This is a genomic window from Marichromatium bheemlicum (genome assembly GCF_012276755.1).
In the GTDB taxonomy this organism is placed as follows: domain Bacteria; phylum Pseudomonadota; class Gammaproteobacteria; order Chromatiales; family Chromatiaceae; genus Marichromatium; species Marichromatium bheemlicum.
In genome coordinates, this window is the sequence record NZ_JAAXKX010000023.1 from 1 (window position 1) to 53,740 (window position 53,740).

General features: G+C 66.8%; 42 protein-coding genes and 3 tRNA genes. 30 read left to right on the forward strand and 15 right to left on the reverse strand.

The features are described 5' to 3' along the window. The 9 genes from HF203_RS13470 to HF203_RS13510 form a co-directional block, all read left to right on the forward strand. Positions 1–1,376: XrtA system polysaccharide chain length determinant (locus tag HF203_RS13470; RefSeq protein WP_168670553.1), on the forward strand; the 1,376-nt coding region annotated here is incomplete at its 5' end. A gap of 118 nt (positions 1,377–1,494) precedes the next feature. Continuing rightward, positions 1,495–2,316, forward strand: coding sequence for an XrtA-associated tyrosine autokinase (locus HF203_RS13475; protein ID WP_343043927.1), 822 nt, complete (start codon positions 1,495–1,497; stop codon positions 2,314–2,316). A 33-nt stretch (positions 2,317–2,349) separates the two neighbouring features. Next, the gene (locus HF203_RS13480; RefSeq protein ID WP_246221786.1) at positions 2,350–3,780 is read left to right on the forward strand and encodes a TIGR03016 family PEP-CTERM system-associated outer membrane protein; all 1,431 of its coding nucleotides are present in this window, start codon (positions 2,350–2,352) and stop codon (positions 3,778–3,780) included. A gap of 104 nt (positions 3,781–3,884) precedes the next feature. Next, entirely contained in the window at positions 3,885–4,730 is an 846-nt protein-coding gene (locus HF203_RS13485) for an XrtA system polysaccharide deacetylase (protein ID WP_246221787.1), read from the forward strand. Beyond that, a complete protein-coding gene (locus HF203_RS13490) occupies positions 4,727–5,806 on the forward strand; it encodes a FemAB family XrtA/PEP-CTERM system-associated protein (RefSeq protein WP_210424782.1) in 1,080 nt (359 codons plus the stop codon). The genes HF203_RS13485 and HF203_RS13490 overlap by 4 nt, the downstream gene beginning before the upstream one ends. A gap of 15 nt (positions 5,807–5,821) precedes the next feature. Beyond that, entirely contained in the window at positions 5,822–7,024 is a 1,203-nt protein-coding gene (locus HF203_RS13495) for a TIGR03087 family PEP-CTERM/XrtA system glycosyltransferase (RefSeq protein WP_168670561.1), read from the forward strand. Then, complete coding sequence (gene xrtA, locus HF203_RS13500; RefSeq protein ID WP_168670564.1) at positions 7,021–8,550, forward strand: exosortase A; 1,530 nt, start codon at positions 7,021–7,023, stop codon at positions 8,548–8,550. Before HF203_RS13495 ends, xrtA begins: the two co-directional genes overlap by 4 nt. Before the next feature lie 15 nt (positions 8,551–8,565). Further along, positions 8,566–9,735, forward strand: a complete 1,170-nt coding sequence (locus tag HF203_RS13505; RefSeq protein WP_168670566.1) for a TIGR03088 family PEP-CTERM/XrtA system glycosyltransferase — start codon at positions 8,566–8,568, stop codon at positions 9,733–9,735. Positions 9,736–9,746: 11 nt separating this feature from the next. Further along, on the forward strand, positions 9,747–11,648 hold the full coding sequence (locus HF203_RS13510) for an XrtA/PEP-CTERM system amidotransferase (RefSeq protein ID WP_168670568.1): 1,902 nt from the start codon (positions 9,747–9,749) through the stop codon (positions 11,646–11,648). A gap of 24 nt (positions 11,649–11,672) precedes the next feature. Here HF203_RS13510 and HF203_RS13515 read toward each other — a convergent pair. The 5 genes from HF203_RS13515 to soxX form a co-directional block, all read right to left on the reverse strand. Continuing rightward, positions 11,673–11,757 (reverse strand) — tRNA-Leu (locus HF203_RS13515). 71 nt (positions 11,758–11,828) lie between these two features. Then, positions 11,829–12,494, reverse strand: a complete 666-nt coding sequence (locus tag HF203_RS13520) for a rhodanese-like domain-containing protein (RefSeq protein WP_168670570.1) — start codon at positions 12,492–12,494, stop codon at positions 11,829–11,831. Positions 12,495–12,510: 16 nt separating this feature from the next. After that, a complete protein-coding gene (locus HF203_RS13525; RefSeq protein WP_168670572.1) occupies positions 12,511–13,056 on the reverse strand; it encodes a hypothetical protein in 546 nt (181 codons plus the stop codon). 31 nt (positions 13,057–13,087) lie between these two features. Continuing rightward, on the reverse strand, positions 13,088–13,927 hold the full coding sequence (soxA, locus tag HF203_RS13530) for a sulfur oxidation c-type cytochrome SoxA (protein WP_168670574.1): 840 nt from the start codon (positions 13,925–13,927) through the stop codon (positions 13,088–13,090). 41 nt (positions 13,928–13,968) lie between these two features. Further along, positions 13,969–14,361, reverse strand: a complete 393-nt coding sequence (gene soxX, locus HF203_RS13535) for a sulfur oxidation c-type cytochrome SoxX (protein ID WP_168670576.1) — start codon at positions 14,359–14,361, stop codon at positions 13,969–13,971. A 333-nt stretch (positions 14,362–14,694) separates the two neighbouring features. Here soxX and soxB point away from each other — a divergent pair, with 333 nt between their 5' ends. The 3 genes from soxB to HF203_RS13550 are packed head-to-tail and all read left to right on the forward strand — an operon-like array spanning position 14,695 to position 17,981. Further along, positions 14,695–16,476 carry a thiosulfohydrolase SoxB gene (soxB, locus tag HF203_RS13540; RefSeq protein ID WP_168670578.1) on the forward strand — a complete coding sequence of 594 codons (1,782 nt, stop codon included), beginning with the start codon at positions 14,695–14,697 and terminating at the stop codon, positions 16,474–16,476. Then, complete coding sequence (locus HF203_RS13545; protein ID WP_168670579.1) at positions 16,476–16,637, forward strand: hypothetical protein; 162 nt, start codon at positions 16,476–16,478, stop codon at positions 16,635–16,637. Before soxB ends, HF203_RS13545 begins: the two co-directional genes overlap by 1 nt. A gap of 24 nt (positions 16,638–16,661) precedes the next feature. Further along, on the forward strand, positions 16,662–17,981 hold the full coding sequence (locus HF203_RS13550; RefSeq protein ID WP_343043928.1) for a diguanylate cyclase domain-containing protein: 1,320 nt from the start codon (positions 16,662–16,664) through the stop codon (positions 17,979–17,981). A 3-nt stretch (positions 17,982–17,984) separates the two neighbouring features. Here the strand turns inward: HF203_RS13550 and HF203_RS13555 are convergent, their stop codons facing one another. Continuing rightward, the gene (locus tag HF203_RS13555; RefSeq protein ID WP_168670580.1) at positions 17,985–19,001 is read right to left on the reverse strand and encodes a dihydroorotate dehydrogenase-like protein; all 1,017 of its coding nucleotides are present in this window, start codon (positions 18,999–19,001) and stop codon (positions 17,985–17,987) included. 33 nt (positions 19,002–19,034) lie between these two features. Further along, positions 19,035–22,634: a pyruvate:ferredoxin (flavodoxin) oxidoreductase gene (gene nifJ / locus HF203_RS13560; RefSeq protein ID WP_168670581.1), complete on the reverse strand. Its 3,600-nt coding sequence runs from the start codon at positions 22,632–22,634 to the stop codon at positions 19,035–19,037. Between the two features lie 211 nt (positions 22,635–22,845). Here nifJ and rimI point away from each other — a divergent pair, with 211 nt between their 5' ends. Further along, positions 22,846–23,340: a ribosomal protein S18-alanine N-acetyltransferase gene (rimI, locus tag HF203_RS13565; RefSeq protein WP_168670582.1), complete on the forward strand. Its 495-nt coding sequence runs from the start codon at positions 22,846–22,848 to the stop codon at positions 23,338–23,340. A gap of 498 nt (positions 23,341–23,838) precedes the next feature. Here the strand turns inward: rimI and HF203_RS13570 are convergent, their stop codons facing one another. Next, positions 23,839–25,419 carry a peptide chain release factor 3 gene (locus HF203_RS13570; RefSeq protein ID WP_168670583.1) on the reverse strand — a complete coding sequence of 527 codons (1,581 nt, stop codon included), beginning with the start codon at positions 25,417–25,419 and terminating at the stop codon, positions 23,839–23,841. Between the two features lie 1,399 nt (positions 25,420–26,818). On the opposite strand from HF203_RS13570, the gene HF203_RS13575 reads away from it, so the two are divergent. Continuing rightward, a complete protein-coding gene (locus tag HF203_RS13575) occupies positions 26,819–27,055 on the forward strand; it encodes a BolA/IbaG family iron-sulfur metabolism protein (RefSeq protein WP_168670584.1) in 237 nt (78 codons plus the stop codon). Positions 27,056–27,118: 63 nt separating this feature from the next. Here the strand turns inward: HF203_RS13575 and HF203_RS13580 are convergent, their stop codons facing one another. Beyond that, entirely contained in the window at positions 27,119–28,642 is a 1,524-nt protein-coding gene (locus HF203_RS13580) for a fumarate hydratase (RefSeq protein ID WP_168670586.1), read from the reverse strand. Positions 28,643–28,894: 252 nt separating this feature from the next. Between HF203_RS13580 and HF203_RS13585 the strand changes: the two genes are divergently transcribed. The 10 genes from HF203_RS13585 (at position 28,895) to HF203_RS13630 (ending at position 36,978) form a co-directional block, all read left to right on the forward strand. Next, positions 28,895–28,971: transfer RNA gene (locus HF203_RS13585), tRNA-Val, on the forward strand. Positions 28,972–29,097: 126 nt separating this feature from the next. Continuing rightward, the gene (gene thrS / locus HF203_RS13590; protein WP_168670588.1) at positions 29,098–31,014 is read left to right on the forward strand and encodes a threonine--tRNA ligase; all 1,917 of its coding nucleotides are present in this window, start codon (positions 29,098–29,100) and stop codon (positions 31,012–31,014) included. 65 nt (positions 31,015–31,079) lie between these two features. Further along, a complete protein-coding gene (gene infC / locus HF203_RS13595; RefSeq protein ID WP_168670590.1) occupies positions 31,080–31,613 on the forward strand; it encodes a translation initiation factor IF-3 in 534 nt (177 codons plus the stop codon). 158 nt (positions 31,614–31,771) lie between these two features. Next, on the forward strand, positions 31,772–31,969 hold the full coding sequence (rpmI, locus tag HF203_RS13600) for a 50S ribosomal protein L35 (protein ID WP_168670592.1): 198 nt from the start codon (positions 31,772–31,774) through the stop codon (positions 31,967–31,969). A gap of 27 nt (positions 31,970–31,996) precedes the next feature. After that, positions 31,997–32,353: a 50S ribosomal protein L20 gene (rplT, locus tag HF203_RS13605; protein WP_168670594.1), complete on the forward strand. Its 357-nt coding sequence runs from the start codon at positions 31,997–31,999 to the stop codon at positions 32,351–32,353. Between the two features lie 271 nt (positions 32,354–32,624). Continuing rightward, positions 32,625–33,656 carry a phenylalanine--tRNA ligase subunit alpha gene (pheS, locus tag HF203_RS13610; RefSeq protein WP_168670596.1) on the forward strand — a complete coding sequence of 344 codons (1,032 nt, stop codon included), beginning with the start codon at positions 32,625–32,627 and terminating at the stop codon, positions 33,654–33,656. A gap of 169 nt (positions 33,657–33,825) precedes the next feature. Continuing rightward, on the forward strand, positions 33,826–36,204 hold the full coding sequence (gene pheT / locus HF203_RS13615; protein ID WP_168670598.1) for a phenylalanine--tRNA ligase subunit beta: 2,379 nt from the start codon (positions 33,826–33,828) through the stop codon (positions 36,202–36,204). Between the two features lie 4 nt (positions 36,205–36,208). Next, positions 36,209–36,508 carry an integration host factor subunit alpha gene (gene ihfA, locus HF203_RS13620; protein ID WP_005220608.1) on the forward strand — a complete coding sequence of 100 codons (300 nt, stop codon included), beginning with the start codon at positions 36,209–36,211 and terminating at the stop codon, positions 36,506–36,508. After that, a complete protein-coding gene (locus tag HF203_RS13625; RefSeq protein ID WP_005220610.1) occupies positions 36,489–36,863 on the forward strand; it encodes a MerR family transcriptional regulator in 375 nt (124 codons plus the stop codon). The genes ihfA and HF203_RS13625 overlap by 20 nt, the downstream gene beginning before the upstream one ends. Before the next feature lie 38 nt (positions 36,864–36,901). After that, a tRNA-Pro gene (locus HF203_RS13630) sits at positions 36,902–36,978 on the forward strand. A gap of 108 nt (positions 36,979–37,086) precedes the next feature. Here HF203_RS13630 and HF203_RS13635 read toward each other — a convergent pair. After that, complete coding sequence (locus tag HF203_RS13635; RefSeq protein WP_168670600.1) at positions 37,087–38,091, reverse strand: hypothetical protein; 1,005 nt, start codon at positions 38,089–38,091, stop codon at positions 37,087–37,089. Between the two features lie 4 nt (positions 38,092–38,095). Here HF203_RS13635 and HF203_RS13640 point away from each other — a divergent pair, with 4 nt between their 5' ends. Beyond that, positions 38,096–39,178 (forward strand): competence protein CoiA family protein, encoded by a 1,083-nt coding sequence (locus HF203_RS13640; RefSeq protein ID WP_168670602.1) that lies wholly within the window; start codon positions 38,096–38,098, stop codon positions 39,176–39,178. On the opposite strand, the gene HF203_RS13645 is transcribed toward HF203_RS13640, so the two are convergent. Genes HF203_RS13645 through hsdR form a run of 4 tightly spaced genes read right to left on the reverse strand, consistent with a single transcriptional unit; the run spans position 39,157 to position 46,447 of the window. Then, the gene (locus tag HF203_RS13645) at positions 39,157–40,092 is read right to left on the reverse strand and encodes a restriction endonuclease (RefSeq protein WP_210424783.1); all 936 of its coding nucleotides are present in this window, start codon (positions 40,090–40,092) and stop codon (positions 39,157–39,159) included. The genes HF203_RS13640 and HF203_RS13645 overlap by 22 nt on opposite strands. 33 nt (positions 40,093–40,125) lie before the next feature. Further along, positions 40,126–41,592: a restriction endonuclease subunit S gene (locus tag HF203_RS13650; RefSeq protein WP_168670604.1), complete on the reverse strand. Its 1,467-nt coding sequence runs from the start codon at positions 41,590–41,592 to the stop codon at positions 40,126–40,128. Next, a complete protein-coding gene (locus tag HF203_RS13655) occupies positions 41,589–43,055 on the reverse strand; it encodes an N-6 DNA methylase (RefSeq protein WP_168670606.1) in 1,467 nt (488 codons plus the stop codon). Before HF203_RS13655 ends, HF203_RS13650 begins: the two co-directional genes overlap by 4 nt. Beyond that, positions 43,052–46,447 (reverse strand): type I restriction-modification system endonuclease, encoded by a 3,396-nt coding sequence (hsdR, locus tag HF203_RS13660; protein WP_168670608.1) that lies wholly within the window; start codon positions 46,445–46,447, stop codon positions 43,052–43,054. Before hsdR ends, HF203_RS13655 begins: the two co-directional genes overlap by 4 nt. 222 nt (positions 46,448–46,669) lie before the next feature. Here hsdR and HF203_RS13665 point away from each other — a divergent pair, with 222 nt between their 5' ends. Next, a complete protein-coding gene (locus HF203_RS13665; RefSeq protein ID WP_168670610.1) occupies positions 46,670–47,632 on the forward strand; it encodes a 2-hydroxyacid dehydrogenase in 963 nt (320 codons plus the stop codon). 75 nt (positions 47,633–47,707) lie between these two features. On the opposite strand, the gene HF203_RS13670 is transcribed toward HF203_RS13665, so the two are convergent. Then, a complete protein-coding gene (locus HF203_RS13670; protein ID WP_168670612.1) occupies positions 47,708–48,649 on the reverse strand; it encodes a CysB family HTH-type transcriptional regulator in 942 nt (313 codons plus the stop codon). A 109-nt stretch (positions 48,650–48,758) separates the two neighbouring features. Between HF203_RS13670 and HF203_RS13675 the strand changes: the two genes are divergently transcribed. The 4 genes from HF203_RS13675 (at position 48,759) to HF203_RS13690 (ending at position 53,431) form a co-directional block, all read left to right on the forward strand. Continuing rightward, entirely contained in the window at positions 48,759–50,420 is a 1,662-nt protein-coding gene (locus tag HF203_RS13675) for a nitrite/sulfite reductase (protein WP_168670614.1), read from the forward strand. Beyond that, complete coding sequence (locus HF203_RS13680; protein WP_168670616.1) at positions 50,413–51,141, forward strand: phosphoadenylyl-sulfate reductase; 729 nt, start codon at positions 50,413–50,415, stop codon at positions 51,139–51,141. Before HF203_RS13675 ends, HF203_RS13680 begins: the two co-directional genes overlap by 8 nt. Positions 51,142–51,212: 71 nt before the next feature. Further along, positions 51,213–52,136: a sulfate adenylyltransferase subunit CysD gene (gene cysD, locus HF203_RS13685; RefSeq protein WP_168670618.1), complete on the forward strand. Its 924-nt coding sequence runs from the start codon at positions 51,213–51,215 to the stop codon at positions 52,134–52,136. Between the two features lie 11 nt (positions 52,137–52,147). Further along, a complete protein-coding gene (locus HF203_RS13690; RefSeq protein ID WP_168670620.1) occupies positions 52,148–53,431 on the forward strand; it encodes a sulfate adenylyltransferase subunit 1 in 1,284 nt (427 codons plus the stop codon). The last annotated feature ends 309 nt before the right edge of the window (positions 53,432–53,740 follow it).

Consider the following 53,740-nt stretch of genomic DNA (forward strand, 5'->3'; position numbering starts at 1 on the left):
ATAGCGTGCTGCGGCCACTGCTGCGAGGTCTGACCATCCAGCCCGACCTGGTCCAGCGGGTCGCGCTGATGAGCCGGATGCTGCTGAGTCGGCCGAATCTGGAGAAGATCATTCGGATGAGCGACCTCGAGCTGGGGTTGCGCAACGAGGCCGAGCGGGCGCGGTTGATCAATACCCTCAGCACCAAGATCAAGATCCGTGGCGATCGCTCCAACCCCTCGCTGTACACCATCTCCTTCGAGCACCGCGATCCACAGAGTGCCAAGCTGGTGGTGCAGTCGCTGGTCTCGATCTTCATCGAGGAGGCGTTGATGAGCGATCAGCGCGCCACCTCTACCGCTCAGGATTTCCTCGACCAGGAGATCGAAGAGTACGAGGCCCGGCTGCGCGACTCCGAGCACCGTCTGGCCGACTTCAAGCGCCGCTACGCCGGGCTGCTCTCCGGGGACATCAGCGGCTATTACGCCAACCTGCAGAGCGCGCAGCGCGAGCTCAAGGATGCCGAGCTGACCCTGCAGGAGGCCAAACGGCGGCGCGATCAGCTCGAACAGCAGATCGAGACCCAGGAACAGGCGCTCGAGGATGTCGAGGAGCTGGCGCCGCAACTGCCCGATGACCCGCGCATCGCGACGCTGCAGGGTAAGCTCGACGACCTGTTGTTGCGTTACACCGAGCGTCATCCCGACGTCATCGAGCTGCGGCGCCTGATCCGTGAGATCCGCGCCCAACAGCGCCAGCGTAGCGAGGTGGCCGGCAGCGCGTTGATGGCCACCTCGATCCAGGCCGACAGCCTCTATGGCAGCCTGCGGGTGGCGCTCAGTCAGGCCGATGCCCAGGTCGCGGCGCTGCGCGCTCGGGTCGAGGACCATACCCAGCGGGTCCGCGACCTCGAGGACAAGATCGATACCATTCCCGAGATCGAGGCCGAGCTGACCCAGCTCACCCGCAACTACAAGACGATCGTCGGCCAGCATACCGAACTGCTTGAACGGCGCGAGTCGGCGCGGCTCTCGAGTGAGGTCGAGAAGACCGCCGAGGGGGTCAAGTTCCGGGTCATCGATCCGGCGGTCGCACCGCTCAAGCCATCGGCGCCGAATCGGTTGCTGCTCTCCTCCATCGTGCTGGTCATCGCCCTCGGTGGCGGTCTGGTCGCGGCGCTGGCAATGGATCTGCTGCGCCCGGTGTTCGACGATCGTCGTTTGCTTTATCGCGCCACCGGTTTGCCGGTGCTCGGTACCGTGGCGCTGGTGCGTTCGCCCATCGAACGGCGGCGTGAACGGGTGATGTTGATCCCGTTCTTTGCGATGACGGCGGGGTTGGCGGTGGTCTTCATCTTCGTCATCTCCGGTCTGCCGTTGTTGCAGTCTCTCATCTAGTCCGACGTGTGGACATGCAGGGGGTATCCTCGTGAGTACCATCGAAAAGGCCATTGCCAAGATCGGTCACCAGGGCGCAGGGGCGTCGGGGACCAGGGGGACGCCGACAGGGACGCCAGTGTCTACAACCCAGGCCGCTGACCCCGGCCGGGTCCTTCATCATCTCGCCCTCGACCGCCTACGTGCCCAAGGGTTGTTGACCCCGGATGCCAAGCGCTCGCAGCTGGCCGAGGAGTACCGCTTGATCAAGCGGCCGTTGCTGATGAACGTCGACAAGCGCGGGGCCGACGTCGTCAACAACGCCAACCTGATGATGGTCACCAGCGCGCTGCCGGGCGAGGGCAAGACCTTCTCGGCGATCAACCTGGCGATGAGCATCGCCATGGAGCGCGATCGCACGGTGCTCTTGGTCGACGGTGACGTGGCCAAGCCGACCGCAGCCAAGCGGCTGGGCATCGAGGCCGAGCTGGGGTTGACCGATCTGCTCGATGGCAGCTGCGACTCGGTGGCCGATGTGCTGGTACACACCGATATCCCGAACATCCGCATCCTGCCCGCCGGGCGGCGTCACGAACGCGCCACCGAGCTGTTGGCCAGCGAGCGGATGAGCATGGTGATGGCCGAACTCTCGACCCGTTACAGCGATCGTCTGGTGATCTTCGACTCGCCGCCGCTGTTGCTGGCTAGCGAGAGCGCGGTGCTGGCTGAGATGATGGGGCAGATCGTGATGGTGGTCGCCGCCGAGCAGACCGGCCAACACGCGGTCAACGAGGGGCTGGCGCGACTCGGTGAGGACAAGGTCGTCGGTCTGCTGCTCAACAAGTACCGCCCGGGTCTCGGCAATCGCTTCGGCACCGGTTATCGATATGGGGATGGATACGGATACGGCTATGGATATGCGCCCACGGCGGACGAGCCGGTTACTCAGCCCGGCGCCTGATCGGTGTCGTCGCTGCTCGGAGGGGGCATGCTGATGCCTCGACGACGTCGGCTGCTGATGCCGGTCTGGTTGTGCGTGACCGCGCCACTGCTCTGGGGTCATGCCTGGGGGGCCGAGTGGCGGTTGTCGCGACAGCTCAGCGTCAGTGGTGTCTACACCGACAACCTAGCCCTCGCCGAGACCGACCAGGGCAGCGATTTCTACATCGATCTGACCCCGGGGTTCGTGGTCTCGGGCAAGGGCGCACGCGCCGAACTCGATCTCGCCTACTCGTTGCAATATCTCAATTATCTGAGTGCCGACGAAGGCGATAAGATCAACCACCGCCTACAGGGCAATGGCCTGGTCGAGCTGCTCGCCAATCGGCTGTTCGTCGATGCCGGCGTGACCGCGCGCCAAGAGCTGATCGACCCCCTCGGCCCCTCCAGTGGCGATGCCGCCAACCGCTCCGACAACCTCCAGAGCAGTTATACCTACAGGCTCTCGCCGACCTATCGTGAACGCTTCGGGCGCTATGCCGAACTGACCGCGCAGTTCGCCAACGACGGGGTCTTCTATTCCGACCAGGGTAGTGACAGCATCGGTTACGACGGTTCGCTCGAACTGCGCAGCGGTCCGGCCTCTGGTGCCACCAACTGGGCCGTGCTCGTCTCCAGCGAGCACATCGATTATCAGGACGAGCCCTCCGATACCTATGCCGACGCCAGCCTCCAGCTGGGACACCAGTACTCGCGGCGCTGGCGCCTCGACGGCTCGTTGCGTTACGAGGACAACGACTACCTCTCGCGTACCGAGACCAGCGGGATGGGCTGGGATCTATCGGCGACCTGGACTCCGAGCCCGCGCACCTCGCTGCGCCTCGGTGTCGGTCGACGCTACTTCGGTACCACCCCGATGCTCGATTTCTCACACCGCAGCAAGCGTTCGATGTGGCGCGCGAGTTATGTGCGTGACGTCTCCAACGCCCGGCGCGATCGTCTTGGCGAGACGGTCTTCCAGTTCGAGGATGCCTTCGGTGAGCCCGCCACCCCTGAAGTGACCGCCCCCTTCGATGTGGCCGGTGATAATGCCGCGCCGACCACCGGGACCTATGTCAGCAATACCTTCAAGACCAGCTATACCCTGCAGACCCGGCGCAGCACCCTCGGCGCCTCGCTCGGTTACGTGCTGCGTGAGTATGAGGCCACGACCGAGGATCAATCGACCCTGCGAGCACGGCTGTCGTGGACACGCCGGCTCAGTGGCCTGACCAATTCCAACCTGACGCTGGGTTGGAGTCAGCGCGAACTCGAGCAGACGACGGCCACCAGCGATGAGGTCCGTGACGAATATACCCTCGACGCCGGGCTCAGCCGTCGCATCGGCGCCAACACCCGGTTGGCGTTGCAATATCGCCTGAGTCGCTCCGATGACATCACCGAAAACCGTGTGACCCTGGGGCTGGTCACCAGCTGGTCGGACTGAGCATGCTGGACGCTGTCTCGTGCCCAACCCCTTGCGCGCGCCCGGATCCGGAGCGCTATCCGGGCACGCGCACTACCGTGAGCCCACCGCCGATGTTGAATGCCATGACCATCGACGTGGAGGACTACTTCCAGGTCTCCGCCTTTGAGCCTCACATCGCCCGTGCCGACTGGGACCGGATCCCCTGTCGGATCGAGCGCAACATGGATCGAATCCTCGCGCTACTCGAGCGTCACGCCACCCGCGCGACCTTCTTCACCCTCGGCTGGATCGCCGAGCGTCACCCTCGAGTGGTGCGCGAGCTGGTCGCTGCCGGACACGAGCTGGCCTGTCACGGCTTGTCACACGTGCGCGTCACCCAACAGACACCGGCGTCCTTCCGCGAAGACGTACGGCGCAGTAAGGCCCTGCTCGAGGACATCGGCGGGGTCGAGGTCCGTGGCTATCGCGCAGCCAGCTACTCGCTCGATCGCGACAACCAGCGCTGGGCGCACGAGACGCTGTACGACTGCGGCTACCGCTACAGCTCCAGCGTCTACCCGGTGCGTCACGACCTCTACGGCATCCCCGAGGCGCCGCGCTTTGCTTACCGACCGCTCGCCGGGGTCGAGGACTTCGTCGAGATCCCGATCACCACCAGCACGCTGCTCGGGCGCCGCCTGCCCAGTGGCGGCGGTGGCTTCTTCAGACTCTATCCCTACGCGCTCTCGCGCCAAGCGATCCGGCGGATCAACCGTCGCGAGGGCGCCGCCGCGATCTTCTACTTCCACCCCTGGGAGATCGACCCCGACCAGCCCCGTGTCGGCGGCATCCCGCCGCGTACCCGGGTGCGTCACTATCTCAACCTGTCGCGCACCGAGGCGCGGCTCGAGCGCCTGCTCCAGGACTTTCACTGGGGACGCATGGATCAGGTCTTTCTCGCATCGCAAGGAGTGTCTGCCCGCCGATGATGGACTCGCCATCGACCGCCCCCGCCGCCCCGGACGCGTCAACCGCTGCAATCCATATCGCCCGACTCGAAAGCCGGACGGATCACGCCCGCTGGGACGCCTTTGTCGAGCGTCATCCCGAGGCGACCTTCTTCCACCGCGCCGGCTGGAAGCAGGTGCTCGAGCAGGGGCTCGGTCATCGCGCGCCCTTCTTGTACGCCGAGCGCGCCGGTGAGCTGTGCGGCATCCTGCCGCTCGGCGAGATCCGTAGCCGGCTGTTCGGGCGCGCGCTGATCTCCACCCCTTTCTGTGTCTACGGCGGTGCGCTTGCCGACGGCCCGGAGGCCCGTGGGCTGCTCGAGGCCGAGGCCTGTCGGCTCGCCGAGACCGCCCGGGTGGGGCACCTGGAGTTGCGCGAGCGCGAGCCGCATCACCCGGAGTGGCCGGGCAAGGCGCTCTATGCCACCTTCCGGCGAGCGATCGATCCCGACCCCGAGCGCAACCTGCAGCAGATCCCGCGCAAGCAGCGGGCGATGGTGCGCAAAGGGATCAAGGCGGGGTTGTCGAGCCGCTTCGACGATGGCGTCGAGGCCCTCTATCGGGTCTACAGCGAGAGCGTGCGTAACCTCGGCACCCCGGTGTTCCCGCGTCGTTACTTCCGCGTGCTCAAGCAGGTCTTCGGTGATGATTGCGAGGTGCTGCTGGTCGAGCACCAGGGTGCGCTGGTCTCCGCGGTGATGAGCTTTCGCTTCCGCGACGAGGTGCTGCCCTACTATGGCGGCGGTACCCAGGCGGCGCGCGCGCTCAAGGCCAACGACTTCATGTACTGGGAGGTGATGCGCCGGGCCTGCGTCGACGGCGCGCGCCTCTTCGACTTCGGGCGCAGCAAGCGTGGCACCGGTGCCTTCGACTTCAAGCGCAACTGGGGCTTCGAGCCCGAGCCGCTGCACTATGCCTATCGGCTGGTGCGTGCCAGCGAGCTGCCCGACGTCAACCCGCTCAACCCCAAGTACCGGCTCTTCATCGCGGCCTGGAAGCGACTGCCGCTGCCGCTGAGCCAGCTCATCGGCCCGCTGCTGGCCAGGAATCTCGGCTGAGGACCGCCCCCGGACATGGATGATCTGCTGTTTCTGGTCCATCGCATCCCCTATCCACCGAACAAGGGCGACAAGATCCGTTCCTACCACCTGCTGCGCTTGCTCAGCGAGCACTATCGGGTTCATCTGGCGACCTTCATCGACCAGCCCGAGGACCGCGTCCATCGCGCGCGTGTCGCCGAGTATTGCGCCAGCAGTTGGTTCGGCACCCTCGATCCGCGCCGCGACAAGCTCCTGAGCCTGCGCGGGCTGCTCGGCGGTGAGCCGCTGACGCTCACCTATTACCGCGATCGCGCGCTGCGGCGCTGGCTGCGCCAGACCCGCGCGCGCCATGCCATCGGTCGCGTGCTCGCCTTCTCCTCGTCGATGGGGCAGTACCTGTTAGATCCGGCTTGCGCCGATCTGCGCCGGGTGATCGATCTGGTCGACGTCGACTCGGAGAAGTGGCGCCAGTACGCCGCCGAGAGTCCACCGCCGCTGCGCTGGGTCTATGCCCGCGAGGCGCGGCGCCTGGGCGCCTTCGAGCGTCGCCTGGCCACCGCTTGCGACGCCTCGACGCTGGTCTCCGAGGCCGAGGCGGCGCTCTTTCGTGAGCGGCTCGATGACGCCTCGGCGCGGGTCGAGGTGGTCGGCAATGGTGTCGACACCCAACACTTCGCCGTGATCCCCGGGGCACCATCGCCCTATCCGGGCCTCGCCCCCAGGCTGGTCTTCACCGGCGCCATGGATTACTGGGCCAATGCCCAGGGCGCAGCCTGGTTCGCCGAGCAGGTGCTGCCGCGGATCCGTGCGCGCCGGGCCGATGCCGAGTTCTGGGTGGTGGGAATGAATCCGACCCGCGCGGTGCGCCAGCTCGCGCGGCTGCCCGGCGTGGTGGTCACCGGTGCGGTGCCCGACGTGCGGCCCTATCTGCAGCATGCCGCCGCAGCGGTGGTGCCGCTGCACATCGCCCGTGGCATCCAGAACAAGGTGCTCGAGGCGATGGCGATGGCGCGCCCGGTCATCGCCACCCCGCAGGCGCTGGAGGGGATCCCGGCGACCCCGGGGCGCGAGGTCCGAGTGGCCGAGGCGCTCGAGCCCTTCGCTGCGGCCTGTCTCGCCGCGCTGGCGGCGACCGACGATCCCATGGGCGCACGGGGTCGGGCGCTGGTCGAGCGTCACTTCGCCTGGGGGGCGACCTTGCCCAGAGTACTCACCCTGCTGGAGGGGGCGACATGAGCCGTGTTGCATGGCTGTTCCGGCCGCTCTCGCCACGGGCCAGATTGAGCTGGCTCGCTGTGTTGCTGTCCATGCTGATCGTCGCCTTGTGGCCGACCGTGGCCGGGATGGTCGAGATCTGGACGCGTTCGGAGACCTTCACCCATGGCTTCCTGGTCGTGCCGACCGCGCTGTTCATGATCTGGCGCGAGCGCGCCGCGCTACCCCGAGTGGCGCTACGCAGCGAGCCGTTGGCGCTGTTGCTGATCGTCGCCGGGGGGCTGGTATGGCTGTTGGCGCGGCTCGTCGAGGTGGCGGTGATCGAGCAGTTGGCGCTGGTCGGGTTGTGCTGGACGCTGGTCGGGCTGGTGCTCGGCCGTGCGATGCTGCGGCGGCTGGTCTTCCCGCTCGCCTTCCTGCTGTTCGCGGTGCCCATGGGCGAGGGGTTGATCTACCCGCTGATGGAATTTACCGCAGCCTTCACCGTCAATCTGCTGCGTCTGACCGGCATCCCGGTGTTCTGGGACGGCACCTTCTTCAGTATCCCCAGCGGTGACTGGTCGGTGGTGGAGGGCTGCAGTGGGGTGCGTTATCTGATCGCCTCGCTCTTTCTCGGGGTGATCTACGCCTATCTCAGCTATCGCTCGCCCTGGCGCCGACTCGCCTTCATCGTCCTGGCAGCGGTGGTGCCGCTGCTCGCCAACGGGTTGCGCGCCTATCTGATCGTGCTCATCGCGCACCTCAGCGACATGCGCCTGGCCGTCGGCGTCGACCACCTGATCTATGGCTGGGTGTTCTTCGGGCTGGTGATGTTCGTGCTCTTCCTCGTCGGTGGGCTGTGGCGCGAGCCGCCGGGTCTCGCGTCCGAGCCCCCGCGTTCGGCGAGTGCCGGCAGACGGGTTGCGTCCGCGCAGGGCGGCCACGCACTGCCTGCGCTCGGGCTGGTACTGCTGCTCGCCTGGCCGGCACTGGCGGCCGATCTGGAACGACCGCGCCCGATCGCACCACTGGTACTCGCACCGCTGAGCGTTCCTCCTGGTTGGACGACGGGCCCGCACTTCACCGAATGGCGCCCGACCTATCTCGGCGCCAGCGCCACCCTGGAGCAGGTCTTCGTGCGTGAGGGCGAGTCGGTCGGGCTCTACCTTGCCGGTTACGACGCCACCGGCGGTGAGCTGGTCAACTCACAGAACCTGTTGGTCGCGCAGAAGCACCCACGCTGGCGGATGCCGCACCAGGCACCGCGTCGTGAGGTCCTTGCCGGTGCCTCGCAGGGGCTGATCGAGTCGCGGGTACAGACCCCTGAGCAAACCCTGTTGGTGTGGCATTGGTACTGGATCGATGGCCATCACCTCGCCAACGATTACCTGGCCAAGCTCCACGAGGCGTTGGCGCTGTTACTGGGACGTGGGCAGTACGAGGCCGGGGTGGTGCTCCATACCCCGCTGGTGCTCGATCCCGAACGCGCCCGTGCGCGCTTGCGTGATCTCGCCGAGGCGTTGCGCCCGGCGCTCGATACCCTGCTCGAGGCCCCTCAAACGCGCTAGTCGCCGGAGTCGCCGATGGCCGAGAACAACCCTCAACAGCCGCCGCTGATCGTCCATGTCATCCACCGGCTCGCCGTCGGCGGGCTGGAGAACGGACTGGTCAACCTGATCAACCGCACCCCGGAGGGGCGCTATCGTCATGCGATCCTCGCCCTCGAGGGCGTGGATCCCGGGTTCCGCGCGCGCATCGAGCGACCGGTCGAGGTCCACGACCTCGCCAAGCGTCCGGGACAGGACCTCGGGCTCTATCTGCGGATGTGGCGCGCGCTGCGGCGGCTGCGCCCGGCGATCGTCCATACCCGCAACCTCGCCACCCTGGAGATGCAGCTTCCGGCGCGATTGGCCGGGGTGGCGCACCGCGTCCACGGCGAGCACGGGCGTGACGTCCACGATCTCGACAACACCCGCCGCCGGTATCGCTGGCTGCGCCGTGCCTTCCGTCCGCTGGTCGACGCCTACATCCCGCTCTCGCGCGAGCTGGCCGAGTATCTGCGCGTGGATATCGGGGTCGCGCCCGAACGCATTCACACCATCCGCAACGGGGTCGACGAGCAGCGTTTCCGCCCCGCGCGGCCCGACGAGGAGGCGCGCGGGGTCCTGCCCGCGGGCTTCGCCGGACCGGATGACCTCGTCATCGGCACCGTCGGGCGGCTCGAGCCGGTGAAGGATCAGGCCACCCTGGTGCGCGCCTTCATCGCCCTGGTGCGCGAGGACCCGGCGCGCGGCGCGCGGTTGCGGCTGGTGCTGATCGGCGACGGTTCACAGCGCACCCGGCTCGGCGCCCTGGTCGATGCCGCCGGGCTCGGTGCCCAGGTGTGGTTCGCCGGCAGTCGCGACGACGTGCCGGTCTGTCTGCGCGCGCTCGACCTGTTCGTGCTGCCCTCGCTCGGCGAGGGTATCTCCAACACCATCCTCGAGGCGATGGCCTCGGGGCTGGCGGTGGTGGCGACCGAGGTCGGCGGCAACGGCGAGCTGGTGGTGGCCGGGGAGACCGGCGCCCTGGTGCCGCGCGACGACACCCAGGCTCTTGCCGCCGCGCTGCGGGGCTATCTCGCCGATCCGGCGCTGGCGCGTACCCAGGGCGCGGCGGCGCGCTCACGGATCGAGGCCGAGTTCGGACTCGGCACCATGGTCGCGCGTTATCTCGAGGTCTATGACGGGCTCCTCGCGGGGCCGGGGGAGTAGGACAGTCCATCATGTGCGGAATCGCAGGCATCTTCGACACCCGTGATCCGGGGCCGATCGACCCCGAGCTGCTCGGACGGATGAACGAGGCGCAGCATCATCGCGGCCCGGACGACGGCGGGGTCCACATCGAGCCCGGGGTGGGGCTGGCGCACCGACGTCTGTCGATCATCGACCTCTCCGGCGGGCACCAGCCGCTGTTCAACGAGGACGAGACCGTCGCCGTGGTGTTCAACGGCGAGATCTACAACTTCCAGGAACTGGCCGCCGAGCTGCGTGCCACCGGGCACCGCTTCCGCACCCACAGCGACACCGAGGTGATCGTCCACGCCTGGGAGGCCTGGGGCGAGGCCTGTGTCGAGCGCTTTCGCGGCATGTTCGCCTTCGCCATCTGGGATCGCGGGCGCGAGACCCTGTTCCTCGCCCGTGACCGGCTCGGCATCAAGCCATTGCACTATGCGCTGCTCGACGACGGCCGCTTGCTGTTCGGCTCCGAGCTGAAGTCGCTGCTAGTCGATCCGACGCTGCCGCGCGCGCTCGACCCCCAGGCGATCGAGGAGTACTTCGGCTTCGGCTATATCCCCGATCCACGCACCATCTTCGGCGCGGTGCGCAAGCTCGAGCCCGGCCATACCTTGACCCTGCGCCGGGGGCGCTCGGCGCCGCCGCAGCCGCGCCGCTACTGGGACTTGGACTTTGCCGACAACGGCGTACGCGATCTCGACAGCGCCGGCGAGGCGCTCATCGAGCGGCTGCGCGAGGCGGTACGCATCCGTCTGATCTCCGAGGTGCCGCTCGGTGCCTTCCTCTCCGGCGGGGTCGACTCCAGCGCGGTGGTGGCGATGATGGCCGGGCTCTCCGAACAGCCGGTCAACACCTGCTCGATCTCCTTCGGCGATCCGCGCTACAACGAGTCGCGCTATGCCGAGCAGGTGGCCGGGCGCTTCGCCACCCGGCACCTGGTCGAGTCGGTCGACCCCGACGACTTCGCCTTGCTCGAACGGCTCTCGGCGCTCTACGACGAGCCCTATGCCGACAGCTCGGCGCTGCCGACCTATCGTGTCTGCGAGTTGGCGCGCAAGCGCGTGACCGTCTGTCTCTCCGGCGACGGTGGCGACGAGAGTCTCGCCGGCTATCGCCGCTATCGCTGGCATCTCTACGAGGAGCGACTGCGCCGGCTGTTGCCGCAAGGGATGCGCGGGCCGCTGTTCGGGCTGCTCGGGCGGGTCTATCCCAAGGCCGACTGGGCGCCCAAGGTGCTGCGCGCCAAGTCGACCTTCCAGGCGCTGGCGCGCGACTCGCTCGAAGGCTATTTCGAGAGCGTCTCGATCCTCGGCGACGGGCTGCGTCAGTCGCTGTTCTCGGCCGATTTCAGGCGCGAGCTACAGGGCTATCGCGCCGTCGAGGTGCTGCGTCGTCACGCCGAGCGCGCCCCCGACCACCCGCTCTCGCGGGTGCAGTATCTCGACCTCAAGACCTATCTCCCCGGCGACATCCTCACCAAGGTCGATCGCGCCAGCATGGCCCACGGGCTGGAGGTGCGGGTGCCGATCCTCGACCACCAGCTGCTCGAGTGGAGCGCCGGGCTCGCCCCCGAGCTCAAGCTCTCCGGGCGCGAGGGCAAGTACGTGTTCAAGCGCGCGCTCGAGCGCCATCTCGATCCGGAGATCCTCTATCGTCCGAAGATGGGCTTCGCGGTGCCGCTCTCGGCCTGGTTCCGGGGGCCGCTGCGCGAGCAGGTGCGCGAGACCCTGCTCGGCGACCGGCTCGCCGACACCGGGCTGTTCGACAGCAAGCAGCTCGCCTGGATCGTCGACCAGCATCAGTCGGGGATGCGCGAGTTCAGTCCGGCGATCTGGAGTCTGTTCATGTTCGCCGCCTTCCAGCGGCGGGTGATCGATGGCGAGGTGTGAGGGGGGCGACGAGATGAAGGAAGGTGGTGCGCGAGGGGGGACTTGAACCCCCACGGATTGCTCCACTGGAACCTAAATCCAGCGCGTCTACCAATTCCGCCACCCGCGCAAGCTGTCCATTCTATACCGAATCGGCGCCGAGATTAAACGCCCCGGCGCGCTCGCATCGCGCCGGCCCGCTCAGGGCGTGGCCGTGGTCAGTCCGACACTGACCCAGTCCTGCATCCCGCCGCGATACCACTTGAGCTTGTGCAGTGGGTAGCCGATCTCGACCAGGTTCTTGATATTGGCGGTCGACTGCGGGCACCAGATACCGTTGCAAAACAGCACCAGGGTCTTGGCCTCGCCGAAGTCCCAGTCGCCCTCGGCCAGTGGTTCGGCGGCGAAGGTGTCGGCCAGTACGTGGCGGAAGGTGTCGGCCTCGGTGGGGGTCTCGAAGGTCCCGGCGCTGTCGCGGCTGATGGTGTTCCAGGGGATGTTGACCGCGCCCGGGATGGTGCCGCGCAGCACCCAGTCGGGGGTGCGTGAATCGACCACTAGGATGCTGTCGTCACCCTGCTCGATGCGCTGGAGATAGTCGAGTAGCTCCAGCTCACCGATGGTCTCGACCCCGGGGGCGGCGACCATCGGTTGGATGCAGAAGGGTGGACAGCCACGGTCGGTCTTCTGGAACTCCTCGGGCAGGGTTGCCTCGCGGTCGTGACCGCGGGCAATGGTGACGGTCTCGCCCTGGTGGGTGATGGTGACCGATTCGATCTCGGGGGATATCCGGTTTTCAGCGGCCGGTGCGGTGGTGGCGAGGGCGCTTATCAGCGCGATCAGGATCAGTGAGCGGTGCGCCTGCATGGATGCCTCCTTAGGTTCAGGGTTGGCGGATATAGTCGGGGAAGTCGGCATCGCGCTCGCGCAGCGCCTGGGCGTGACCGAGTTCGCCCTGACGGCGAGCGCGCTCGGCCAGTGCGATGGCGGCGGCGAAGTCACCGGCGCGGGCGAGTCCCTGCGCCTCGGTGATCAGTTTGGCGGTATCGCGCCATTCGCCGCCGACCGCGTCGGCGCGCGCCCGTGCGGCCTCGGCCGCGGCGATCGCTGCCTCGGCTGCGGCGGCGCCGGGCTCGGGCTCGTCGCGTTGCGCCTGTTCGTAGGCATGGGTGTCCTGGGCGCGCGCCTGCTCGGCGATCCGCACCGCCTTGGTGTACTGGCGCGAGGGCAGCAGCCCCGCCGCGCGCTCGATCAGCGCCGCGGTCTCGGCGACCTCGGCCCCGGCCTCGGCGGCGCGTTCATGAGCGGTGCGTGCTGCGGCGATCGCCGCCTCAGCCTCGCTGCGGTGGGTGGCCCAGGCGGGTGTGATCATCAGTGTGGTGAGCGCCAGCACGAGGGTGCGCCGGGCGCGGGTGCGAAATGGCCTCATGCCGTCATCTCCTCTGGTGCGTGGGCCGGGATCATTTGCGTGCGCCTGGGCCGTTGAGCGGCAGGCCGTTGTTCATGTAGGTCATGAAGAACTCCAGGTTGCGGTATTCCTCGCCCTGGGCGGGGAAGGGCTTGGCGCGGACTTGTTTGTTGCAGCCACTGAAGCGGCGGTGCAGGGTGCCCATCTCGCCCCACTTGGAGCGGTACACCGGGAAATGGGTGGTGTGGCCATAGGCGGGGCTGAGCACCTCGGTGCGCAGCGTGGTGCCCGAGTTGCCCATGTGGCAGTGGCTGCAGGCGAAGTTGAGCTGGCCGCGACGGGCGAAATAGAACTGTCTGCCCTGTTCGTAGGCGGCCAGCGCGCGGGGATCGTCCTCAGGGATCTCGACGGCGGTGATCTGACCGCGCGAGGCGAAGGCGATATAGGCGAGCAGATCGGCGATCGGACCCTTCTTGTACTGCAACGGCGGCGCGTCGTTGGCCGCGCGGCAGTCGTTGAGCGCCAGCGCCAGGGTGATCACCATGCCGCGTTCTGGGTCCCAGCGCGGATACTGGGCGGCGAGCGCCGGCCCCTCGGGGAAGCAGTCGGCGTAGCCCCGGCCGTTGGCGAAGGGGGTGTTCCACATCTCCTCGCCCTTGCTGAGGGCGGTCTCGTAGGGGGGGAACTCCTCGATCGCCTCCCAGTTCTCGCGCCCCACAGGATCGAGCGCATAGGCGCCGTTGACGAACTCGGTGGTGGGGAGACGGGGGAAGCGGGTCTCGAAATACTGCTGGAAGGCGATGCGATCGGCCTCGGGGCCGGCCGCGACCGGAGTGGCGAGCAGGGCGGCGGTGAACAGGATCAGGGCGCGATGGCTGGTCTTGGTGGTCATGCGTGCTACCTCCGAGTCGGGTGGTTGCGGTGCGTGATCGCCTATAGCGACCAGACGAACTCGACCACGTCGGCGAATTCCTGCTCGGTGAGGATCTCGTGCTTGCCGAAGGGGGGCATCACCATGTCGGGTTTCTGGGCGGTAGGGTCCCAGATCTGTTCGGCCAGGGCGCGTTTGTCGGGGTAACGGGTCTGGATGGCGATCAGCACCGGGCCGATGGCGCCGGGGCTCTCGGCCCCGGCGATGACGTGACAGGCGACGCAGTTGCCCTTGGCGCGGGTGGTGGCGATGATGCGCCCGGCCTCGATATCGCCCTCGAGGGTGAGGTCATCGGGCAGCTCGGCATAGGGCGAGCCGGCGCCGAGCACGAGCACGGACACGAGGGCGAGCGAGCAGGCGGTCAGCGCCAGCCGGGGGGGAGGGGACGAGGTCATGCGGGCCTCCTGGATCTCCGTTGGTGACGGCGGTGGTCCGGGGCGGCCAGGGGCGTGTTCGTCGGTGATCCGGTCGAGCGGCGGCGAGGTCGTGCGCACCGTGGCGCAGCGCGCATCGGGCCGAACGGTACCGGATGTCTTCGGTGGTTATTGTGTGCGCCGTCCCGTGGGCCGAAGGTGAAGGTGACGGTTGGTGTTTTCAATCGCGTCGTGACACCTTCGATGTCGTGGCGGGGTGTCTTGCAATCGTGGCGGGAGCGCCGATTTCTTTGTCTTGTTAGTCCGCACGGCCCGATGCCGAGCCCGAGAGAACCCAGCAGGAGGACAGCCTCGATGACCCTGTCGCGACGTGACTTCGTGCGCCTGCTCGCCCTCGCCGGCGCCGCCGGCATGCTCCCGCTCAGTGCCCGCGCCGCACGGCGCATCCCCGCCGATCCCTACGACCTGCCGGTCTTCGGCAACCTCCGGCTGCTCCACATCACCGACACCCACGCCCAGCTCAACCCGGTCTACTACCGCGAGCCCAACGTCAACCTCGGGCTGGGTGCGGCGCGTGGGCGAGCGCCGCACCTGGTCGGGCAGGCGCTGCTCGATCACTTCGGGGTCGAACCGGGGGGGCTCGAGGCCCATGCGCTGACCTATGTCGACTATGCCGAGCAGGCCGAACGTCTCGGTCGGGTCGGCGGCTTCGCGCAGCTGCGCACCCTGGTCGAGCGGCTGCGCGCCGAGCGCGGGCGCGAGGCCACCCTGCTGCTCGACGGCGGCGACACCTGGCAGGGCTCGGGGACGGCCTACTGGACCCGTGGGCGCGACATGGTCGGCGCCTGCAACCTGCTCGGCGTCGATGTGATGACTGGGCACTGGGAGTTCACCTATCGCGATGCCGAGGTGATCGACAACATCGCCGCCTTCGCCGGCGACTTCGTCGCGCAGAACGTCAAGGTGCGCGAGGAGGCGCTGTTCGACTATCGCTTCGAGGACTTCGCCGGCTTCGACGAGGACCTCGGGCTGGCCTTCGACCCCTATGTGATCCGCGAGGCCGGCGGGGTGCGGGTGGCGGTGATCGGCCAGGCCTTCCCCTATACCCCGATCGCCAACCCGAGCCGATTCATCCCCGACTGGACCTTCGGCATCCAGGAGGGGCGGCTGCAGGAGATCGTCGATCGGGTGCGTGAGCGCGAGCGCCCGGCGCTGGTGGTGCTGCTCTCGCACAACGGCATGGACGTCGATCTCAAGCTCGCCTCGCGGGTGCGCGGCATCGATCTGATCCTCGGCGGTCACACCCACGACGGCGTGCCGGCGCCGCAGGTGGTCGACAACCCGGGCGGGCGCACCCTGGTGACCAACGCCGGCTCCAACGGCAAGTTCCTCGGGGTGATGGACCTCGACGTCGGCCCCGGGGGGCTGCGCGACTTCCGCTATCGGCTGCTGCCGGTGTTCTCCGACCTGATCGCGCCCGATCCGGAGATGACCGACTATATCGCCGGGGTGCGTGCACCCTACCGCGCGCGCCTCGAGGAGCCCCTGGCGGTGGCCGGGCAGACGCTGTATCGTCGCGGTAACTTCAACGGCACCTTCGACCAGCTCATCTGCGATGCGCTGCGCACCGTCAAGGACGCCGAGATCGCACTCTCGCCCGGGTTCCGCTGGGGTACCACCCTGCTGCCGGGCCAGACCATCACCATGGAACACGTGCTCGACCAGACCTGCATCACCTACCCCGAGACCTATCGGCGCGAGATGACCGGCGCCGAGCTCAAGGCCATCCTCGAGGACGTCTGCGACAACCTCTTCAATCCCGATCCCTATGTCCAGCAGGGCGGCGACATGGTGCGCAGTGGCGGGCTCGACTATGTCTGCGAGCCGGGCGCGGCGATCGGCTCGCGGATCCGGTCGCTGCGTCTCGCCGACGGCACCCCCATCGAGGCCGACAGGCGCTATGTGGTGGCCGGCTGGGCGACCGTCGGGGCCCAGGCCGAGGGCGAGCCGATCTGGGAGACGGTGGCGACCTATCTGCGCGATCGCGAGCGGATCGACATCGCCCGGCTCGAGACCCCGCGTCTCGCCGGTGTCGCCGACAACCCCGGCATCGCCGATTATCCAGGAGAGGTTTAGTGCGTGATGGCAGTGGGCGCGTCGCGGTGTGGCGCGCAGCGGGTACGGTGGTGGCCGTGGGTTGGAGCGGTGCGGCCAGCGCCGAGCCGGTGGCGGGGTTGATCGAGCCGGCGTGGCTGATCGGACCGCTACTGCTGGTGGTCGCCACCTTCGTGGTGTAGAACCGGCGGCTGCGGCGTGAGATCGTGCAGCGCCGTGTCGCCGAGCAGGCGTTGCGGCGTTATCGTCAGGTGGTCTCGGCGACCCAGGACTCGATCTCGCTGATCGACCGCAATGCCGTCTATCTGCTGGTCAACGAATCCTATCAACGGATCTTCCAGCGCCGCTACGAGGACATCGTCGGTCACTCGGCGCGCGAACTCTTGGGCGACGAGGTCTTCGAGCGGCTGGTGGCGCCGCGGTTGGCGCGCTGTCTGGCCGGCGAGACGGTCAACTACCAAGCGTGGTTCGAGCTGCCGGGCGAGGGGCGGTGCTATCTCGACGTGGTCTATGCCCCCTATCGCGATCAGGGCACGGAGATCGACGGCGTGCTGGTGAGCGTGCGCGACATCACCGAGCGGCGCCGTGCCGAGGAGGCCCGTCAACTCGCCGCCAACGTCTTCACCCATGCCCGCGAGGGCATCGTCATCACCGGCCCGCAGGGCGACATCGTCGACCTGAATACCGCCTTCGTCGAGATCACCGGCGAGTCGCGCGAGACCCTGCTCGGTCGCCGTCCGGCGGTGCTCGAGTCCGGCGCCGGGCTGCTCGGTGGCAGCGATGCCGTCACCGTCGAGGCGATCTGGAAGACCCTGGCCGATCAGGGCCACTGGGAGGGCGAGTTCTGGGGCCGACGACGCGGCGGCGAGAGCTATGTGGCGATGATCACCATGACCGCAGTCCGCGACGAGGCGGGCGCGTTGCAGCACTATGTCCTGCTCTATCACGACATCACCGCGCTCAAGCTGCAACAGCGCAGGCTCGAACAGGCGGCGCACTACGACGTCCTCACCGGGCTGCCCAACCGGGTGTTGCTGTTCGACCGGTTGCGTCAGGCCATGGCCCAGGTGCAGCGGCGTGGGGGGACCCTGGCGCTGGTCTATCTCGACCTCGATGGCTTCAAGGCGGTCAACGACGGGCTCGGACACGAGGCCGGCGACCGCCTGCTCAGCGGGCTGGCGAGGCGGATGCGTGAGATCCTGCGCGAGGGTGATACCGTCGCCCGGCTCGGCGGTGACGAGTTCGTCGCCGTGCTGCTCGATCCGGGCGGGATCGCCGAACTCACGCCGCTGCTCGATCGTCTGCTCGAGGCGCTCTCGCGCCCCATGCCGATCGCCGATCATCTGGTGCAGGTCTCGGCCAGCCTCGGCGTCAGTTGCTTCAAGCAGGGCGACGAGATCACCCCGGATCTGCTGCTGCGCCGTGCCGATCAGGCGATGTATCAGGCCAAGCTCGCCGGCAAGGGGCGCTATCGCTTCTTCACCGCAGGGGTGGACGACGTGCGCCGTCACGCGCTCGCCGGTTGAGGCTCACAGCCTGACCCCGGGTGAGGCGCTGTAGCTGTCGAGGACGTTGACATAGTTGGCGCGCTCGAACTCCGCCGGGTCGGGAACGGCCAGGGCGCTGACCCGGCCGCGGAAGTCCTCGACTGACTCGAACCCCTGCTCCTCCATCCACTGCTCGACCCCACCGATCACCTCGCCGAGATAGGCCGGGCCGTGGGCGAGCAGCGCGCTGCACAGGTGCACCACGTCGGTGCCGGCGAGCAGCAACTTGATCGCGTCCGCGGCAGTGTGCACGCCGCCGGTGGCGCCTAGCGACAAGCCCTCGATACGACCGTGGAGCAGGGCGATCCAGCGCATCGCCAGCAGTGCCTCGGCCGAGGTCGAGGGGTTCAGGCTCGGCTGCAGGCGCAGGGTGTCGATGTTGATGTCGGGCTGATAGAAGCGGTTGAACAGTGCTACTCCGTTGGCACCGGCGGCGGCGAGCTGGCCGATCAGGTGGCCGAGCGAGCTGAAGCTCGGCGAGAGCTTCATGTTGATGGGGATGGCGACGTGTGCGCGCAGGTCGCGCAGCAGGTCGAGATAGCGTGCCTCGACCGTGGCGCCGTCCTGACCGATGTCGCCGGCGACATAATAGACGTTGAGCTCCAGGGCATCGGCCCCGGCACGCTCGATCTCGCCGGCGTGGGCGATCCAGCCGCCGGGGGTGATGCCGTTGAGGCTGGCGATAACGGGGATGTCGAGTGCGGTCTTGAGTCGGCCGATGTGTGCCAGGTACTGCTCGAGCGGACTGTCGAAGTCGTGATAGTCGGGCAGGAAGCCGTCGTCGGCCTCGGCGAAACCGATCTCCTGGTGGTGGAGAAAGCGCACCATGGCCTCGGACTCGGCACTGACCGCCTCCTCGAACAGCGACCAGAGGATGATCGCCGAGGCACCGTGGTCCTCGAGCGCGCGCGCCTGGTCGAGACTGCGCGACAGCGGCGAGGCCGAGGGGACGAAGGGGTTGTTGAGGTCGAGGCCCAGATACTTGGTCGCTAGATCCATGGTCGGCTCCGTGCTCGGGCTAAAACGATAGGGTCAGTGTTTGCGCTCGTCGCCGTCGCTCGGCGGCGCCTTGCGCAGCGCGATCTGCGCGAGCTGCTCGTAGAGGCTGAAGCGTGTCTGTGCATGACGCTGGGCCTGCTGCAGATAGTGCTCGGCGGCCTCTGGGTGGATGCGTTCGAGTACGCTGAAGCGGGTCTCGGTGGCGATGAAGTCGCGATAGGGCAGGCTCGGCGGCTTGCTGTCGATGTGCAGCGGGTGCTCGCCAGCGGCGGCGCGCCGCGGGTCGTAGCGCAGCAGCGACCAGTGCCCGGAGCTGACCGCCATGTCCTGCTGGCGCAGGTTGTTGGAGAGGTCGACGCCGTGGGCGATGCAGGGTGCGTAGCAGATGATCACCGAGGGGCCGGGGTAGGACTCGGCCTCGAGGAAGGCGCGCACCGTCTGCACGTCCTTGGCGCCGAAGGCGACCTGGGCGACATAGACGTTCTCGTAGGCCATCGCCATCAGCGCCAGGTCTTTCTTGAAGGTCGGCTTGCCGCCGGCCGAGAACTTGGCCACGGCGCCGAGCGGGGTGGCCTTGGAGGTCTGACCGCCGGTGTTGGAATAGACCTCGGTGTCGAGGATCAGCAGGTTGACGTCGCGTCCGCTGGCAAGCACGTGATCGACACCGCCGTAGCCGATGTCGTAGGCCCAGCCGTCGCCGCCGACGATCCACACGCTGCGCTTGACCAGCTGTGCGCACACCCCCTCGAGCAGCCGCGCCTCGGGCGCGTCGATGCCGCTGAGCGCTAGGCGCAGCCGCTCGATGCGTGCGCGCTGGGCGTGAATGCCGGCCTCGTCGGACTGCTCGGCGGCGAGGATCTCGCGCACCAGCCCCACGCCGATGGTGTCAGCGAGCCGACCGAGCAGCTCACGCGCCTGATCGCGCTGTTTGTCGATCGCCAAGCGCATGCCCAGGCCGAACTCGGCATTGTCTTCGAACAGCGAGTTGTTCCAGGTCGGACCGCGACCCTCGGGGTTGGTGGTGTAGGGCGTGGTTGGCAGGTTGCCGCCGTAGATCGAGGAACAGCCGGTGGCGTTGGCGATCAGCATACGGTCGCCGAAGAGCTGGGTGGCGAGCTTGACGTAGGGCGTCTCGCCACAGCCGACGCAGGCCCCGGAGAACTCGAACAGCGGCTGCATCAGCATCGCGTGCTTGATCTTGGTCGGTTCGAGCTGGGTGCGGTCGTATTCGGGGAGAGCGAGGAAGAAATCCCAGTGCGTCTGCTCGGCGGCGTGGATCTCGCCGGCCTCGACCAGGTTGAGCGCCTTGCGGCTCGGGTCCTTGCGGTCGCGGATCGGGCAGACCTCGACGCAGAGCCCGCAGCCGGTGCAGTCGTCAGGGGCGATCTGGTAGCTGATGCGGTGTCCGGCGGGGAAGTCACGTCCCTTGACCGGGGCGCTGAGGAAGCCCTCGGGGGCGCTCGACAGTGCCGCCTCGGGATAGACCTTGGCGCGAATCGCCGCGTGCGGGCAGACCAGCGGGCACTTGCCGCACTGGGTGCACAGCTCGGGCTCCCACAGCGGCAGTTGCAGCGCGATGTTGCGCTTCTCGAAGCGGGTGGTGCCGGTCGGCCAGGTGCCGTCGGCGGGCATCAGGCTCACCGGCAGCCGGTCGCCGAGTCCGGCGATCAGCGGTGCGGTGACCTGGCGGACGAACGCGGGGGCATCGGCCGGGACCACCGGCGGGCGCTCGAAGTCGCTGCTCGGCGTCGCCGGCACACTGACCTGGTGCAGCCCGGCAAGCGCGGCGTCGATCGCGCGATAGTTGCGATCGAGCAGGCGTTGGCCCTTGCGCCCGTAGGTCTTGCGCACCGCCTCCTTGATGTGGGTGATGGCCTCGTCGCGGGGCAGCACCCCGGAGATGGCGAAGAAGCAGGTCTGCATGATGGTGTTGATGCGCCGTCCCATGCCGGTCGCGGCAGCGATGCCATAGGCGTCGACGACATAGAAGTCGAGCCCCTTGTCGATTATCTGCTGTTGCATCGCCCGCGGCAGGCTGTCCCACGCCTGATCGGGCGAGGCTGCGCTGTTGAGCAGGAAGGTCGCCCCCGGTGCGGCGAGCGCGAGCATGTCGTAGCGTTCGAGGAAGGTCGGCTGGTGGCAGGCGACGAACTGCGCCTCATTGTCACCGATCAGATAGGTGCTGGAGATCGGTCGCGGGCCGAAGCGCAGATGACTGATGGTGACTGCCCCGGCCTTCTTGGAATCGTATTGGAAATAGCCCTGGCCGTAGTTGGGCGTCTCCTCGCTGATGATCTTGATCGAGTTCTTGTTGGCCGAGACGGTGCCGTCCGAGCCGAGTCCGTAGAAGACGCAGGCGGTTACGCCGGCGCTGGCGTCGGGGCGGAAGCCGGAGTCCCAGTCGAGGCTGGTGTGGCCGACGTCGTCGATGATGCCGACGGTGAAGGGGCAGCGCGGCTGCTCGGCGGCGAGCTCGTCGAGCACCGCCTTGGCCATCGCCGGGGTGAACTCCTTGGAGGACAGCCCGAAGCGCCCGCCGATCACCCGTGGCATCGTCGCGCGCGCGCCGCTGGCATGGGCCTGGGCGAGGGCGGTGAGCACGTCCTTGTAGAGCGGCTCGCCGTCGGCGCCAGGCTCCTTGGTGCGATCGAGCACCGCGATCCGCGCGACGCTGATGGGCAGGGCGGCGAGCAGCGCCTTGGGCGCGAAGGGACGAAACAGCCGCACCTTGACCAGCCCGACCCGCTCGCCGCGCGCGACCAGGTGCTCGATGGCCTCCTCGGCCGCCCCGATCCCCGAGCCCATCAGTACCAGCACGCGCTCGGCGTCGGGGGCGCCGACATAGTCGAAGGGCTGGTAGTGACGACCGGTGTGTCCGGCGAAGCGGGTCATCACCCGGGCGACGACCTCCGCGGTGGCCTCATAGTAGGGGTTGACCGACTCGCGCCCCTGGAAGTAGACATCGGGGTTTTGCGAGGTGCCGCGGATCACCGGGCGGTCGGGGTTGAGGGCGCGCGTGCGACAGCCCCGCACCTGCTCCTCGTTGATCATCGCGCGCACCGTCTCGCGCGCGATGCGCGCGATCTTGCTGACCTCGTGCGAGGTGCGAAAGCCGTCGAAGAAGTGCAGGAAGGGCACCCGGCTCTCCAGGGTCGCGGCCTGGGCGATCAGCGCAAAGTCCATCACCTCCTGCACCGAGGCCGCGCACAGCATCGCGAAGCCGGTGCCGCGACAGGCCATGACGTCACCGTGGTCACCGAAGATCGACAGTGCCTGGGCGGCCAGCGAGCGCGCCGAGACATGGATCACCGTCGGGGTCAGCTCGCCGGCGATCTTGTACATGTTGGGGATCATCAGCAGCAGCCCCTGCGAGGCAGTGAAGGTGGTCGCGAGCGACCCCGCCTGCAGCGCCCCGTGGACCGCGCCGGCGGCGCCGGCCTCGCTCTGCATCTCCACCACGTCGGGGACCGTGCCCCACAGGTTGGTGACCCCCAACGAGGACCACTCGTCCGACCACTCACCCATCGGCGAGGCCGGGGTGATCGGGTAGATGGCGATGACCTCGTTGGTCATGTGGGCGATGTAGGCCGCGGCTTCGTTGCCGTCGAGCGAGACCATTTCTGTGTGCGACATCGATCTGTCCCGGGTTGCGAGGTGGCTGGAGCGGGGGCGCGGCGGAGGTCCGTGACCCCTGGTACGGATCCTGTCCCGACCACTGGGGCGCGAGCCGGCATGTCATCCAGCGTCCGGCGCCTCGCCCCGATCAACTATAGTCGCTATCCGTGAATGCTTTTGGTCGCCGGGCAAACGGCGATCGACCGACGGGGATGATGTCAGTAACCCGATGAATGCAGCGATTGAACAGGCAGGGCTCGCCCTGCGCGAGATGCGCGAGTCCGACCTCGCGGCGGTGATGGTGGTGGAGCGCGCGGCCTATCCCCACCCCTGGAGCGAGGGGGTGATGCGCGACTGTCTGCGCGCGGGCTACGACTGTCAGCTCGGTGAGCACGACGGTAGGCCGGTGGCCCATGCGGTGGTGATGGTGGTGGTGGGTGAGTGTCATGTGCTCAACATCACCGTCCATCCCGACTGCCAGCGTCGCGGCTTCGGTCGCGCCTTGCTGCGTACCCTGCTCGAGCGCGCTTGCGCCAAGGGGGCGCAGACCGCTTTTCTCGAGGTGCGTGCCTCCAACACCGCCGCGCGTGCACTCTACGAGGCCGAGGGCTTCTGCGAGATCGGGCGGCGTCGCGGCTACTACCCCGTCGCCAAGGGACGCGAGGACGCCCTGGTACTGGCGCGGGAACTCGGTGGGATGCATGGCGCGTTGGCCGGGGATTGAACCGCAAGATACCGTCTTGCCCGTCAATCGCCGATCATGCACACCAGCCTCGCCGACTGGAGGCTGGATGCTGATCGCTGGAAGCTGATTCGAACCGCAAAGACACCAAGGGCGCAAAGGAGAGAAGTGCCCCCAGCCGCCAGCCGCCAGCCGCCAGCCACCAGCCGCCAGCCACCAGTGGTGGCCTCCCCTCAAACACCGCCTCCAGACACCTGCGCAACGGCTGGAGGCTGGAGGCTGAGAGCTGATCTCGTAGGTTGGGTTAACCGTCCGCCCACCATGCCATCGACGAAGCTGCGGCGTTCGTCGACGGTTAACCCAACACCGGGGCGCGAGCGCCGAGCTTCGAGGCATGAACCGCGAGACGCGAAGCACGCAAAGCAAACCTCGTCACTCGCAGTCAGTCGCCTCCAGCGACTGACTGTGGCGCCATCGTCGTCGAGGCACCTCTCTCCCCTGCAACGCCTTCGCGCGCTTTGTGTCTTTGCGGTTGGGGACTTACAACTCGCGCGTGGCGGAGAAGCGGACCTCGGGCCAGCGCTCCTCGGCGAGGCTGAGGTTGACGCGGGTGGGGGCGAGATAGACGAGCTGGTCGTCGCCGTCGAGGGCGAGATACTCGTAGTTCTTGTCCTTGAAGCGCTCGAACAGCTTGGCGTCGTCGCAGCTCACCCAGCGCGCGGTCTGGACGTTCACGGCCTCGACGATGGCGTCGACTCCGTACTCGTCCTTGAGGCGGTAGGCGGCGACGTCGAACTGCAGCACGCCGACCGCACCGAGGATCATGTCGTTGTTCTTGAGCGGGCGAAAGACCTGGGTCGCGCCCTCCTCGGCGAGTTGCACCACGCCCTTCTGCAATGCCTTCATCCGCAGCGGGTCCTTGAGCACCACGCGGCGGAACAGCTCGGGGGCGAAGTAGGGCACGCCCTCGTACTTGAGCTCTTCGCCCTCGGTGAAGGTGTCGCCGATCTGGATGGTGCCATGGTTGTGCAGGCCGATGATATCGCCCGGCCAGGCCTCCTCGACGTGGCGTCGTTCATCGGCCTGGAAGGTGATGGCGTTGGCGATCTGAATGGTGCGACCGATGCGCACGTGACGCATCTTCATGCCCTTGCGGTAGCAGCCCGAGCACACCCGCATGAAGGCCACGCGGTCGCGGTGGGCGGGGTCCATGTTCGCCTGGATCTTGAACACGAAGCCGGTGAAGCCCTCCTCGGCGGGCTCGACCGGACGCTGCAGGGTGTTGCGCGGGCGCGGCGGCGGGGCGTACTGGACGAAGGCGTCGAGCAGCTCGCGCACGCCGAAGTTGTTGATCGCCGAACCGAAGAACACCGGGGTCTGGCGCCCGGCGCGGTAGGCCTCGAGGTCGAGCGGGTTGCTCGCCCCCTCCACCAGCTCCAGCTCCTCGCGCAGCTCTGCGGCCTGATCGCCGAGCACCTCGTCCATACGCGGGTTGTCGAGCCCCTCGATCACCTCGCCCTCGACGATGCGTCCGCCGTGCTGGGCCGAGAACAGATGGGTGCGCCCGTCGCGTAGGTCGTAAACGCCACGGAAGCGCTTGCCCATGCCGATCGGCCAGGTCACCGGGGCGCACTGGATCTTCAGCACATCCTCGATCTCGTCGAGGATCTCGATGGTGTCGCGACCCTCGCGGTCGAGCTTGTTGACGAAGGTGAGGATCGGGGTGGCGCGCAGTCGACAGACGTCCATCAGCTTGATGGTGCGGTCCTCGACGCCCTTGGCCACGTCGATCACCATCAGCGCCGAGTCGACCGCGGTGAGGGTGCGGTAGGTGTCTTCGGAGAAGTCCTCGTGGCCGGGGGTGTCGAGCAGGTTGACGGTGGCCTCGCCGTAGGGGAACTGCATCACCGAGGAGGTCACCGAGATGCCGCGCTGCTTCTCCAGCTCCATCCAGTCGGAGGTGGCGTGGCGGGCGGCCTTGCGCCCCTTGACCGTGCCCGCGAGTTGGATCGCGCCCCCGAACAGCAGGAGTTTCTCGGTGAGGGTGGTCTTACCGGCGTCGGGGTGGGAGATGATGGCGAAGGTACGACGTTTGTCGAGTTGCGCTTGAAGCTCGCTCATAGGGGGTGTCTGGCGTTGCTGGCTGCGGACTGGGAAAACCATCAATTATATCCCCGCGGCCCGGTTGCGTTCATCCGCCGGGTTGGCCGATCGGGCTGGGAAATGGTTGAACCGCCAAGATACCGTCTTGCCCGTCAATCGCCGATCAAGCACACCAGCTTCGCCGACCGGAGGCTGGATGCTGATTCGAACCGCAAAGCCGCGAAGGGCGCGAAGAAGACTTGATGGAATCGAGGTCTCGGCGGTGGTGCCGGCTTCCCACGGTGGGTGGCAGCTGGTGACTGGTGACTGCAAGCCTTTCTTCTCTGCGCGTCCTTCGCGTTCTTCGCGGCTTTGCGGTTCAATCCCCTGGGTAGCTGGTAGCTGGTAGCTGGTAGCTGGTAGCTGGTAGCTGATTCGGACCGCCAAGGCGCGAAGAACGCGAAGCGTAGAAAAGGTCCCCACTGAGGGGAAGGGCCGCCTCGTCACGCGACGGTTGGCTGTAGGTCGGCACTGGAGGCTGCAGATGTCGAGAGTCGTCGGTCGAAATATCGAGCCGAGGCCCCCTTTTTCGCAAAGGGGGCAGGGGGATTTGGCGTGTGAGCGTGAGGGATTGCCCGAAGATTGAATATAAGTGTATGTATTATTTCATTTTTTGATGAATCCCCCTAAATCCCTCTTTGTTAAAGGGGGACTTTGGATGAGCCTCTTGTTGCTTGCTCTTTCCCTTCTTCGCGCCCTTGGCGGCTTTGCGGTTCAATCCTGCTGGTCGTAGCCCGCAGCTTCGTCGGTCGAAATATTTCGCCGAGGTTTCCCCTTTGGCAAAGGGGGTAGGGGCGTGTGAGCGTGAGCGATCGTTCGTAGAGCGGGTCTAGCTATCTGTATTATTTGTGATTTTTGTGAATCCCCCTAAATCCCCCTTTGTTAAAGGGGGACTTTGGATGAGCGTCTTGTTGCTTGCTCTTTCCCTTCTTCGCGCCCTTGGCGGCTTTGCGGTTCAATCCTGCTGGTCGTAGCCCGCAGCTTCGTCGGTCGAAATATTTCGCCGAGGTTTCCCCTTTGGCAAAGGGGGCGTGTGAGCGTGAGCGATCGTCCGTAGAGCGGGTCTAGCTATCTGTATTTTTTGTGATTTTTGTGAATTACCCTTTGTTAAAGGGGGACTTTGGATGAGCGTCTTGTTGCTTGCCCTTTCCCTTCTTCGCGCCCTTGGCGGCTTTGCGGTTCAATCCTCGTGACCGCTGACCGCTGACCGCTGACCGCTGACCGCTGACCGCTGACCGCTGACCGCTGACCGCTGACCGCTGACCGCTGACCGCTGACCGCTGACCGCTGGCTTGAGCCAGGGCCGTGCCGCACCAATCTCTGGCGGGTGCGCCGAGCCGGCGCGCGTTCATTCTCAAGCCTGCGCAGGAGTCGAGACGTGGAGACGACAGCGGTTGCCGATCTGATTCGTCGGGGGATGCCCGAGGCCGAGGTGGAGGTTACCGGCGATGGTGAGCACTTCGATGCGGTGGTGGTCAGCGAGCGATTTGAGGGGCTGGCGCCGCTGGCCAAGCAGCGGTTGGTGATGGAGACGGTCAAGGCGGAGATCGCCAGCGGCGCCTTACACGCCATCTCGATCCGCACCCTGACCCCGGCGCAGCGCGCCGCGGGGTGAGGGCAGGGCGGGTGCCGCCTGCGCGGCACCCGGGCGACGCCTTGCGGCGCCGCCCACCCCGTCTTACTCGGTCTCGACCGGGATTTTGCCGATGCGCGCGCGCCACTCGGCCGGGCCGCTCTGGTGCACCGCGCCGCCGCGGCTGTCGACGGCGACCGTGACCGGCATGTCCTCGACCTCGAACTCGCGGATCGCCTCCATGCCCAGGTCCTCGAAGGCGACCAGGCGCGAGGACTTGATCGCCTTGGCCACCAGATAGGCTGCGCCGCCGACGGCCATCAGATAGACCGCGCCGTGTCGTGCGATCGACTCCACCGCCGCCGGGCCGCGCTCGGCCTTGCCGACCATGCCGATCAGCCCGGTCTCGGCGAGCATCTGCTCGGTGAACTTGTCCATGCGCGTGGAGGTGGTGGGGCCGGCCGGGCCGACCACCTCGTCACCGACCGGGTCGACCGGGCCGACGTAGTAGATGAAGCGGTTGGTGAGGTCGACCCCCTCGGGCAGCGACTCGCCACGCGCGAGCATCTCGGTGATGCGCTTGTGCGCGGCATCGCGCCCGGTCAGCAGCTTGCCCGAGAGCAGCAGGCGCTCGCCCGGCTGCCACGCGGCGATCTGCTCGCGGGTGAGGGTGTCGAGATCGACCCGGCGTGCGCCGGCGGCACCGTCCCACTCCAGCGCCGGCCAGTCCTCCAGGCGCGGCGGCTCGAGCCTGGCCGGGCCGCTGCCGTCGAGGGTGAACTCGACGTGCCGGGTGGCCGCGCAGTTGGGGATCATCGCCACCGGCAGGGAGGCTGCGTGGGTGGGGTAGGTGTGGATCTTGACATCGAGCACGGTCGCCAGCCCGCCGAGCCCCTGGGCGCCGATGCCGAGCGCGTTGACCTTCTCCATCAGCTCCAGACGCAGCGCCTCGATCTCGTCCTCGGCGCCGCGCTGTTGCAGCTCGTGGATGTCGATCGGCTCCATCAGCGCCTTCTTGGCCATCAGCATCGCCTGCTCGGCCGAGCCGCCGACACCGATGCCGAGCATCCCCGGCGGGCACCAGCCGGCACCCATGGTCGGCACCGTCTTCAGCACCCAGTCGACCAGGCTGTCGCTGGGGTTGAGGATGGCGAACTTGGACTTGTTCTCCGAACCGCCGCCCTTGGCGGCGATCTTCACCTCGAGGCTGTCGCCCGGCACCAGCTCCATGTGCACGATCGCCGGGGTGTTGTCACGGGTGTTCTTGCGCGCCCCGATCGGCGGCGTGACCATCGAGGCGCGCAGCGGATTGTCGGGGTGGGTGTAGGCGCGGCGCACGCCCTCGTCGACCATCGCCTGCACGCTCTTGTCGGTCTCCCAGCGCACCTCCATGCCGACCTTGAGGAAGACCACCACCATGCCGGTGTCCTGGCAGATCGGGCGCTGGCCCTCGGCGCACATCCGCGAGTTGACGAGGATCTGCGCCATGGCGTCCTTGGCCGCCGGTGACTCCTCGGCCTCGTAGGCGGCGGTCAGGGCACGGATGTAGTCCTGCGGGTGGTAGTAGGAGATGAACTGAAGGGCATCGGCGATGCTCTCGACGAAGTCAGACTCGCGAATGGTGGTCATCGTCTCTCGTGGCTGTTTGGCTGTGGAGGAGGGGGCACCGTCGTTGCCGGTACCCGTCTGTTGCAGTGGCCGCCGGTGTCGGCGCGCGCGCTCTGTGGGCGCAGTATATCAATCGGGTCGGTTCCACTGCTTCGCGTACGCGCGCGCGTTCATTACATGGGCGAGGAGCGCGATGACGGTAGATGCAATTTTTTTCAAAAAAGGGGTTGCGTGACCGGCGGGAGGTCTGTAGTATTCATGGCTCACGACGACAGGCGCATAGCTCAGTTGGTTAGAGCACCACCTTGACATGGTGGGGGTCGTTGGTTCGAGTCCAATTGCGCCTACCAAACACCGACCGTCAGTCTCCGCCGTCAGTATGCCCCATTTGCGTGGCGACGACGATGAAGGAGGCTGGCGGTTTTTTTTCATGTGATCCCTCGTATCGATCACCACTGAACACCCAAGGTCCGCGCATGCCCCAGATTACCCTTCCCGACGGCTCGACGCGTCAGTTCGACGCGCCGGTCAGTGTTCACGACGTCGCCGCTTCCATCGGTCCCGGTCTCGCCAAGGCTGCTCTTGCTGGCCGTGTCGACGGTGAGCTAGTCGACACCTCCTATCGCATTGATCGCGATGTCGAGCTCGCCATCGTCACCAGCAAGGACGAGGAGACCGCCCTCGAGCTGATCCGTCACGATGCCGCGCACGTGATGGCCCAGGCCGTCCAGGAGCTCTACCCCGGCACCCAGGTCACCATCGGCCCGGCGATCGAGAACGGCTTCTACTACGACTTCGCCCGCGACGAGCCCTTCACCCCCGACGACCTCGAGCGGATCGAGGCGCGGATGCACGAGATCGTCAAGCGCAACCTGCCGATCGTGCGCGAGGAGCTGTCGCGCGAGGAGGCCAAGCGCGTCTTCGCCGAACTCGGCGAGCACTACAAGGTCGAGATCATCGACGCCATCCCCGAAGGCGAGACCATCACCCTCTATCGTCAGGGTGACTGGTTCGACGTCTGTCGTGGTCCGCACCTGCCGAGCACCGGCAAGCTCGGCAACGGCTTCAAGCTGACCAAGCTCGCCGGTGCCTACTGGCGCGGTGATGCGGCCAACGCCATGCTCCAGCGCATCTACGGCACCGCCTGGCGCGATAAGAAGGAACTCAAGGCCTATCTGCGTCGTCTGGAGGAGGCCGAGAAGCGCGATCATCGCAAGCTCGGCAAGCAGCTCGATCTCTTCCACTTCCAGGATGAGGCCCCGGGCATGGCCTTCTGGCACGCCAAGGGCCGGGTGGTCTACCGCCTCGCCGAGCAGTACATGCGCGAGAAGCTGGAAGAGTACGGCTACCAGGAGGTCGAGACCCCGCAGGTGCTCGATCGCTCGCTGTGGGAGCGCTCCGGGCACTGGGAGAAGTTCTCCGAGAGCATGTTCACCACCCAGCTCGACGATCGCGACTTCGCGATCAAGCCGATGAACTGCCCCGGCCACATCCAGCTCTACAACCAGGGGTTGAAGAGCTATCGCGACCTGCCGCTACGCATGGCCGAATTCGGTGTGGTCCATCGCAACGAGCCCTCCGGCACCCTCCACGGGCTGATGCGCGCGCGCCGCTTCACCCAGGACGACGCCCACGTCTTCTGCACCGAGGAGCAGCTCCAGCCCGAGGTCGCCACCCTCATCGACATGGTCTTCGAGACCTATCGCGACTTCGGCTTCGACAACATCGAGCTGGCGCTCTCGCTGCGCCCCGAGAAGCGGGTCGGCAGCGACGAACTCTGGGACAAGGCCGAGGCGGCGCTCGCCCACTCGCTCGACGCCAAGGGGCTCGAGTACCGGGTGCAGCCGGGTGAGGGTGCCTTCTATGGCCCCAAGATCGAATTTACTTTGCACGACAGTATCGGTCGTGCCTGGCAGTGCGGTACCATCCAGGTTGACTTCTCGATGCCGGGCCGGCTCGGCGCGCACTATATCGCCGAGGACAACAGTAAGCAGACCCCGGTGATGATCCACCGTGCGGTGCTCGGTTCGGTTGAGCGCTTCATCGGTATCCTCATCGAACACTACGCCGGCCTGCTGCCGCTGTGGCTCGCTCCGGTACAGGTGGTGGTGCTCAATATCACCGACCGCCAGGCCGACTATGTTGGCGAGGTCGCTAAGACCTTGCGTGCAAAGGGCTTGCGCGTCGAGACCGACTTGAGAAACGAGAAGATCGGCTTTAAAATCCGCGAGCACACCCTGCAGAGGGTGCCCTATCTGCTCGTCGTCGGTGACCGCGAGGTTGAAACCCGCTCCGTCGCCGTACGTGACCGCAAGGGCCAAGATCTCGGAACGCTCGAGCTCGACGCCTTTGTCGAGCGTATAGGCGAGGAGATGACAAACCGAATCGCCTAACCCGGTCGGGCTGCGCGGACGACGATCGACGTTGCCTGATGCCCGATCGCTCGTGATCTGTGCTTTTGGAGGAACCTGCTATCGCTGCACCAAAGAGAAACCGCGTCAACAAGGAAATCAACGTACAGGAGGTGCGTCTGATCGGCGCGGACGGTAACCAGGTCGGTGTCGTCAGTACGCGAGAGGCCCTCAGCCTCGCCCAGGAGGCGTCACTCGATCTGGTCGAGATCGTTCCTAACGCCGATCCGCCGGTGTGTCGGCTCATGGACTTCGGTCGTTTTCTCTTCGATCAGAAGAAAAAGAAGAACGAAGCCAAGAAGAAGCAAAAGCAGGTTCAGGTCAAGGAAGTCAAGTTCCGTCCTGGAACGGATCAGGGAGACTATCAGGTCAAACTACGCAACCTGACGCGTTTCCTGCAGGAAGGGGACAAGGCCAAGGTCACCATGCGTTTTCGTGGTCGCGAGCATGCTCACCGTGAGATCGGGCTCGAGCTGCTGCGGCGCGTGGAGAGCGACCTGGCCGAGATCAGTACTGTCGAGCAGCAGCCGCAGATGGAAGGGCGGCAGATGGTGATGGTGCTGGGTCCCAAGAAGAAATAGCGACACCGCACGGATCGTCGATCCTCTTCCCCCGAAGAGCGTTTCGCCCGGCGTCGCCGTTGCCCACCCGTCGTCCCCGACGACGGGCGGTGTCACGGCGACGTCGGTCCGTTGCCGTCGCTGTAAAAACAAAAGATCAGCAAATAGCGGAGTATCGAATGCCCAAGCTGAAATCCAACCGCGGAGCCGCGAAGCGCTTCTCGCGCACCGCATCCGGTTCGGTCAAGTGCAACGCCTCCCACCGGCGTCACATCCTGACCAAGAAGAGCACCAAGCGTAAGCGTCAGCTGCGTGCGCCGCAGCGCATCCACAAGTCGGATGTGCGTGCAGCGCTGCGCATGATCCCTTACTGCTAACCCGCTGATTCCAACCGGAGACTCCACATGCCACGAGTGAAACGCGGTGTTACCGCTCGCGCCCGCCACAAGAAGGTTCTGAACGAGGCCAAGGGTTATTACGGTGCCCGCCGCAAGGTCTATCGCGTCGCCAAGCAGGCCGTCATCAAGGCCGGCCAGTACGCCTATCGCGACCGTCGCCAGAAGAAGCGTCAGTTCCGCGCCCTGTGGATCGCCCGTATCAACGCCGCTGCGCGTGCCAACGGTCTGTCCTACAGCCGCCTGATCGCCGGTCTGAAGATGGCCGGTGTTGAGGTCGACCGCAAGGTGCTGGCCGATATCGCCTACCACGACAGCGTCGCCTTCGCCGCGCTCGCCACCCAGGCGAAGGAAGCGCTGGCTTGAGGCGCGCGGCGTGGTCTGCCTCGGCCGACCACGCCGGTGACGGCGGTCGGTATGGGCGCGTGACGAGCGCCTGTCTGCAACACGTTTCCAGGGATCGGGTCGCTCGACAACGCCAGGGGTGCGTCGCCGAGCTCGCGACCCGCCCCGCGCTCGCCGCCATTCCGCCTGCGTAGCCGCCGAACGGAAGAGGGAAAGGCCCCGGTCTTTCCCTCTTTTTGCGTTATGGGGCTGGCAGGCCGTTCAACAGACACCCCTGTCGGAAGATCCAGGTATGGCAGAAGAAATCGGACTCGATATCGACACCCTCTGCGAGACGGCGCTCGCGGCTATCGCCGCCGCCCCCGATCTCGCCACGCTCGATCAGGCGCGGGTGCGCTATCTGGGCAAGAGTGGCGAGCTGACCGCGCTGCTGAAGCGTCTCGGCACCCTGCCGCCGGCCGAGCGCCCCGTCGCCGGGCAGCGCATCAACCAGGCCAAGGGGCAGGTCCAGAGCGCGCTCGAGGCGCGTCGCGAGGCGCTGGAACAGGCCGCGCTCGAGGCCCGCCTCGCCGCCGAGCGCATCGACGTCACCCTCCCCGGACGAGGGATCCCCGCCGGTGGCCTGCACCCGGTCACCCGCGCGCTGCGTCGCATCGAGCGGCTGTTCACCGACGCCGGCTTCGCCGTCGAGCAGGGCCCTGAGGTCGAGGACGCCTATCACAACTTCGAGGCGCTCAACATCCCCGCGCACCACCCCGCCCGGGCGATGCACGACACCTTCTATTTCAACGCCGAGCTGCTGCTGCGCACCCACACCTCGCCGGTGCAGGTGCGGGTGATGGAGGAGCAGGCGCCGCCGCTCAAGCTCATCGCCCCGGGGCGCGTCTATCGCTGCGACTCGGACCTGACCCACACCCCGATGTTCCATCAGGTCGAGGGTCTGGTGGTCGACGAGCAGATGAGCTTCGCCGACCTCAAGGGCGTGCTCTACGACTTCCTGCGCAACTTCTTCGAGCGCGATCTGGAGCTGCGTTTCCGCCCCTCCTATTTCCCCTTCACCGAGCCCTCCGCAGAGGTCGACATCCAGTGCGTGATGTGCGGCGGCGACGGCTGCCGGGTGTGCAAACACACCGGCTGGCTCGAGGTCTTGGGCTGCGGCATGGTCTACCCCGAGGTGTTCCGCCACGTCGGCATCGACCCCGACCGCCACCAGGGCTACGCCTTCGGCATGGGCGTGGAGCGACTGGCGATGCTGCGCTACGGCATCGACGACCTCCGACTCTTCTTCGACAACGATCTGCGCTTCCTGCGACAGTTCGCCTGAGGCGCGCTGGAGCGCGCCGTGCGCCTGAGCCCAGGCGCGCGGCGCGCTCCGCTCGGGACGGCACCCGCGGGTGCCACGGAAAGCGCCGAGCCGCTCGGCCTTTCGCCAACATCTTCATCGAGGCCCCGGCACCGACGCGCGCCGGGACCGAAGCACAGGAAAGCGGGACATGCGATTCAGCGAGGCATGGCTGCGGGAGTGGGTCAACCCGCCGGTCGATACTCAAACTCTGGCCGATCAGCTCAGCATGGCAGGACTGGAGGTGGACGCGGTGGAGCCCGCCGCGGCCGCCTTCAGCGGCGTCGTGGTCGGTCTGGTGCAGGCGCTCGAGCAGCACCCGGACGCCCAGAAGCTGCGCGTCTGCACCGTCGACGTCGGTGGCGACGAGCCGCTGCAGATCATCTGCGGTGCGGCCAACGTCGCCGCCGGCATGCGCGTGCCGGTGGCCACCATCGGCGCGCGGCTGCCGGGTGACTTCAAGATCAAGAAGGCCAAGCTGCGCGGCGTGCAGTCCTTCGGCATGATCTGCTCGGCGAGCGAACTCGGCCTCGCCGAGTCCTCCGAGGGCATCCTGCCGCTGCCCGAGGACGCGCCCATCGGCACCGACTTCCGCGCCTGGCTGGGGCTCGACGATCACTGCATCGAGGTCGACCTGACCCCGGACCGCGGCGACTGTCTGAGCATCGCCGGGCTCGCCCGCGAGGTCGGGGTGATCAACCGCACCGCGCTCACCCGCCCCGATTTCGCCCCGGTCGAGCCCGCCTGCGACGACCGCGTCAAGGTCCGTCTGCTCGCCGAGGAGGCCTGTCCGCGCTATCTCTGCCGCGTGGTGCGCGGCATCGATCCCGCTGCCGCCACGCCGATGTGGATGCAGGAGCGGCTGCGCCGCAGCGGCGTGCGCGCCATCTCCCCGGTGGTCGATGTCACCAACTACGTGTTGCTCGAACTCGGCCAGCCGCTGCACGGCTTCGATCTCGCCCGCGTCGAGGGCGAGATCCAGGTGCGCATGGCCGCCCCCGGCGAGCGCCTCGTGCTGCTCGACGACAGCGAGATCGAGCTGCGCGCCGACACCCTGGTGATCGCCGACGCCAGCCGTCCGCTGGCCGTCGCCGGCATCATGGGCGGGGCCGGTTCCGGCGTCGGCGCCGACACCCGCGACGTGCTCCTCGAGAGCGCCTTCTTCTCGCCGCTGGCCGTCAGCGGCAAGGCGCGCAGCTACGGCCTGCACACCGACTCCTCGCACCGCTTCGAGCGCGGCGTCGACCCCGAGCTGCAGCGCCAGGCGATCGAGCGCGCCACCGCGCTGCTGCTGGAGATCGCCGGCGGCACCCCCGGCCCGGTGGTCGAGGCGGTGGCCGAGTCGGCGCTGCCGCAACGCGCCGCGCTCACCCTGCGCGAGGCGCGGGTGGGGCAGGTGCTCGGCGTCGAGCTGGAGCGCGAGACCATCGTCGACATCCTCGAGCGTCTCGGCATGACGCTCGAGACGGTCGAGGGCGGCTGGCGCGTCACCCCGCCGAGCGCGCGCTTCGATCTGGTCCACGAGGTCGACCTGATCGCCGACATCGGTCGTATCTACGGCTACGACAACATCCCGGTGCGCCAGGCCACCACCAACAGCGCCATGCGCCCGGTGCCCGAGGGCGCCTTCGAGACCGATCGCGCGCGACTCGCGCTGGTCGATCGCGGCTATCACGAGGTCATCACCTACAGCTTCGTCGCCCCCGAGCTGCAGGCGCGCATCGACCCCGAGCGCGAGCCGCTGAAGCTCGCCAACCCGATCAGCAGCGAACTCTCCTGCATGCGCACCAGCCTGTGGCCGGGTCTGCTGCAGTGCGCCCGCCACAACCAGGCGCGCCAGCAGGCGCGGGTGCGCATCTTCGAGAGCGGGCTGCGCTTCATCCCCGAGTCCGAGGGACTGGCCCAGCGCGAGGCCATCGGTGGCCTCAGTCTCGGCGCGGTGGCGCCCGAGCAGTGGGGGCAGGGTGAGCGCGCCGCCGACTTCTTCGACCTCAAGGCCGACGTCGAGGCGCTGCTCGCGCTCACCGGCGCGCCCGAGCGCTTCGCCTTCGTCGCCGCCGCCCACCCGGCGCTGCACCCGGGGCAGAGCGCGCGCATCGACTGCGACGGCGCGCCGATCGGCTGGATCGGCATGCTCCACCCGGCGCTCGCCGCCGAACTCGACCTCGACGGCAACGCCTTCCTCTTCGAGCTGGAGCTGGCCCCGCTGGATCTCGGCGTCGCGCCGCGCTTCAGCCCGATCTCGCGCTTCCCCAGCATCCGTCGCGATCTCGCCATCGTGATCGATGCCGAGGTCGACTTCGCCGCCGTCGCCGCCTGCGCCCGCGCCGCCGGCTCCGAGCTGCTGCGCGACCTGGTGCTGTTCGACGTCTACGCCGGTGACAACATCGAGAAAGGACGAAAAAGTCTGGCTTTGGGATTGATTTTACAGGCTTCTTCTCAGACACTTACCGAAGAAGTGATCGACGACGCAGTGGGCCGCATCCTGGCCCGGTTGACGTCCGAACTTGACGCACGATTGAGGGATTGACGGTATGGCTTTGACCAAAGCCGACATGGCTGAACATCTGTTCGACGAATTGGGGCTCAACAAGCGCGAGGCCAAGGACATCGTCGAGATGTTCTTCGAGGAGATCCGCACCGCGCTCGAGCGCGGCGAACAGGTCAAGCTGTCCGGGTTCGGCAATTTCGATCTGCGCGAGAAGAAGGAGCGCCCCGGCCGCAACCCCAAGACCGGGGAAGAGATCCCGATCACCGCGCGTCGCGTCGTCACCTTCCGTCCAGGCCAAAAGCTCAAATCGCGGGTGGAAGCCTATGCCGGAAACGAAAGGTAGCGTCGGCAGCCAGGGGGAGGGCGAACTCCCGCCCATCCCCGGCAAGCGCTATTTCACCATCGGTGAGGTCAGCGAGCTGTGCGGCGTCAAGCCGCATGTGCTGCGCTACTGGGAACAGGAATTTCCCCAGCTCAAACCGGTGAAACGGCGCGGCAACCGCCGCTACTATCAGCGCCACGACGTGCTGATGGTGCGCCAGATCCGCAACCTGCTCTACGACCAGGGCTTCACCATCGGTGGCGCCCGTCAGCAGCTCAGCGGCGAGGGCGCACGCAACGACCTCAACCAGACGCATCAGCTGCTCCGGCAGATGCGTCTGGAACTCGAAGAGATCCTTCAGGTCCTGAGGCGTTGACAAGAGACCGCTAGCCCGATACTATATCGGTCTCTTCACGGGGCGTAGCGCAGCCTGGTAGCGCACCTGAATGGGGTTCAGGTGGTCGGAGGTTCAAATCCTCTCGCCCCGACCAAAATCGAAAAAAGCGGCTCTGCTTTGGCAGGGCCGCTTTTTTTGTGTCTGTTGGGTCTCTTGGCTTCGATACGAAGGGGTGGGATGTCAGCCTCGTTCGGATCTCGGTTCAGTCACGTAGATATCGACCCTGTCGAGTCACGTGATCGAAGGAGAACAGGTGTTCGTTCGGAGCGCGGCGACAGCGCCCGACGAGCCGACCGTGAAATTCCCGGCGGCCGGAGGCGATATAGATCTGGTCCTGTCCCTCGTCGCCGCAAATCGGGCAGTCGGCGACATAGCGCACCATATAGAGCGCGTTCCGTCCTTTCGCCTCATCCGCTCGTAGCTCCAGCAGATAGTCGTCGTAGCGGGAGGCGAGGGGTTGCAACAAGCTCGGAGCCAGCGTGACGCGGTTGGTGACCAGACGAACCTGCCAAGCGAAGACGAGATAGCCGAGTCCCAGCAGCGTCGTCCAGGATATGGCGATCTTGAGAAGATCGAGGGTCGTCGTCGCATGACCCATCGCGACGAAGACGCCCCAGAGCAACAAGACCCCAGCCAGGAACAGCGCGAGATTGATCCCTGCATAGACCTTGCCCGCGCGCCCTCCGAGATAGAAGCCCTGATTCGACAGCCATTGAATAAGCCGGTTGCCTGATATCGTTTGGAGACGGTACTCCAAGTCGACTCGGGGTAAACGACCAATGCGGCTCGATCCTCCAGCGCGTGTCGCTCGCCGTGCGTCGAAGCGGAAGCCGTAACGATTCGGAGAGCCTCCGGCGCTGACCGAAGACCAGAGCACCGGTCTGAGTTCGACTCCCGCTGCATCGAGGCCGTCCTCGATGCTTTCCTGTTGTCGCTCCCAAATCGCCTCGAGCTTGGGCCAGTGTGCCTGCATCCGGCTCTTGACCTTCTCCTGATCGACCGCCCATCCCGCTGCTCCTGGGACGTTGAATCGGCTCATGCCGCCCAGGATCTCCCTTCCGAGAAACCCCCACTGTTCCGCGTCGATGTCGGGCCGAAGTCGTTCTGGCTCCTGCGCGGCCAGTTCGCAAAGGACCCGCAACACCTGGATCGGTCGCTTCTGCTGCTCATCCCAGCCGGCGGCGATCCTATCCAGTGCGGTTGCCATCTTATTGATTTCTCTTGTATCGAAACCGGTAGCCAACCGGTTTGCATCCTGTTCAGCGCCGTCAGCCTCGGTCACCTTTGCCTTCGTGTTCAACGTCAACGGCACTGTTGCCGGGGAGTCTTCGATGGAAGCCATGTATCTGCTCCAGTCCTTCGGTATCGATCAAAACGGTCGCCTCGTCTCCGTCGACGAGGTGGCGCGTGGTAAGGCGTGCGAATGCTGTTGTCCCGCCTGCGGGGAACTGCTGATCGCGCGTCAGGGCGAGGTTCGCGCCTGGCACTTCGCGCATGCAAGCGGTAAAGACTGTGAGGGCGGCGCCGAGAGCGCCTTGCACAAGGCCGCCAAGCAACTGATCGTCGACGAGGCCGCCGTGCTCGTCCCCGCGCTGGAGGCGCGCGAGTCGCACCAACTGGATGATGGTCGACGCGGCGAGGTGGCGCTGTCCCATCCGGCCGAGGTCTGGCACCTGAGCGATCCGCGCCAAGAGGTCGTGGTGGGCAACTTCCGCATCGACGTCATGGCGACGCACGAGGCCCATCCGGTGTTCATCGAGATCGCCGTGACCCATCTCGTCGACGAGGACAAGCGCAACGCGCTCTCCGATTTCGGCATCCATTGCTTCGAGATCCGGCTCGATCCTGGTCGCCATGCGTTCTGGACCTGGGACACCCTGCGCACGGCGCTGCTGGAGCAAACCGACAATCGCGCTTGGCTGTTCCATCCCGGTCTGGAAAGGCTGCGCGACCAAGCCCGTTGCGAGGCGGTGGCCAAGGCCCTCGATCAGCCGGTGGTGGCGTCGGCGGGAGGTACACGCCTTCGATATCGCTTGTACGGCACGCCGCTCCATCTCGTCGATCGTGGCTGGGGGCTTTGTCTCTGGTCGCCGTTCAACGAGCAGGTCAACGCCATCATCAAGGCGATTGCGCGCTCACTCGGCGGGCGCTACCAAGCGCGATACCGCAACTGGGTCTTCGCGGTCGGCGTCCAGGATGCCCTGATCCAACAGTTGGAGGGGCTCGGCGCGGTGCGCGAGGCCGAGCCGCGTGGGCTCGGCCAGGGAGGCGGTCAGGACGGCGCCAGGAAGTAGATCGGCTTGAGTGGCAGCAACTGGCGCGACTCCTCGCTCAGGCGGTCCATGTACTGGATCCACAGCTCCACCAGGCGCTCGCGGTCGATCAGGGTGATCTTGCGTCGTTCCTGGAGTCTGGCCTCATCGTGGGCGTCCTTGGTGAAGCGGCCGGTGGTGACGAAGAGCCCGACGTCGTTGTCACTGAGCACGGCCATGAAGGCGCGCAGCTCGTCGACGGCGATGCTGTCCTTGCGTCGCTTGACCTGAACCTTGATGCGCGGCGGCTTGGCGCCGAGCGGATCGGTCCAGGCAAGCACATCCATGCCGCCGTCCTTGCCCGGCGGCGCGATCCAGGAGACGTGATAGCCCATGGCCTCCAGCAGCCCGGCGACGAGCCGCTGGAGGTTGTAGGGGTCGATGCGCTGGAGGTAATCCCAGATGTCGTCCCAGGCGGCCTCTTCGGCCTGCTCGAAGGTCTGGTTCGGGCTGGCTTGCTCGACCTCGGCGTCCGCGACCGTCTCGGCGTCGTCATCGGTCGGGTCCGGCTGGGCCGATTTCCAGACCTTGTAGAGTGCGCAGGCGCGCTTGTAGAAGGCGGTCGGGTCCGGGTATGTCGCGAATGCCTCCTTGCCCGTTTCGGTCACGCTCCAGATGCCCTTGTCCTTGAGCAGCCAACCGGCCTTGACCAGGTCGACGGTGGAAAAGCGCACGATGTTCTCATAGCGCCGACCACCCGAGGCGTAGTGTCCGCTCTCGTGCGCTGTCGCCGGGACGCGCTGTTCGAGTTCGGCGATGGCGGTCTGTGCCTGGATGCCGTCCGGGTGTTCCTGCAGGATCTCGAACAGCGTCCGCATCAGCTTGCCGACCCGTTGGCGGGTCACGCCGGCTTTTTTCTTGCCATTGGTCATCTTGATAAGTGGATGTTCGGGCATGGTGTGTCATCGGCCCGTATGGCTGAGAGAAGGCTAATCACGCTCAACCGCGGTGGTCGATCTGGCGCGCCGCCGGCGGATGGGCTTGGGCTGCGCGTCGCGCGCGGCGCGGATGCGCTCCAGGAGTACGGAGGCCGGCTCGTCGTTCGGGTCCTGGGGGACCAGCTCGCCGCGGAAGGCCTTGGCGAGGTTGGCTTGGTCGAGGTGGTCGAGGAGGTGAGTGGCTTGTTCCACTTCCTCATGCACGACAGCTAGCCAGTCCATCACTTTTTCGATGCGGGCGACAATCTCGACCTGTTCAACTAGGGGCGGGACTGGAACATAGACATTACTCAGCGTATCGAGATTGATATTTTTCTGGGCTGTCGCTGGAGCAAAGGCATCGAGATCCTCCTTCATCGTTCTCAAGAAAAACTCAATATATGATTCTAACGCTGTTTCTTGATCTGGAATAAATCCAACAACGCTATCGGGAAAGCACGCCTCAATACCCAATATGGCAGTTTCCGCTATGTTGGCAGCGATGGTTATACAGACGGTTCCAACAGGCCAGAGACGGCTTTGGGCTAGACCTGATTCGTTGTAGGTTTTCGCGAACTCAGTCAATATGCCGTCCGCTTCGCGGACTTCACCGGTCTGTATGAAAGGATAATCGCCGCCATACAATGCCGGATCATTTCTGGGTCTATGTTTGGATTTTCCTCGATCGAGATCGCCAAATTCAGGCAAGCGCAGCCAGCACCAATTAGCTGGAACAGAGTAGGGCGGAGAAAAAGATGCCCCATTTCCCGATCTATACTTTTTTTTGATCTCCGAGCTAGGGCGAGGGGAGGCAATGTTGCAATCTAACTCCTGTGATCGCCAATCTTTCGTCAAATCCCCCCGAAACGCCGCTTCCAAAATCGCCTTCTTGTAATGCTCGATCAGGCGCGGGATCTGGGACAGCTCCTCGCGGGCGCGGCGGGTGCGCTCGAAAAGACTGTCCAGCTTGGCGACGATGCGGCGTTGTTCTGGGAGTGGTGGGAGGGGAAATGGTATCTCTGCAATTGTCTTTGAGGACAAGTGCTTCACGGTTATGGAGTGAGTGTGATCATTTATTAGGCGTAAGTAGGCAGGCAGAGCGTATGAAACAAATCTCTTGTCTAAGAAGTCTTTGTGCGGATTCAGCTTGCAAACGCGCTGATTGAGTAGACCTCGCTCTGAAGGCCAGAGACGGCAATTGAAGTCGCCGTCCATGCCGACAACTATGTCAGACGGTTCAACCCAGTAGCCTTCCGGAATTTCCCCGCTGTAGAAGGTTGTGCAAACTCCGGAAGTGACGTCTCGAATGCGAATTACTGGTGCGCCGTCACTGCCGTTGAAGTGTTTTGATTTGAATGGGAAGCCATTCAATATTTCGCAAGCATTCCCTAAAGGAACGCGCTCCCACCAGTCAGCATTAGCGTGCAGAAGATCATTTGATCCTGCAACCAAGTCTTTAATATCGTGACTGAAGCTCACGCGGCCTCCTCCGGCACCACAGCCTCCGTCTCAATCTCCTCCGTCAGTCCCTCGATCTCCTCCAGCGCCGCGCGCAGGTGCACCATGATGGCAGAGGCGATGTCCTCGGGTTCGGTCAACCGCTCCTCGATGTCCTCGTCTTCGTCGCGCAGCCAGGCGATGTCGAGATTGTCGTTGCGCTCCTTGATCTGCTCGCGGGTGAAGCGGCGGAAGCGCCCGGTCTCGCCCTCGTCGGTGCGTTCGGACTTCCCGTGCGGATCGGCGCCGAAGGCGGTCTCGAAGGCTTTGAGGTCGGCGCAGCTCAGGGGCCGGGTCTTGCCGAAGGCGGGCATGTTGGCGCGCAGGTCGTAGACCCAGACGGCCTGGGTGTTGGCCCGGTCGGTCTGGCCTCGGGTGAAGAAGAGCACGTTGGTCTTGACACCCTGGGCGTAGAAGATGCCGGTGGGCAGGCGCAGGATAGTGTGGAGGTCGCACAGCTCCATCAACCAGTTGCGCAGGCGTCGCCCGGTGTTGTCTTCGAACAGCACGTTGTCCGGCACCACCACGGCGGCGCGCCCGCCACGTTCGAGGGCGCGGACGATGTGCTCGACGAAGGCGAGCTGCTTGTTCGAGGTCTCGCTGGTGATGGAGAAGTCGGCGCGGTTGGGTCGACCGCCGCCCTTCTTGGTGCCGAAGGGCGGGTTGGAGAGGATGAGATCGGCCTTGCCGAGGGCCTCGCCGTCCGGCGAGAGGGTATCGGCGCAGTGCACCTCGCCCTCGATGCCGTGGAGCATGAGGTTCATCAGGCACAGGCGGTGGGTGTCCGGGACCAGCTCGGCACCGCGATAGGCGAGGTGGCGCTGGAAGAACGCCTGGTTCTCGGTCAGCTCGAAGAGGTCATCGGTGCGCTGCTTGATGTCGTGATCGGCGGCGACCAGGAAGCCGCCGGTCCCGGCGGCCGGGTCCTGGATGCGCTCGCCGGGCTGGGGTTTCATGAGTCGGACCAGGCAGTCGATCAGTGGTCGCGGGGTGAAGTATTGCCCGGCGCCGGACTTCTTCTCGGCGGCGTTCTTCTCCAGCAGGCCCTCGTAGAGGTTGCCGAGCCCTTCCTCGCGCGCCGAGAACCAGTCGAGCTTGTCGATGGCGCTGGTCAGGGCCTTGAGGTTGGCCGGCTTGCGCAGCTTGGTGTTGGCGTCGGCGAAGATGGCGAGGATGGTCTGATCCTGGGTCTTCTTGGTATCGCCGAGATCGAGCAACAGGCGGCGGTAGTACTCAAGCTGTTCGAGACCCTCGCGCTGGGCCAGCGCATCCCAGCCGTAGCCGTTGGGGATGCGGCCCTCGCGCTCGGTCTCGCGCATCATCTTGAGAAAGAGCAGAAAGGTCAGCTCGGTGACGTACTCGTTATAGGTCACCCCGTCATCGCGCAGGATGTTGCACAGGCTCCAGAGCTTGGCGACGATGTCGCGGGTCACGGTGTCGGTCACGCGGTCTCTCTCCACAATTCTTCTTTGATGTCAGTGAGGACGGCCTCGATCTGGCCGCCGAATACGTTGTCGAGGCGGCGGAAGCCGCCCTGGGCCAGGAAGGGCTCGCGATCGAGCGCCTCGCGGTCGACCACGATCTCGCGCTCGACCTGCTCGGCGATGCGCTTGAGCCACTTGCGCTGGGGATCGGTCCAGGGATGCTTGGCGAGGATGCGCTGCATGGCCCGGCGCACGCGTTCCTCGAAGGGAATGAGGGCATCGCCGAGTGCGGCCTGACGGACGAAGCCGACGATGGAAGCGGCGATCTCCTCGTTCTTGGCGTCTTGCCAGGCGCGGCGCAGGTTGGCATCGGTGTAGCCGAGCCTGTCCAGCTCCAGGCGCAGCTCGCGCAGCTGGGCTCGGGTGAGTTCGCGCGGGCGCTGCACCACGACCTTGAGCGCGGTCATTGTATTCAAATTGCTGCGGACGAAGTTGGTGAAGCCGTCGAGGAAGTCCTTGGGCTTGTCGGCGCCGCCATAGCCCCGGGAGACCTCCATCACCCGGTCGGTATGCTCGGAGATGGGGATCTGTAGCGGTGTGCCGCCCTGTGGATTCCAGTCGAGGATGGCGCCGAGACCGGGTTTCGAGCGGATCCAGGCGGCGGTTTCGGCGGTTGGCTGTTGGGCGAGCCGCGCCAGGGTGTCCTTGATCGACTCTCCGGCGTTGGCCTCGTACTGCTCGCGGACCTCGTGGGGGAGCCTGCTCAGACGCCGTCGCAGCTTGACGACGAGTTGGTCGCGGATCTCGGCACGGTGGGCCTCTTCCGCGACGCCGCCCAGTTCCTCGAACAGCTGCGCGAAGCTGATCGACGGGTTGACCACCACCGGGCGCATGTCGGTCAGGCCTTGAAGGTGCGGGTAGAGGTCGACGGCGTCGAAGATGCGGAAGGCCTCCTTGCCGATGTCGTCGCAGCGTCGCGTGGCGCGGCCGAGCATCTGCTCGTAGAGGATGCGGCTGTTGACGCGGCGCAGGAACACCAGATTGATGATCTTGGGCACGTCGATGCCGGTGGTGAGCAGGTCGACGGTGACGGCGATCTTGGGCAGGTCATCGTTGCGATAGCTACGGATCAGCGCACCAACCTTGTCGACGCTGCCGGTGATCTTGCGGATCGCGGCGTCCTCGATCTCGCCATAGTGTTTGGCGAAGGCTTGCTTGAGCTGATCGACGAGGAGGTCGGCATGGGCGTCGGTCACGGCGAAGACCAGTGTCTTGCCGGGCAGGGCGGGATCGATGTGCCTGGCCAGCTCCTCGGCCACGGCCCTGTTGAACTCGGGCGTAATGACGCTGCGATTGAAGGACTCGACCTCGAAGTCGATGTCATCCGGCATATGGGCGAGATCGGTTTGGCCGGTCTTGGGATCGAGCAGTCGCACCTGTTCGCCACGCGCGAAATGGATGCCGTTCTGGGCGAGTTCGGTGACGATCCGCAGCGGGGGCTCGTGGTCGATCAGGTAGCCGTCCACCACGGCCTCGCGGTAGGAGTAGGTGAATACCGGATCGCCGAAGATCTCGACCGTGTGCAGCGCCGGGGTGGCCGTCAGCCCGATCTTGACCGCATCGAAGTGTTCGAGGACGCGACGGTACTTGGAGACGTAGTCCGCCTCGCTGCGGAAGTTCAGCTCGCCATCGGAGAGTTCGCGATCGAGCAGATAGCCACGGTGGCACTCGTCGATGACGATGAGGTCGTACTGGTCGATCGGTGGCACCGTCGCGGGATCGTCATTGTAGAGCACGCGGCGCACCAGCCCCTGGATGGTGCAGATGTGTACCTTGGTCTCGGGTTCTGGGACGGTGGTCTCCAGTCCCTTGAGGTCGAAGATGTCGGCGAAGGTCTTGGTTCCGATGACCTTGGTCGATGAGAATTCGGCCCCGGTCTGCTGCCCCAACGCGCTACGGTCGACCACGAAGCAGACGCGGCGGAAGCGCTTGGCGTTGAGTAGCCGATAGAGCAGGGCGATGGCGAGCTTGGTCTTACCGGTGCCGGTGGCCATCGCCACCAGCACGGACCGCTGACCATTGGCGAGTTCGCGTTCGATCGCCTGGATGGCCCGCTGTTGGTAGTCGCGTAGCGGAAAACCGAAGTTCATCGGCTGGGCCGCGAGGGTCTGCTGTGCTGCCTCGACGTCGATCTCCAGGCGGGCCGCCAGTCCGTTCGGGGTGGGCCAGTCGGTCAGGGCGCGGCTCAGGTGGGTGGCCTTGCGAGTGTCGCGGAACCAGATGCCGCTCTGGGTCTCGATCTGCTTGAGGTAGGGGCGAGCGTTGGTTGCGAACACGAAGGGGACGCGGTACTCGCCCCAGGGGCCGCCACAGGGTTCGGCGCCACCGTCATGGAGGCGGATGTCGCGCGCATAGCGTTGGGCCTGTTCGATGGCATTGGGGATGTTCTTGCTGGCGCGCTTGGCCTCGATGGTGGCGAGACAGCGTAGGCCGATGAAGAGCGCATAGTCGGCGGGACCGCTCTCGGTCGGCCATTCTGCGATCGCCATTGCCTTGCCCTTGATGGGGCGTGCGCCCTTGCTGTGGCGGAGTGTCTTGGTATCGGCCTCCCAGCCGCGCGCGCGGAGCTGCTCGTCGATGAGCGTGCGGGTGGCCGCCTCGTCTAGCTCGATGAGCTGGCTGGCCTGTTGGACCCGATGCCGTTGCCGTGCCTTCTGGTCCGGTGTCGCCTGGGCCGCGACGGCTTGAAGGCGCGTCAGTTCGGCGAGCGCGGCGTTCTTTTGCTCTTCCTCTTCTTCGGCGAGCGCGGCCCACTGGTGCTGCTCCTCTGCCAAACGCCGTGCGCGGGCCTCGGCGGTCTCGTGGGCGAGTCGCGCGGCCTCGGCCTCTTCGCGCGCGCGCTCGGCTGCATCAAGCAGGTGAGCACGTTCCTCTCGCAATTGCTCAAGCTCTTTGGCGAGCGCGGTCTCAGCGTCTTCCGGTGTGCGTGGCGGGACGAATGGCCCGGGCCCGAATTGGGGATCGTCACCGAATGCGCGATGGAACCAAATCGCCAGCTGACGGGCGATCTTGAGCGCGTTCAGTGCCTCGCGATGATCTCCCCGGTCGTCATGTGTTGCGCGGTTACCGACTATGCGAAGGTGGTGGAACAGGTTGAGGGCCTCTGCCGGCGCGGCGCGCTCGAACCGGAGACGGCGTAGCAGCTCCAGTTGTGATTCCTCCGGCGTGGTGAGCAAGCCCGTGCGAGCGCACGTCTGCTGGGCCAGGCGCTCGGCGAATTGGCGCAGTTTGATCAGCGAGGTGCTGGGATCCGCAGCGAAGTAGCGCTCCGCGAGCAGACCGAGCCGGTCGAGTCGCGTGTCGTATTCGCTCAGGAAGGCGAAGTTCAGGGAGTGGATGTCTGCTTGTTCCATGGGCTCGCCATGGTCCCCTGCGCCTGTTCGATGATCCTTAGAAGCCCGCATGCCTCGTATCCTTCTTCTGCTCCATGGTTGCTCGATTCTAAGGCAACTCGGGTTCCATGGGGCGCGGTTGCACTGGCACGGGGTCGCCATGATCTCGATGCGGACCCGGATGACGCCCCTCCCACCCCCTCGGTATGATCCCACCAAGTCCTTTCTCCCAAGAGTGTTGCAATGTCCCTGAAGAATGGTGTCCTGCTCGATCTTGCAACGATCGATCGGGACGATCTCGATCTCTCCGCGCTGGCGGAGATGTGCGAGGGGTGGCGGCGTCATGCCTATACCGAGCCCGCCGAGGTGGCGGCGCGGATCGCCGATGCCGAGGTGGTGGTGACCAACAAGGTGGTGCTCGACCGGCAGGCGTTGAGCGGGGCGCGGTCGCTGCGGCTGGTGTGCGTGGCCGCCACCGGCACCAACAACGTGGATCTGGAGGCGGCGCGCGAGCTGGGCATCGCGGTGGCCAATGTCGCCGGTTACGCGACGCCCTCGGTGGTGCAGCACGTCTTCTCGCTGATCCTCGCGCTCACCACCCGGCTGCCCGAGTATCAGCGCGCGATCGACGCCGGTGCCTGGCAGCGTCACGACAGCTTCTGCGTGATGGACTACCCGATCCGCGAACTCGCCGGGCGCACCCTGGGGATCGTCGGGCTGGGTGATCTCGGCGGCGGGGTGGCGCGGGTGGCCGAGGCCTTCGGCATGAAGGTGCTGGTCGCGCAGCGCCCGGGTGGGGCGCTGCGTGTCGGGCGGCTGATGCTGGAGGCCTTGCTGCCGCGGGTCGACGTGCTCAGTCTGCACTGTCCGCTCACCGAGTCGACGCGCGGGCTGATCGGCGCCCGCGAGCTGGGGCTGATGCGTCGCGACGCGCTGTTGATCAACACCGCCAGGGGCGGGATCGTCGACGAACAGGCGCTGGCCGATGCGCTGCGCGCCGGCACCATCGGCGGCGCCGGGGTCGACGTGTTGAGCGCCGAGCCGCCGCGCGCGGGCAATCCGCTGCTCGACCCCTCGATCCCCAACCTGATCGTCACCCCGCACATCGCCTGGGCTAGTCGCGAGGCGCGCCAGCGCATGGTCGACGAGATCGCCGCCAACATCTCCGCCTTCCTCGCCGGCACGTCGCGCAACCGCGTCGCCTGAGTCCTCCCGCGTGCGTCGTCTCGCCCTTGCCCCCGGGGCGGGGGCGGCGCGCTCCTGCCATCTCCCGTCGCGCGCTCAGATGCTGAACGCGCTCCCCGTCTCGCTCAGCGCGTGCTCGATCACCCGTCGGGTGAGGTGCGGGGCGAAGCACTCGATGAAGGCATGGACGTAACCGCGCAGCCAGGCCTTGTGACGGAGACCGATGCGGGTGAGGCTGGTGTCGAACAGGTGGCTGGCGTCGACCACGCCGAGACCCTGGTCGGTCTCGGGGTCGTACGCCATGCGCGCGATCAGCCCGATGCCGAGCCCGGTGCGCACATAGGTCTTGATGACGTCAGCGTCGAGCGCGGTGAGGACGATGCGCGGCTCCAGCGCGCGGGCGCGGAAGGTGCGGTTGATCAGCCCGCGCCCGGTGAAGGCGCTGTCGTAGGTCACCAGCGGCCAGCGCGCGATCGCCTCCAGCGACAGCGGCGAGGTGTCGAGGATGGGGTGGCCGAGCGGGGCGATGACGCAGCGGTTCCATTCGTAGCAGGGCAGGCTCACCAGCTCCGGGGTCTCGGCGACGGCCTCGGTGGCGATCACCAGGTCGGCCTCGCCGGCGACCACCAGCTCGCAACCCCGGGTGGGGCTGACCTGGCGCAGCGACAGACGGACATCGGGATAACGCGCCATGAAGGCGTGGATGACCGGCGGCAGCACGTAGCGTGCCTGGGTGTGGGTGGTGGCGATGGTGAGGCTGCCGGCGCTCTCGCTGCTGTACTCGGCGCCGACCTGACGCAGGTTGTCGAGTTCGCCGAGCAGCCGCGCGGCGATCGCCAGCACGTGCCGGCCCGGCTCGGTGACCGCCACCAGCCGCTTGCCCTGGCGACGGAAGATCTCGATGCCCAACTCCTGTTCGAGCTGGCGGATCTGTTTGGAGACGCCGGGCTGGGAGGTGAAGAGCGCCTCGGCGGCAGCCGAGATACTCAACCCCTGGCGGGCGACCTCGTGCACGTAACGCAGTTGTTGCAGGTTCATCGGGGCTCTAAATAACTCAAAAGAATATCAAGATAACGATAAATTCCTTTTTTGTCTTATGGGCGCTCGCTAGCATCGCCCCCCATCGATATCCCTAGCGAGCACCCCGATGACCGAACAGACTCCCGCTGCCCCACTCGACCCGCGACGACGGGTCGAACACTTCCGTGACCTCACCCGTGACTATCTCGATGGCCGTCTCAGCGAGGAGGCCTTCCGCCCGCTGCGGCTGATGCACGGGCTCTATCGTCTGCGCGAGACCACCATGCTGCGCGTGGCGGTGCGCGACGGTCGGCTCGACGCCGCGCAGTTGCGCGCCCTGGCGCGCATCGCCCACCGCCGCGGGCTGGGCGGCGTCCGTCTCACCACCCGGCAGAACCTCCAGTTCAGCGGCCCGGCGATCGCCGAGGTGCCGGAGATCCTCGCCGAGCTGGCCGAGGTCGGGCTGTCGAGCTTCATGACCTCGGGCGGCTGCGTGCGTGGCATCACCCTCGACCCGCTGGCCGGGGTCGCCTGCGACGAGCTGGAGGATCCGCGCCCGTGGCGCGCGCTGCTCGATCGCTGGCGCGAGACCCTGCCGCTCGCCTCGCGTCTGCCCGGTAAGTTCAAGATCGCGATCAATGGCGCGCGTGAGGACCGGGTGGCGCTGGCCGCGCACGACCTCGGGCTCGATCTGGTGCGCGACGCGCGCGGTGAGTTGGGCTTCCGCGTGCTCGTCGGCGGCGGGCTGGGGCGCGATGCGCGACTCGCCGACGAACTCACCGGGTTCCTCCATTGGCCGCACCTGCTCACCTATAGCGAGGCGGTGCTGCGGGTCCATGCCCGCGATGGTGGCGGCGCGCGGCTGCGCACCCTGGTGCGACGCATCGGCATGGCGGCCTTCGCCGACCGGGTGGCGCGCGAGTGGGCGGGGTTGCGCGACGGCCCGGGGACCCTCGACCGGGAGCAGGTCGCCGCGGCGGCGCGCCGCTTCGCCGTTGCGCCCGTCCCCGCCGAGGCGCCGGCGCAGCCCGTCGCGACCACCGGCCCGGCCGACTATCGCGACTGGGTGGCGACCAATGTGCGCGCCCAGCGCGATCCCGAGCGCGCCATCGTCACCCTCTCGACCAAGGGGCGCGATGTGCTGCCCGGCTGGTTGTCGGCGGCGCAGCTCGAATGGCTCGCCGGGGTGGTCGAGACGGCGAGCGACGACGAGGCGCGGCTGACCGGCGCGCAGCAGCTGGTGCTGCCCCAGGTGCGGCGCGCGCGGCTGTTCGAGCTCTGGGCCGAGGCGCGCGCCCAGGGGCTGGCCGAGGCCAATGTCGGGCTGCTGACCGATCTCGTCGCCTGCCCGGGGATTCGCGAGTGCGATCTGGCGCACGGCGATCCGCAGTCGATCGCCGCGGCGATCCGCGACCGCTTCCAGGATCGCGCGGCGCTGCGCGACATCGGCCCGCTGACGCTGCGGATCTCGGGCTGCCCCAATGCCTGCGTCCACCACAATCTCGCCGACATCGGCATCCGCGGGCTGCGCAAGCAGGGCGGGGCGCGCTATCAGGTGTTGATCGGCGGGCATGGTGGACGCGGGGCGCGGCTCGGCGAGCCGCTGGGCGCCTCGTTCGCGGCCGCCGAGGTGCCCGAGGTGATCGACACCCTGCTCGGCGTCCATCTCCAGTGGCGTCTGCCCGGCGAGCCCTTCGCCGGCACCCTGCGCCGGGTCGGCACCGCACCCTTCCGCGCGGCGCTGGAGCTGCGCGCCGCCGCGGCGCCGCGGGAGGTGGCCCATGGCTGATCGTCGCGCCCCGACGCCGCAACAGTTGGCCGCCCGCGAGCGCGAGCTGGTCGAGCGCCTGCGCGCCTCGTGCCGCGCGTACTCGCCGATCGTCTTCGCCACCAGCCTGGGCGTCGAGGACATGGTGCTGACCGAGGTCATCTGCCGCGAGCGTCTGCCCATCGGCCTGTTCACCCTCGACACCGGGCGGCTGCCGACCGAGACCCTGGCGCTGATCGAGCGGGTCGAGCGTCACTACGACATCCGCATCACGCGCTATGCGCCGCGCCCCGAGGCGATCGCCGACTATGTCCGCGAGTACGGTATCGACGGCTTCTACGACTCGATCGCCGCGCGCCGGGCGTGCTGCCGGGTGCGCAAGCTCGAACCCCTGGGGCGGGCGCTGGCCGGACAGGCGGCCTGGGTCACCGGGCTGCGCGCGGCGCAGTCGGTCACCCGCGTCGGTCTGGCGCCGCGCGCCTGGGACGCCGAGCACGGGCTGGAGAAGCTCAGTCCGCTGATCGACTGGAGCGAGGGCGAGGTGTGGGCCTTCATCCGCGCCCATCAGGTGCCCTACAACCCGCTCCACGACCAGGGCTATCCGAGCATCGGCTGCGCCCCCTGCACCCGCGCCATCACCGTCGGCGAGGACATCCGCGCCGGACGCTGGTGGTGGGAGCAGCCCGAGACCCGCGAGTGCGGGCTGCACCGCCGCGCCGAGCACGACGCGCCGTCGCCTTGATCGACGCCATCCCGAGCACGTCCCGGCCGTCGGCCGGGGCGGGCCCCATCGTATCGACACACAGGCCAGAGATGACCACCCTGACACCATCCCGTACCCGCACGCTCAGCCATCTCGACTGGTTGGAGGCCGACGCCATCCACATCCTGCGCGAGGTGGTCGGACAGTGCGCCAACCCGGTGCTGCTGTTCTCCGGCGGCAAGGATTCGATCTGCCTGCTGCGCCTGGCCGAGAAGGCCTTCCGCCCCGGGCCGCTGCCGTTCCCGCTGCTGCACATCGACACCGGGCACAACTATCCCGAGGTGCTCGCCTTCCGCGACGAGCGCGCCGCCGAGCTGGGCGCGCGGTTGATCGTGCGCTCGGTGGAGGACTCGATCGCGCGCGGCTCGGTGGTGCTCCGTGAACCGGGCGAGTCGCGCAACCGTCACCAGTCGGTGACGCTGCTCGAGACGATCGAGGCGTTCGGCTTCGATGCCTGCATCGGCGGGGCGCGTCGCGACGAGGAGAAGGCGCGCGCCAAGGAGCGGATCATGAGCCTGCGCGATGCCTTCGGTCAGTGGGACCCGAAGCAGCAGCGCCCCGAGCTGTGGAGCCTCTACAACGCGCGCACCCACCCCGGCGAGAACATCCGCGCCTTCCCGATCAGCGACTGGACCGAACTCGACGTCTGGCAGTACATCCGCCGCGAGCGGCTGGCGCTGCCGTCGATCTATTTCGCCCACTATCGCCCGGTGGTGCGCGTGGGGTCGCGGTTGCGTCCGGTCACCCCGCTGACCCCGGCGCGCGAGGACGAGCGCGTCGAGACGCTGCGGGTGCGCTTTCGCACCGTCGGCGACATCACCTGCACCGCGCCGGTGGCCTCCGAGGCCGACACCCTGGAGGCGATCATCGCCGAGACCGCCGCCGCCACCCAGAGCGAGCGCGGCGCCACCCGGTTCGACGACCACACCAGCGAGTCCTCGATGGAGGAACGCAAGAAGGCCGGTTATTTCTGAGAGGACACCCCATGTCATCGCCACACGCATTCCCCGAGATCGACGACCACGGCCTGCTGCGCTTTCTCACCTGCGGCAGCGTCGACGACGGCAAGAGCACGCTCATCGGTCGGCTGCTGCACGACACCCGCGCGATCCTTGCCGACACCCTGGAGACGCTCGCCGCCACCTCGCGCCGACGCGGACTCGACGGGGTGGACCTGTCGCTGCTCACCGACGGGCTCGCCGCCGAACGCGAGCAGGGCATCACCATCGATGTCGCCTACCGCTACTTCACCACCGGCACGCGCAAGTACATCATCGCCGACGCCCCCGGCCACGAGCAGTACACGCGCAACATGGTCACCGCGGCCTCCAATGCCGATCTGGCCATCATCCTCATCGACGCGCGCCGCGGCGTGCAGACCCAGACCCGGCGCCACGCCTATCTCGCCCACCTGCTCGGCATCCCCAATCTGGTGGTCGCGGTCAACAAGATGGATCTGGTCGATCACGACGCCGAGGTGTTCGCGCGTATCCAGCGCGACTTCCTCGACTTCGCCGCCTGGCTCGGCATCGAGGGGGCCTGCTTCGTGCCGATCTCGGCGCTCCACGGCGACAACGTCGTCGAGCGCGGTCCGCACCTCGACTGGTATCGGGGGCCGACCCTGGTCGAGCTGCTCGAGCGCGCGCCCAGCGCCCAGGGCACGCGTCCGGACGTCTTCCGCTTCCCGGTGCAGTACGTCTGTCGCCCGCGCGACTCTGCCGATCCGGCGCTGCACGACTATCGCGGCTACATGGGGCGGGTGGAGTCCGGCGCCATCGCCGTCGGCGATCCGGTGATGGCGTTACCCTCGGGGCGGACCAGCCGGGTGCGTGACATCCAGATCGGCGGGGTCGGTCAGCCCGAGGCCGGGCCCGAGCAGTCCGTCACCCTGTTGCTGGAGGACGCGCTCGACATCTCGCGCGGCGACCTGCTGGTGCGCCCCGATCAGGCACCGGCGCCCCGGCGCGAACTCGAGGCCCATCTCTGCTGGCTCGCCGAGCGTCCGCTGTCGGCCTCGCGTCACTATCTGCTGCGCCACACCACCCGCGAGGTCCGCGCCCGGGTCGCGGCCATCGAGCACCGCATCGACCTCAACGCGCTGACGCACCAACCGGCCACCGAGCTGGGGATGAACGACATCGCCCGGCTGCGCCTCCGGCTCGCCCAGCCCATCCACCCCGATCCCTACGCCAGCAACCGCGCCACCGGCGCCTTCGTGCTCATCGACGAGAGCACCAACGACACCGTGGGGGCGGGGATGATCCTCTGAACCGGCCCCGCCACGGGGGCCGAGTGCCAGTGACCAGGGAAATCGAACCGCCAAGACAGGAGGACGCGAAGGCAGCTGATGCCCGGTGCCTCGGCACTGGCACCACGCCTCGCTGGTCGCTGAGGACCGGTCGCTGCTCCAGCGATATCGGCACGAGGCGGGCGAAGGATGTCGCGAGTCGCTGGTGATCAGCCGCTAGTCCGGTCCCTCCTTTGCCAGAAAGGGGGCGTGAGAGGTTGCGAGATCGCTCGTTGGGCGTGGTTAGTTTTTTGTATTTGTTTGGGATTTTGATGAATCCCCCCTAGATCC

Bases quoted from the DNA above. Each gene is read 5' to 3' on its own strand.
- HF203_RS13510 (WP_168670568.1), top strand. From the start codon at position 9,747: ATGTGCGGAATCGCAGGCATCTTCGACACCCGTGATCCGGGGCCGATC.
- HF203_RS13505 (WP_168670566.1), top strand. From the start codon at position 8,566: ATGGCCGAGAACAACCCTCAACAGCCGCCGCTGATCGTCCATGTCATC.
- HF203_RS13665 (WP_168670610.1), top strand. From the start codon at position 46,670: ATGTCCCTGAAGAATGGTGTCCTGCTCGATCTTGCAACGATCGATCGG.
- rpmI (WP_168670592.1), top strand. From the start codon at position 31,772: ATGCCCAAGCTGAAATCCAACCGCGGAGCCGCGAAGCGCTTCTCGCGC.
- rimI (WP_168670582.1), top strand. From the start codon at position 22,846: ATGAATGCAGCGATTGAACAGGCAGGGCTCGCCCTGCGCGAGATGCGC.
- HF203_RS13555 (WP_168670580.1), bottom strand. From the start codon at position 19,001: ATGGATCTAGCGACCAAGTATCTGGGCCTCGACCTCAACAACCCCTTC.
- HF203_RS13680 (WP_168670616.1), top strand. From the start codon at position 50,413: ATGGCTGATCGTCGCGCCCCGACGCCGCAACAGTTGGCCGCCCGCGAG.
- HF203_RS13570 (WP_168670583.1), bottom strand. From the start codon at position 25,419: ATGAGCGAGCTTCAAGCGCAACTCGACAAACGTCGTACCTTCGCCATC.
- ihfA (WP_005220608.1), top strand. From the start codon at position 36,209: ATGGCTTTGACCAAAGCCGACATGGCTGAACATCTGTTCGACGAATTG.
- xrtA (WP_168670564.1), top strand. From the start codon at position 7,021: ATGAGCCGTGTTGCATGGCTGTTCCGGCCGCTCTCGCCACGGGCCAGA.
- pheS (WP_168670596.1), top strand. From the start codon at position 32,625: ATGGCAGAAGAAATCGGACTCGATATCGACACCCTCTGCGAGACGGCG.
- HF203_RS13485 (WP_246221787.1), top strand. From the start codon at position 3,885: ATGACCATCGACGTGGAGGACTACTTCCAGGTCTCCGCCTTTGAGCCT.
- HF203_RS13580 (WP_168670586.1), bottom strand. From the start codon at position 28,642: ATGACCACCATTCGCGAGTCTGACTTCGTCGAGAGCATCGCCGATGCC.
- HF203_RS13635 (WP_168670600.1), bottom strand. From the start codon at position 38,091: ATGGCAACCGCACTGGATAGGATCGCCGCCGGCTGGGATGAGCAGCAG.
- HF203_RS13520 (WP_168670570.1), bottom strand. From the start codon at position 12,494: ATGCAGGCGCACCGCTCACTGATCCTGATCGCGCTGATAAGCGCCCTC.
- HF203_RS13480 (WP_246221786.1), top strand. From the start codon at position 2,350: ATGCCTCGACGACGTCGGCTGCTGATGCCGGTCTGGTTGTGCGTGACC.
- soxB (WP_168670578.1), top strand. From the start codon at position 14,695: ATGACCCTGTCGCGACGTGACTTCGTGCGCCTGCTCGCCCTCGCCGGC.
- pheT (WP_168670598.1), top strand. From the start codon at position 33,826: ATGCGATTCAGCGAGGCATGGCTGCGGGAGTGGGTCAACCCGCCGGTC.
- HF203_RS13495 (WP_168670561.1), top strand. From the start codon at position 5,822: ATGGATGATCTGCTGTTTCTGGTCCATCGCATCCCCTATCCACCGAAC.
- HF203_RS13675 (WP_168670614.1), top strand. From the start codon at position 48,759: ATGACCGAACAGACTCCCGCTGCCCCACTCGACCCGCGACGACGGGTC.
- hsdR (WP_168670608.1), bottom strand. From the start codon at position 46,447: ATGGAACAAGCAGACATCCACTCCCTGAACTTCGCCTTCCTGAGCGAA.
- rplT (WP_168670594.1), top strand. From the start codon at position 31,997: ATGCCACGAGTGAAACGCGGTGTTACCGCTCGCGCCCGCCACAAGAAG.
- soxA (WP_168670574.1), bottom strand. From the start codon at position 13,927: ATGACCACCAAGACCAGCCATCGCGCCCTGATCCTGTTCACCGCCGCC.
- thrS (WP_168670588.1), top strand. From the start codon at position 29,098: ATGCCCCAGATTACCCTTCCCGACGGCTCGACGCGTCAGTTCGACGCG.
- HF203_RS13490 (WP_210424782.1), top strand. From the start codon at position 4,727: ATGATGGACTCGCCATCGACCGCCCCCGCCGCCCCGGACGCGTCAACC.
- soxX (WP_168670576.1), bottom strand. From the start codon at position 14,361: ATGACCTCGTCCCCTCCCCCCCGGCTGGCGCTGACCGCCTGCTCGCTC.
- HF203_RS13670 (WP_168670612.1), bottom strand. From the start codon at position 48,649: ATGAACCTGCAACAACTGCGTTACGTGCACGAGGTCGCCCGCCAGGGG.
- HF203_RS13645 (WP_210424783.1), bottom strand. From the start codon at position 40,092: ATGCCCGAACATCCACTTATCAAGATGACCAATGGCAAGAAAAAAGCC.
- cysD (WP_168670618.1), top strand. From the start codon at position 51,213: ATGACCACCCTGACACCATCCCGTACCCGCACGCTCAGCCATCTCGAC.
- HF203_RS13625 (WP_005220610.1), top strand. From the start codon at position 36,489: ATGCCGGAAACGAAAGGTAGCGTCGGCAGCCAGGGGGAGGGCGAACTC.
- HF203_RS13690 (WP_168670620.1), top strand. From the start codon at position 52,148: ATGTCATCGCCACACGCATTCCCCGAGATCGACGACCACGGCCTGCTG.
- nifJ (WP_168670581.1), bottom strand. From the start codon at position 22,634: ATGTCGCACACAGAAATGGTCTCGCTCGACGGCAACGAAGCCGCGGCC.
- HF203_RS13525 (WP_168670572.1), bottom strand. From the start codon at position 13,056: ATGAGGCCATTTCGCACCCGCGCCCGGCGCACCCTCGTGCTGGCGCTC.